Below are 56,466 nucleotides of genomic sequence, written 5' to 3' on the forward strand. Positions count from 1 at the left end.
AGGTAGTGGTCCGTGAGGATGATGGCGCCGTCGGCGCCGACAGCCTTGGAATGGGCATCGGACGTGACAGGAGCGCCGGACTGTGTCGTGGACACGGCAGGCGCAGAGATGTTCGAAGTCATCTTTCTCCTAATTTGTTGATTACTTGTCAGTTACGAAGGAAGTTTTTGGGCCCGCTGGCAGTCCCCGCAGATCCCCTGGTACATGACGTCCGCGATCTGGATGGTCATGGGATGGGAATCCTCGTTCCAGTGCGGGGTCAGGCACGGGGCATGGCCGACGGCGCAGTCGACGTCCTCCACCCGGCCGCAGCTGATGCAGATCGCGTGGTGGTGGTTGTCGCCCACACGGGTCTCGTACAGGGCAGGCGAGTGCGGGGGCTCAAAGCGGCGCAGCATGTGCAGGTCGGTCAGGTCGCCCAGCACCACGTAGACGGACTGTGCCGTCAGTTCCGGCAGTTCCTCGCGGGCGGCCGCCAGGATGTTCTCCGCAGGGGAGTGCGGGTGGTGTTCGACGGCGGACAGCACCGCCAGCCGCTGCTTGGTCACCCGGCGGCCGTGGGCACGCAGGGCCGCGGCCCATGCTTCGTGGCTTTCCGGGTGCTCGGTCATGACTCCATTGAACCACTTATTTTGAGTAGATCACAATAAGGCATGGCTAAGTTTAGGCCGCGGCTAGAGTTGCCGGGTGGGGAAATTACTGGCCGACATCAGTCCGCTGCGCGAAAGCCCGGACTTTCGGCGGCTTTGGCTGGGCTCTGCTGTCTCCAATGTGGGATCCCAGTTGACGCTGGTGGCCGTCAGCCTGGAGGTGTATCGGCTGACCCAGGACAGTCTCTATGTCGGGCTGCTCAGTATCTTTGCCCTGGTACCGCTGGTGCTGGGCGGCCTGCTGGGCGGATCCATCGCCGATTCCCATGACCGCCGCACGGTGGCGCTCCTTTCGTCCTCCGTGATGTGGGCCGCCGTGGGCGGGCTGGCACTCCAGGCGTGGCTTCAGGTGGGCAACGTCTGGCTGCTCTACGTGCTGGTAGCCGTGCAAAGCGGGGCACAGGCCATCAACCAGCCGGCCCGCAGCGCCATCATTCCCGCCCTGGTCCGACAGGAACTCCTGCCGGCGGCCAACGCGCTCAGCATGGTCACCTTCGGCCTGGCCATGACGGCCGGCCCGCTCCTGGCCGGGGTGCTCGTGGCCTCTGTGGGATTCGGCTGGACCTACACGCTGGACCTGCTGAGCTTCGCCTTCGCCTTCTGGGCGCTGCTGAGGCTTCCGCCGATGCCTCCCGGCAAAGAGGCAGGCAGGGCCGGCCTGCGGTCTGTGGTGGAGGGCTTCCGGTTCCTGGGAACGCGGCCCAACGTGCGCATGACCTTCATCATCGACCTCGTCGCCATGATCCTGGCGCAGCCGCGGGCGCTGCTGCCCGCCGTCGGCGCCGTCATGATCGGCGGCGGGGAAACCACGGTTGGCATCCTGCTGGCATCCACGGCCGTCGGTGCCTTCCTGGCCGGTCTCTTTTCCGGCCCGCTGGGCTCCGTGCGGATGCAGGGCACCGCAGTGGTCTGGTCCGTCATGGGGTGGGGCGCGTCGATCGCCGGGTTCGGGCTCGTGGTGGTGTTGGCCGGCCGGTCCGGCTCCGGGGGAGCCACGCTGTGGCTGCTGCCCGCCGTCCTGTGCTGCGCGCTGGCCGGGATCTCCGACTCCGTGAGTGCAGTCTTCCGCACCACCATCCTGCAGGCGGCGACGCCGGATCACCTGCGCGGCCGCCTCCAGGGCGTGTTCATCGTGGTGGTCGCGGGCGGGCCGAGGATCGGGGACATGCTGGCCGGCGCCGGCACTAAAATTCTAAGTGAAGGCTGGGTCCTGCTGCTCGGCGGTGTCCTATGCATTGGAGTCGCGTGGACGGTCGCGCGGTGGCAATCCGGCTTCCTGAAGTACGACGCGCGGAATCCCGTTCCGTAGCGGCGTTGCGGGAGTTCTGACTGGGTGTTCTGAGCTGTGGAGGGGAAAGTGCACAAACACTACAACGGCCTGAAGACCGCGGCGCTTTTCGGCGTGCTGTGGGCGGTGCTGCTGGGCCTGGGAGCACTGATCGCAGCCAACACCCGCAGCACGGCCCCCATTGTGATCATGGCGCTGATCGGTGTGGGCACCACAGCCTACGGGTACTGGAACAGTGACAAGATCGCGCTGCGTTCCATGCAGGCGTATCCGGTGTCCGAGGCGCAGGCCCCTCAGCTGTATCAGATGGTCAGGGAGCTGTCCGTACGCGCCAACCAGCCCATGCCGCGGATCTTCGTATCGCCCACCATGGCGCCCAACGCGTTCGCGACCGGCCGGAATCCGCAGAACGCCGCAGTGTGCTGCACTGAGGGGATCCTGCAGCTGCTGAGCCCCCGAGAGCTCCGCGGAGTCCTGGGCCATGAGCTCATGCACGTGTACAACCGCGACATCCTGACCTCGTCCGTGGCTGCGGCCATCGCCGGCGTCATCACCTCGGTGGGGCAGATGCTGCTGTTCTTCGGCGGCGACCGGCGGAACTCGAATCCGCTGGCCCTCATCGCCATGGCCCTGCTGGCCCCGTTCGCGGCGACCCTGATCCAGGTGGCCATTTCCCGCACCAGGGAGTACGACGCCGATGAGGACGGTTCCGAGCTCACGGGAGATCCGCTGGCGCTCGCCTCGGCCCTGCGCAAGATCCACCAGGGCGTCCAGGCGGCGCCGCTGCCGCAGGACCAGCGGCTGGTCAACGCCTCGCACCTGATGATCGCCAATCCGTTCCGGGGCGGGGCGATGACCAAGCTGTTCGCCACCCACCCGCCCATGCAGGACCGCATTGCCCGGCTGGAGCGGATGGCGGGCCGGCCGCTCACCTGAGGGCCGCCGTCGTACTCCCTGCACGTTGCGCGCCGTCGGGCTAGAGCGGGCGGGCGTAGCAGACGGATAGCGGTTCGCCGGCGTAGGGTCCGAAGTTTTCGATGAGCTTGTAGCCTTCGCGCTCATAGAACCGGATGGCGTCCGGCTGGGCGGTTCCGGTTTCCAGCTTGAGTACGCTCAGGCCCAGGCGGACGGCCTCGGCTTCGAGGCTGCGGAGCACGGCGGGGGCCACCCCGGTCCCTCGGTGGCTGGGCAGCACGAACATCCGTTTGATTTCCGCCGAGTCAACGTCGAGCTGCCGCAGCGCGCCGCAGGCCACAGCCATGCCCTGCACATCGCGGGCAACGACGAAGAAGGTGATGTCCTCGGCGGTGGGAGCTGAACCTGGTTCGTGGTCGTCGGAGCCGTACCTCGCGTCCAGCTCGGCGCGCTGCATGCCGCGCAGCCGGGCGCCGTCCTCGGTATCCCACGGCTCAGGCGTCACAGAGTAATTCACGCGTTTCCTATCGTTCGGCGCGGGACGCGCATACGGACTGGCGACACCCGAACAGGGGTGCCGCCAGTCCATTGCGTGTCGTGAAACCTTTAGCTGCGGAAGTTGACGAACTGGAGGTCGGCCTCGTCAAAGTCCTTCAGCAGAGCCATGGTGGCCTGGAGGTCGTCGCGGGACTTTGAGGTCACGCGGAGTTCGTCGCCCTGGATCTGCGATTTGACGGACTTGGGGGCTTCGTCGCGGATCAGCTTGTTGATCTTCTTTGCGAGATCCTGCGCGATGCCCTCCTTGATGGTGCATTCCAGGCGGAATTCCTTGCCAGAAGGGTACGGTTCGCCCTGGTCCAGGGACTTCAGGGAGATCCCGCGCTTGATGAGCTTGGACTGGAAGACGTCCAGCACTGCCAGAACCCGGTCCTCGGAGTTGGCCTTCAGCAGGATCTTTTCCCCGCTGAAGTCAATCTCGGCGCCGACGCCCTTGAAGTCGTAGCGCTGGCCGATTTCCTTTTGGGACTGGTGCAGTGCGTTCGCCACTTCCTGCTTGTCTACTTTGCTTACGACGTCGAATGTGGACTCGCCTGCCATGACTCTCCTTTTGCTCGTGGTTGCTTCGCCCGGACGGGGCGTGGATATCTGCATTCCAGCGTAGTACGGATGGGCCAGTTGTGACGGTGAATCCACTTTCACAGTTCACTCCTAGCTGAGGCACAGCGGGAACGGAGTCTGGCTGCGGACAGTTGTAGGAGTTGGAAGACCCCGGAAGGAACGCAATGACCCACCAGGCAGTCCGCTATGTCAGCCGCTCCACGGCAGCCGCCGCTGGAATGATCGCCACCGCCGCCACCTCGGTGACTGCAGCGGCTGTGGCAGCATCGATCATCCTGAGCCCGGCGCCCGGCGCCTCGTCGAGGCTGGACGGTGTCCATGCTGACCTCCAGCGCGCGGTGCAGCTGAACCAGATCACGGAGGAGCAGGCACTCCGCTTCGAGGCGAAACTCGCGGACCGCATCCTCGGCGAAGCCTGATTTTCCGCGGTTTTTGAGCGGTTTCCGGCTCGATTCGATTCTTCGGCAGAAGTTCTGTAAAGTTGTCTTGCCCGCGGTTGCTGGAAACAATGACCCGGGTAACTTCTTTGAAGTTCGGCAGATTACCCGAGCGGCCAAAGGGGGCTGACTGTAAATCAGCTGGCAACGCCTACGGGGGTTCGAATCCCTCATCTGCCACCCGCGGGAAACCCCGTCTGACCAGTGGAAACACCGGTCGGGCGGGGTTTTTCTTTTTTGTCCCAGGGAGCCGCGGCTATTGCATGGGAAGTGCTGCTGACATCCGGATTGCGCGGAGATAATCTTAAAGGTAAATCCCGGCTGGCGATTTAGGTCACAGCCGGCGGTTTCAGCCCCCAGCGGGTACATCCGAGGCAGGATAACCGAGGTGAACAGAACCAGAGGCCGCGCCAAGGTCAGCGTCCTCGCCGTAGCGGGGCTGGTTGCAGCCCTCCTTGCGGGCTGCACAAACGCCGGACCTGTTTCCCCGTCTAATGTGCCGGATACCCACGACATCACTGTCTGGATCACGGACACCCTGCCCGACCGTGTCGCCAGGATGCAGGCCATCTCCGCCGACTTCACCGCCGCCACCGGCCTGAAGGCGGAACTCGTGAGCGTGCCCGAGCACGAGTTCAACCAGACGCTGACGTCCTCGGCGGCGGCCGGCAACCTGCCTGACGTCATTGGCGCGATTTCGCTGGGGAACGTGCGCACCCTCGCCGCCGGGAAACACGTCCACACCGGAGCCAACGCCACGGTGGTCAGAAACCTTGGCGAAGGGACGTGGTCCCGGCGTGCGCTGGAGCTGACCCGCGACCGCGGCAGCCAGCTGGCGGTGCCCGCCGCCTCCTGGCAGCAGGTCCTGTATTACCGCAAGGACCTGTTCGCGAAAGCGGGCCTGGCGGTTCCCGATACCTACGCCGACATTAAGGCTGCCGCCGAAAAGCTGCACACGCCGCAGCTGGCGGGATTCGTCGCGGCCAACAAGGCAGGGGAGCCGTTCACGCAGCAGTCCTTCGAGCACATTGCGCAGGGCAACGGATGTGAACTGGTCAGCGCCAAGGGCTCCATTACTTTCGACAGCCCCCAGTGCGTGGGCGCGCTTCGCTTCTACAGCGACATGCTGAAGGACTACTCCGTGCCCGGGATCCAGGACATCGGCACCGTACGTGCCGCCTACTTCGCAGGCAAGGCCGCCATGGCCGTCTGGCCCACGTTCATGCTGGACGAATTGGCGGGACTGCGCAGCGACGCCCGGCCCAGCTGCCCCGAATGCAAGCTGGACCCCGGGTTCCTGGTCAGGAACACCGGTGTGGTGGCGGGCATCCTGGGAAGCGGCGGTACGCGGCCGGCGCACTTTGGGGAGATCACCTCGTGGACCGTCACGAGCGACTCCGATACGGACCAGGCCCGGAAGTTCGTGGAGTATCTGGTGAGCGGCGGCTACGCGGACTGGCTGTCCGTCGCCCCGGATGAACGCATTCCGGTGCGGGCCGGCACCGCCGCAAAGCCCACGGAATACGCGGATCGCTGGAAGGCGATGCCTGTGGGCATGGGCGAGAAGGAGCCGCTGGGCAAGTTCTACTCTCCCGACGTTCTCGGCGTCCTGCTGCAGGGCGTGAAGGACCTCGACCACTGGGGCATCCTGCAGGGCCGTGGCGATCTTGCCGGTGCCGCGATGGCTGAACTGCCGATCGCCGAGGCCGTGGGGGATGTCACCGCCGGTGCAGCGGATCCGCGGACTGCGGCCGCCAAAGCCGCGGCCACGCTCCGTTCCATCCTTCGCACGCTGAGATAGCCGGGCAATCCGGGTGCAGCTAAAAGATAAACCGCCGAAATGCGGTTTATTCGCTTTTTGGGTGTGATTGAACGTTGCATCAAGCTGCTTTAGCGTCTGCATTCTTTTCTGCAAATTGACGGCAACGACCGAGTTCGGCAGACCTGTCCTCCGCTCCGACAAATGCGGCATTCAATGCTCTTTCCAAACAGGCAAATTAGGGTCATGATTCTTGCTAAGCCTGTTCGGAAACAACAAGGTCTCAGGTTGAGGAGGCTGAACGCACCCTTCTGGTCGTTTCCTCGGTGAATCTCCCGAGAGACTCTGATATCGCGCTGCAGCGGGGCATGCCAATTGTCCGGCCAGGCGCGGTTCCGACAGCGCTGCCATCCCGGTGAGCGGCAAAAAGACGGCGGGCCGGCGGCAGTGGCTGAACGCAGTTAATTCCAACCGCGAAAGGCAACAGTGATGCGTCAGTCACGTAGACGACTATCAGCTTTGGGCTCTGTTTTCACGCTTCTTGTGGCGATCGCCACCGTGGCGTCGTGTGCAGCGCCAAATCCCGGACAGACTCCGGCCACAACAAGCACAACTTCGGCATCGCCGTCGGGGACGACGACAGCGCCAGCTGGCACCACCACAGCGTCGGAGTCCGCATCCGAGGCGCCGGACCCCACAGAACTGTGCGGTCCCGGATCTGCCATCAACTTCGACAGCGCCGCCTTCCCGGATGCTCCGGTCATAGACAACAAGTGGTTTTCCCTGGCGCCGGGAACCCAGTACACGACGAGCGGGAAGGTCGTCAGCGCTGACGGCACCACTGAGCGGATCGTCACTCACACCGTAACGGGCCTGACCAAAGTCATCGGGGGGGTCAAGACACAGGTGATGTGGGACCGCGACTACGCTGACGGGTCGCTGGTCGAATCCGAGCTGGCCTTCTTCGCGCAGGACAAGGCAGGAGCGGTCTGGCTCTTCGGGGAGTATCCGGAAGAGTTCGAAAACGATAAGTTCGTTGGGGCCCCCAACACGTTCATTCACGGGATCTCCGAGAGCCAGGCCGGCATCGCCATGCAAGGCGAGCCGCGCGTTGACACGCCGGAATATGTCCAGGCGCATGCGCCCTCGGTGGACTTCCTGGACTGCGGTGACGTTTTCCAGGTGAACCAGCGCGTCTGCGTTCCCACGGGTTGCTACGACGACGTGCTGGTGATCGACGAGCACAATCCGCTGGAGCCCGCTGTGGGGCACCAGCGGAAGTTCTATTCAGCAGGGACGGGACTGGTGAAAGTGACCGCTGTGGGCGGTGCCGACCAGGAAACCCTGGACCTCGTCAAGGTCGAAAAGCTTACCGACGCAAAACTGGTGGAGGTCAACAAGGAAGCGCTCAAACTCGACCAGCACGGCTATGACGTCAGTAAAGAGGTCTATGCGAAAACGCCGCGCGCCGAGGTAGCCACGGAAACCACGGGCGGGTACTGAGGAACTGCGCTGTCCGCGGGTGAAGGACAGCGCCGCGGCCCCCTCCGCTGATCACTGAGGCGGCGACCGCTCTAGGACGTCCGTTCGCTCCTGAGCAGCGCAATTTCACGGCGGAGGGCGGCCACCTCTGCGGCCAGGTCATTGACTTCTGCCAGGACAGGCTGTTCTGCTGTTTCGACGGCGGTTTCGGCGGTTTCGCTGACCCGCTGGACGAGCCAGGAGGCGATGGAGGCCGTCACCACACCCAGCACGGCAATGCCGCTCATCATGAGGGCGGCGGCCACCGCCCGGCCCAGGCCCGTGACGGGATACAGGTCTCCATAGCCGACAGTGGTGATGGTGGTCACCGCCCACCACACTGCGTCGCCGAAGGTGAGGATCTTCGCATCGGGAGCCGACTGCTCGGCGTCGAGCACCGCCAATGCGCCGACAAAGACCAAAAGGGTGGCGGAGCCCGCCACGTAGGTGGCAACGCGTCCGCGCAACGATTCGCCGACTGTCCGGTGCAGCACTGACAGCAGGGTCACCAGCCGCAGCAGCCTCAGGGGCCGGAATACCGGCAGGGCGACGATCAGCAGTTCATGAAGGTTCCAGAAGAACCAGCGGCGGCGGTTCTCCGCAAGCCAGAGGTTCACCGCATAGTCCAGGGCGAAGATGCCCCAGGTGATCCACAGGGTGGCCTCAAGCCACTCGTTGCCCCGGCCCTCAACCTTGCCCACGACCTGCCACGCGTAAGCCGCGAGGAACACTACAGCCGTCCCCATCAGCGGCCACTCGGCAAGGTCCCGGTAGCGTTGCTGCGTCATGCGCAAAATCATACGGGTACCGGCACAGCATTCCCCGTCACGGGCGGCGGCGGGAGGGAAGGGCGGGAGGCCCGCCCTTCTGCCCCTTTAGTTCAAGGCAATGACCAGCATTTGGGTGGTGCCGGGGATGCAGGTCTGCAGGACCGCCCGCGGGAATCCGCCGAATACGGCCGCAACATCGTTCGTTGTGCCGCCATTGGGTACCTGGCTGCGGGCCGCCACGGTATAGGATCCGTAGCCCGCGAGGTCCACCCGCTCGCCGACCTGGATTCCGGAGAAACGGGCCCAGCCGCCGCAGAAGTCGTGTTCCGTGATGAAGAGCGAGTAGCCGTCGGTCGGTGTGAAATGGATTGGCCCGATGCACCGGTCCACCATGTCCTGGCCTCCCGCGCCCGCCACGTAAATGGTTCGGACGAGCGGTGCCGGCGGCGGAGCGGGGGCGGCAGCGGGTGCCGGAGCGGGAACGGGAACTGGAGCGGGAGCCTTCACTGCGGAGGCCGGCACGGGCGCTGCAGCCTTCACTGCAGGCGCCGGTGCAGGTGCCGGTGCGGGGGCCGCAGCCTTGACTGCTGCCGGTGCGGGTGCCGCGGGCGCGGACCGTGCCTTCGCAGCCGGCGCCTTGGCTGTCGCGGCTGCGGCAGCCGGCTTCTTTGCGGGCGGTGCCTTGGCTGCCGGCGCCTTGGCTGCGGGTACTGAGGAGACGGGTGCTGACGCGGCCTTGTCCGTCACGGATCCTGGCAAGCCGGACCACGGAATGGCGTCGTCCCTGGCGGGGGCCGATATCACCTGGCTTGCCGCCGCGGGGGAGTCGTGGGCCGGAGCCGCGGACCACATGGGTGTCGCGGCGCTCAGCACCATGACCCCTGCGAGCACGAGTGCCCTGATGTCGAATCCCGTGGGCAGTGTTCCCGGCTGCGGCCCGAAAAGATAGACCGCTCCGCGGTGCCGGCTGGCTGTTTCCTGCTGATCCATGGCTGACCCTGAACCGTCGCGCGGCCGGCAGAATCTGCCGTCGCTTGCTGGGCGGTCAGGCGCAGAGACGGAGGCGCCCGCGCCGAATGGCGGGACCCCTTTTCGTTACGCTTGACCATTCAATTGAGAGAGGGACGCGCTCGCTAACGCGTCTGCCCAGCAGTGTTGAGTGTAGGAGGCGCGGTTCCGCGGCCGCACGGGTAGGCAATACCTGTCTTTCCCCGCAGCCCCTACTTGAATCCCGCAGGCCGCAACGCCACAGCGAATGTATGGGTGGCACGCTTGTTACTGGCGGGTAATATATGCGTTATGCACCTGCTTCTGCGCACACTCCTGCCGCTGGTTACCTCCTCCAAGCGCCCGCCGCTCAGCATCTGGGAAGCGTCTTCCCTTCCCCTCCGCGTGCTTCCGGCCGATATCGACATCGCCATGCATGTGAACAACGGGATGTATTTCTCGCTGATGGATCTCGGGCGTTTCGATCTAATGGTCCGCAGTGGCACTTGGGCGAAGATGCGCCGGCGGGGCTGGAGTCCGGTGGCTGCGGGCGAGACCATCACCTTCCGCCGCTCGCTGCAGCTGTGGCAGCGGTACACGATCGAGACCAGGATCATCGGACTGGATGCCAAGGCCATCTACTTTGAGCAGCGGATGGTGGTGGACGGTGAAATCTACGCCCGCGCCTACATCGCCACCCGGCTGGTGAGCAAGGGGAGGCCCGTCAGCCAGGAAGAGATCATGGCAGAGTTCGGTGCGCCTCCGGCGGAACTGGAGCTTCCGGACTGGATCCACGAGTGGCGGGAAAACAACGCGCTACCCGGGACACGCCGGCCAGCCCCGCACGCCTGGGCCTGAACGGAGGTATTCCCGGTGACGCGGGTAGCGAACAAAGAGCGCCCCGAAGGGACATCGGGTGCCGGCTCGCGTACCGTGGACACATGGCTACCGTAGACATTACAGGTGAACAGTTCGCATCTACCGTCGAGAACAACGACATTGTCCTCGTTGATTTCTGGGCCGAATGGTGTGGTCCCTGCAAGCAGTTTGGACCCACATATTCCGCAGTTTCCGAAAAGCACAGCGACGTCGTCTTCGCCAAGGTGGACACGGAAGCTGAGCAGCAGCTGGCCGCGGAGGCCGGCATCACGTCGATCCCCACGCTCATGGCCTTCCGCGAAAAGGTGCTGGTCTTCTCCCAGCCCGGCGCGCTGAACGCCCCCCAGCTCGAGCAGGTGATCGACGCCGTCAAGGCGCTCGACATGGAGGAAGTCCACGCCCACGTGGCGCGCTCGCAGGCTGAGGCAGCCGCGGCCGCAGGCACCAGCACGGGCAACGGCACGGGCAAGGGCTCTGGCCCCCAGGACGGATCACAGATCCCGGACTTCTAAGCCCCCAAAGCACAAACGCGGGGTCATTCCGCGCCCAGGAACTTCGGTTCCGGGCGCGGCGTGACCCCGCGTTTCTTGTGCTGGTACGGACTACAGGCGTTCGATCCTGACGGGCTCGGCGAGCAGCGCGCTGAGCGACTCGTTCAGGTCCTGCAGCGCGGTGCCCTTGGAGTGCTTGTCGAGGTCTTCCTGGGACGCCCACCGCTCAGTCAGGACCAGCTTCTCTTCGGTGGCTTCGGTGAGCTCGTAGCGGATGCAGCCGGGCTCGTTGACTACCTCGTCAATAGCGATTTCCAGGGCGAGCTTCACGCGGAAGAATTCGCCGTCGTTGGGGATGAACGTTGCCTGCAGGTCGATGGGTGCACTCATGGCTTTCACAATACCGGCCACCGCCGGCGCTCCCGGACCTGTTGACGCCGAACAGCCGACTGTTGCGCTTCTTTTGCCGCGGGCCAGTTGGTAGCGTGCCATCATGCGCGCTTACACAGCCGGGGACACTGACGTCCCGCTGCTTGATGAAACCATCGGCCGGAATTTCGAGCGGATCGTGGGGCAGTTCCCCTTCCACGACGCGCTGATCGAGGCGGCCGCGGTGCCCGGTGCGGACGCCCGGCGCTGGAGCTACACCAAGCTGAACGACGACGTCGACCGCCTCGCCCGCGCGCTTCTCGCGCTGGGGGTCGCGAAGGGGGATCGGATCGGAATCTGGAGCCCCAACTGCGCCGAGTGGACCATTCTGCAGTATGCGACGGCCAAGATCGGGGCGATCCTTGTCAATGTGAACCCCGCTTACCGCAGCCACGAGCTGGCATTCGTGGTCAAACAGAGCGGCATGCGCATGCTCGTCACAGCGCCCGCGGACCGGAACAGCGACTACGTGGGCTTGGCGCGGCAGGCCCTCGGCGAATGTCCGGAGCTGCGCGAGCTGGTGTTCCTGCCGGACTTTGAATCCGAGGGGCTCGACGGCGGCGTCCCCCAAAGTGAGCAGGAACTGACGTACGCGGAACTGCTCAAGCGGGCGGACGCCGTCGGGCATTCCGGGCTGAAGGCGCGCATGGCCGAACTGGACCCGCACGACTCCGTCAACCTGCAGTACACCTCTGGCACCACGGGCTTCCCGAAGGGCGCCACCCTGACGCACCACAACATCCTCAACAACGGCTTTTCCATTGGCGAGCTGCTGCGCTACACGGAGCATGACCGCGTGGTGATCCCGGTGCCGTTCTACCACTGCTTCGGCATGGTGATCGGGAACCTGAATGCACTCAGCCACGGTGCGGCCACCATCATCCCGGGACGCAGCTTCACGCCGGCCGCGGCCCTGGAAGCGGTGCAGGACTTCGGCGGGACGTCGCTCTACGGTGTCCCCACGATGTTCATCGCAGAGCTCGCGCTTCCGGACTTCGCTTCCTATGACCTGTCCACCCTGCGCACCGGCGTCATGGCCGGCTCGCTGTGTCCCATCGAGGTGATGAAGCGGGTCATCTCGGAGATGAACATGCGGGACGTGGCCATCTGCTACGGCATGACCGAGACCTCGCCGGTGTCCACCATGACCCGCGACGGGGACACCCTCGAGCACCGCACCCAGACCGTGGGGCGCACCATGCCGCGGCTGGAGAGCCAGGTGGTGGACCCCGCCACGGGGGACGTGCTGGAGCGCGGGGAGATCGGCGAACTGTGCACCCGCGGCTATGCCGTCATGAAGGGATACTGGGGCCAGCCGGACAAGACGGCCGAAGCCATCGACGCCGAGGGGTGGATGCACACCGGAGACCTGGCCCGGATGGACGACGAGGGTTACGTCGTGATCGAAGGCCGGATCAAGGACATGGTGATCCGCGGCGGGGAGAACATCTACCCGCGCGAGATCGAGGAGTTCCTCTACACGCACCCCGCAGTCCAGGACGTGCAGGTGATCGGCGTGCCGGACGCCGTCTACGGCGAGGAACTCATGGCCTGCATCATCCTCAATCCGGGGGCCGGGCCGCTGGACGCCGCCGCCGTGGCCGACTACTGCCGGGGGAAGCTTGCGCACTACAAGATCCCGAAGTACGTGGACGTCCGTGAGAGCTTCCCCATGACAGTTTCGGGCAAGGTCCGCAAGGTCGAGATGCGCGAGGAAGCAGTGGCCCGGCTGGGCCTCTGACATCAAGGGGCCTCAACTGTCCGTTCGCGCAGTGCCCTTGGCGGTCGAAGCGCGAACGGGCACTTACGGCCCGGCTCCTAGTGTTAGTTCGTGTTCCGGCTGATCGCCCGGATTCCGACTACCAGTCCGACGGCGGCCGTCACCACTGCGGCGAGCAGCCCGTACAGCGTGTCAACGCCGACGGCGCCCGCGAAGAGTTCGCGCTCGGCGTTGACCAGGTAGGTGAGCGGGTTGAAGAGGCTGGCCACCTTCATCCATTCCGGGCCCGCCTCGATGGGCAGCATGATGCCGGACAGGATCATCAGCGGGAACAGCAGGGTCTGCTGCACGCCCCAGAAAATCCATTCCTTGTTCTGCGACACCAGCGCCAGCGAGTATGACAGTGCTCCGAGCCCGATGCCGAAGATCCCCAGGATGATGAGCCCGAAGAGGACATGCAGCGGGTGGAGGACGAAGCCGAACGGAATGCACACCACGGATATCAGCAGGCCCTGCACCACGAGCGGAGCCCACTCCTTCAGTGCCCGCCCGATCATCAGCGACGAGCGGGACAGGGGTGTGGCCAGGATCCGCTCGTAGGAGCCGGTCATCAGCTCGTACTGCAGGTTGGACCCGGTCATGGACGTGCCGAACAGCGCGATCATGACGACGACGCCGGGTAGGAACCACTGCAGCGTGGACTGGCCGCCGAACGCCGGGGCTCCCACGGCCGAACCGAGCAGGGGCCCGAAAAGACCCAGGAACACCAGCGGCTGGAGGAGCGAGAACACGAGGGAGAACGGGTCCCGCAGCGGCAGCAGCATTTCCCGCCAGAACACATACCAGGTGTCCCGCAGTACCCGGTCCAGCCCCGGTTTCTGTTCGGCCTGCTCCACCCGTGTGTTTGCCATGCGCATCACACCTCAGCCCCTTCGCGGAGGCTGCGTCCGGTCAGTTCGAGAAACACGTCGTCCAGCGTCGGCGGTTTCAGTTCCAGGGACTGTGCGGGAGCGCCGGCGTCGTGCATCCTCCGCAGGAGCTCCGGCGCCAGCCGGGCACCATTGCTGAGCCGCAGCCGGAAACGGACGACGCCGTCGAACGCGTGTTCCTCCAGCTCGCCTTCGGCGGCGGCGCGCGCCAGCAGGCCGCGCACCTCGGCGGCGGAGGCCGCCGCGACTTCCACGGCCAGCAGGTCTCCGGCGAGGTCGGCCTTGAGCCGCGCGGCGGTGTTGTCCGCGATGATGGCTCCGTGGTCGATGACGATGACGCGTTCTGACATGGAATCCGCCTCGTCCATGTAATGGGTCGTCAGGACGATGGTGGTCCCGTGCTCGGCCCGCATGCGCATGATGTGCTCCCAAAGGTTCGCGCGGTTCTGGGGGTCCATGCCGGTGGACGGCTCGTCAAGGAACAGCAGCCGGGGCGAATGCATCAGGCCGAGCGCCACGTCCATCCGGCGCCGCTGGCCGCCGGAGAGCTTGATGACCGTGCGTTTTGCAAGGTCTGCGAGGTCCAGGGACGTGAGCAGTTCCTTCGCCCGCGCCGTGGCGTCCGTGGTGTTCATCCCGTAGAAACGGCCCTGCATGATCATCTCGTCGATCACGCGGTAGCTGTGGCCGCCGCCGTTGCCCTGGCCGATGTAGCCGATCCGGGCCCGCACTCCTGCCGGGTCCGCCACGACGTCCAGCCCGGCCACCGTGGCTGATCCGGAGGTCGGCCTCAGCAGCGTGGTCAGCATGCGCAGCGTCGTGGACTTGCCGGCCCCGTTCGGGCCGAGGAAGGCCACGAGTTCGCCGGGGGCGACGTCGATGTCGACGCCCTTGACCGCCTCCACCGTGTCCTTTTTGACTGTGAAGTTCTTGGTGAGTTTCCGGGTATGAATCACTGGATGCTCCAAGGGTTCCAAAGCCCCGGCTGCTGGTGCCGGGCTCCCTGCCGCCCACGGTATACCCCGCCGGTCAGGGCGTCCACGGCGCGTACCCGGCTGCCGGCACCACGCCCTCAGCCGGGGGCTTAACTGTACGTTCGCGCTCGGGGGAGGCCGCTGGGAAGGGGGGCTAGTGCCTGCGGTGGTCCTGGATGGTCATGCGCGGCCCGAAGGTGGGTTTCCGGAAACCGCTGAGCCCGATCATCCGGACCACGCGCTGCCGGTGGCCCTTCCACGGTTCCAGCAGGGCCAACATTCCGGCGTCGTCGGTCCGCCGGCCGGTCAGCGCCGCGCCCACATCGGCCGCAAGATGGTAGTCACCGACCGCAATGGAGTCCGGGCAGCCATGTGTCCGTTGCACCACCTCGGCGGCGGTCCACACCCCGATGCCGGGGATGCTCTGCATCCTGGCGGCGGCCTCCACCGCCGGAAGCGCGGCCAGCCGTTCAAGCGCGACGGCGGAACGCAGCGCCCGCATGACGGTGGCCGACCGCTGAGGCCCCACGCCGGCCTTGTGCCACTCCCAGGACGGGATGCGAAGCCACTGCTCCGGCGTGGGCCGGACCAGCAGGCCGGCAGGCGCGACGGTCGAGGCAGCAGGGGCGGGCGTGCCCCAGCGGTACATGAGGTAGCGGAAGCCCCGCCTGGCCTCAATGACGGTGACCTTCTGCTCCAGGATGGTGGGCACCAGGGAGTCCACGATGCGCCCGGTTGAGGGCAGGCGGAGGGTGAGGTTCCGGCGTCGTGCTTCACGGACCAGCCGCGGGAGGGTTGAGTGGAATACGGGCTCGTCAAAGGCGGACCAGTCGTCGCCGGCACCCAACAGCCGGGGCACGAGGGACACGGCGGCGTCGGAGCCGGGACCCCAGGCCTGCACATCGACGTGCGGGTCCGGGCCCTGTTCGGCGCAGGTGAGGCGCAGCGTTACCGGGCCGTCCGGCGTCGTGAAAGCCATCCAGAGACCGTCCGGGCGCGAGGCGAACGAGGGATCGCCATTGCCGCGCATGAGTGTGCCCAGGGTCTGACGCAGGCTGTAGGGGCCGCCGGCATACCATCGCAAGGAGGCGTCGGCGGCAGCGGCAACGCTGGCGGGGACGTCCGTGATGGTCATGGAATCATCGTCCCACGGACCGCTGACATGCCGGGGCGCCGTGCGCCGCTGGGCCAGCCCGCGGCCCCTTAACCCCCGCCGCGCGGAGGACTACAATCCCAGGTGTGGCGCGGGGCGTCCGCGCCGCTCAGCCTAACCCAGGAGGGCACAATGGCCGGCATAGTGCATTTCGAAATCCCCGCCGATGATCAGGGCAGGGCCACCGACTTCTACCGTGAAACATTCCAATGGACCATCAACGCCATGCCCGAGATGGATTACAACGTGGTGATCACCACGCCCAGCGACGAACAAACCGGGATGCCGAAGAGTCCAGGTGCCATCAACGGCGGACTGTTCGCCCGCGAAGGTGAACTGAAGACCCCCATCATCACGGTCGATGTCGAGGACATCGACGCAACGCTGGCACAGGTGGAGAAACTCGGCGGCTCCGTGGTCAAGCCGAAGGACGCCATCCCGGGAATGGGCTTCTACGCCTACTTCAAGGACACCGAGGGAAACGTTCTGGGGCTGTGGCAGAACCTCCCCGCCGGGACCGCCGAGGGAGCGGCCGGCTAAGAAGGGAACGTATCCCTGAACGTGCGGCGCTCCGTGCCGCCCGGGACGCCGCTCTGCGGGCAAGACGGTAAGTTTGTACCCATGAAGTACGCCCAGTCCGTTCTGGACCTTATCGGCAACACCCCGCTGATCAAGCTCAACCACGTCACCGACGGCATCCAAGCCACCGTCCTCGTGAAGCTGGAATACGTGAATCCCGGCGGTTCCATCAAGGACCGCATCGCGGCCAGGATGATCGAGGAAGCCGAGCGGGACGGCAAGCTCAAGCCCGGCGGCACCATCATCGAGCCGACCTCCGGCAACACCGGCGTCGGCTTGGCGCTTGTGGCCCAGCAAAAGGGCTACAAGTGCATCTTCGTCGTGCCCGACAAGGTCGGTGAGGACAAGCGGGCTGTGCTTCAGGCCTACGGGGCGGAAGTGGTGGTGACCCCCAGTGCCGTCGCCCCGGACAGCCCGCAAAGCTACTACAGCGTCTCAGACCGCCTCGTCACCGAGATTCCCGGTGCCTATAAACCGGACCAGTTCTCCAACCCCGCAGCGCCGCTCAGCCACTATGAATCCACCGGGCCGGAAATCTGGCGTGACACCGACGGAAGGGTGACGCACTGCGTCATCGGCGCCGGCACCGGCGGCACCATCACCGGGACGGGCCGCTTTCTCAAGGAAGTCTCCGCGAACCGTGCGGAGTCCGACGGCGGCCGGGTCAGGATCATCGGGGCGGACCCCGCAGGCTCTGTCTACTCGGGCGGCTCCGGCCGCCCGTACTTCGTCGAAGGCGTGGGCGAGGACATGTGGCCCGCCAACTACGACAAATCGGTTCCGGACCAGGTCATCGCCGTCAGCGACGCCGATTCCTTCGCCATGACGCGGCGGCTGGCCCGCGAGGAAGGCCTTCTGGTGGGTGGGTCCTCCGGCATGGCGGTGGTTGCCGCGCTGGAGACAGCACGCGACCTCCCCGAGGACGCTGTGGTGGTGGTGATCCTGCCGGATTCCGGCCGCGGCTACCTCGCCAAGATCTTCAACGATCAATGGATGCGCTCCTACGGATTCCTCTCCGGCGGTGAGGAGGCATCCGTGGGCGAGGTCATCAAGTCCAAGACTGGTGAGCTGCCGGACCTGGTCCATATCCACCCCAACGAGACCGTCCGCGACGTCATCAACATCATGAACGAGTTCGGCGTCAGCCACATCCCCGTGCTGTCCCAGGAACCGCCCGTGGTGATGGGCGAGGTCCTCGGAGCGGTGGATGAGCGCTCGCTGACCGCGAAGCTGTTCCGCGGCGAGGCCCAGCTGACGGACAAGATCTCCGAGCACATGGGGGAGCCCCTTCCTGTCATCGGCTCGCTGGAGACCATTTCGGCGGCCCGCGAACTGCTGTCCGACGTCGACACCGTGATGGTGACGTTCGTCGGCGCCCCCATTGGCATCCTCACCCGCCACGACCTCCTCGCGTACCTCAGCCACTAGACCAAGGAGCCCCATGTCAGTCTCTGAAAACCAAGGATTCAACACCCGGGCCGTGCACGCCGGCCAGGCCTTCGAGCCGCGCACCGGCGCCGTGGTGCCGCCCCTGCACTTCTCCTCCACCTACGCCCAGGACGGCATCGGCGGGCTGCGCGACGGCTACGAGTACGGCCGCGGAACCAACCCCACCCGCGACGCCCTGCAGGAACAGCTCGCGGCCCTCGAGGGCGGCACGCACGCCTACTCCTTCAGCTCGGGACTGGCCGCCGAAGATTCACTCATCCGCGCCCTGTGCCGGCCGGGCGACCACATCGTGCTCGGCAACGACGCCTACGGCGGCACCTACCGCCTGATCAGCCGGGTCCTCGGCGACTGGGGGATCGGCAACACCCCGGTGGACATGTCCGACCTCGACGCCGTCGCGTCCGCCGTCGCGGCGCACAAGACGCGCTTCGTATGGGTGGAGACTCCCTCCAACCCCTTGATGAAGATCACCGACATCGAGGCGCTCGCCAAGGTGGCGCACGACGCCGGGGCCCTCCTGATCGTCGACAACACCTTCGCGTCCCCCTACCTGCAGACCCCGCTCGCCCTGGGCGCCGACGTCGTGGTCCACTCCACCACCAAGTACATCGGCGGCCACTCCGACGTGGTGGGCGGCGCCATCGTGGTCAAGGATGCCGAACTGGCCGAGAAGATCGGCTTCGTGCAGTTCGCGGTCGGCGCGGTCTCCGGGCCAATGGATGCCTTCCTCACCACACGCGGACTGAAGACGCTGGGCGTGCGCATGGACCGGCACAGCGACAACGCCCAGGCCGTGGCGGAATGGCTGCTGGAACGCCCCGAGGTGGAGGCCGTGCTGTACCCGGGGTTGCCCTCGCACCCCGGCCACGACCTCGCCAAGAAGCAGATGAAGAAGTTCGGCGGCATGATCTCGGTCCAGTTCAAGGGCGGTGAGGCGGCGGCACGGAAGGTCGCCGAATCCACCTCGGTCTTCACCCTGGCGGAGTCCCTCGGCGGCATCGAATCCCTGATGAACTACCCGTCCGAGATGACGCACGCCTCCGTGAAAGGCACCGAACTGGCCGTCCCCGTCAATCTCATCCGGCTTTCCTGCGGCATCGAGGACGTTGAGGACCTCATCGCCGACCTCGAGCAAGCCTTCGCGTTCATCCAGTGAAGGTGACCCCGGAGGCCACCGGCCAGACGCTGGACGCACCTTCAGAGGCGGCAAGTTCCAGGGCGGCAGGTTCCAAGGCGGCAGCGCCCAACGCCGGCCGCGGCCACTCCGCGTTCGGATGGCTGGCGACGGCGGGCGGCGCGGTTGCCGTCCTCGTTGCCCTGGCGGTGCTCTACTCCCACTACGCCCCGGTGATGAATGACTTCGAGGTGTATTACTACGGCGGCACCAAGGTGCTGCAGACCGGTGAGGGCGGAGTCGGCGAACTGTACGCAGTCCGCGACGGGCTGCCGTTTACCTATCCGCCGTTCGCCGCGCTGCTTTTTGCCGGCCTCGCGACGCTGACGTTCGGCCAGAGCAGCGCGCTCTTCATCGGCGCAGCTCTCGGGGGAGCCGCCGTGGTGTCCGCCTGGCTCAGCCGCCACTACTTCGGCCTGGGCCGCTGGCGCGAGGCAGCGGCGGACTGGCGCTTCCGGACGGTTGCGCTGGCAGGCACCGGGGCGATCCTGCTCCTGGGGCCGTGGCGCGACACGTTTGTGTTCGGACAGATCAACATCATCCTGATGGGCGTGATCCTGACCGACTTTGCCCTCCACGGAAAGTCCCGGGCCGGCGAAATCCGGTGGCCGGCCGGCCTGCTGATCGGTCTCGCCGCAGGCATCAAGCTGACCCCCTTGGCGTTCGGCCTGTACTTCCTGGTCCGCCGCGACTTCAAAGCCCTGGCCTGGATGGCCGCCGGATTCTTCGGCTCCATCGCGCTCGCCTGGGCGGCACTGCCGCACGCTTCGGCCGCCTTCTGGACCAGGATCCTGCCGGACACGGGCCGCATCGGCGGGCCCGCTTACGTGGACAACCTGTCCGTCAAAGGCCTGCTGCTGCACTTCGGAATGCCGGACTCCGGCCTCACCAGCGTGCTGTGGCTCGTTCTCTCGCTTGCCCTGGTGGCCCTGGCCGCGCTCGTGATCAAGTGGGCGCTTGCCGTCGACGAGAACTTCGTGGCGGTGTCAGCAACGGCCGTGCTGATGCTCCTGATCAGCCCGGTTTCCTGGTCCCATCACTGGGTGTGGATGGCTGTGGCGCTGCCGTCCATGGCGTTCGCGATGCACCGCGTGCCCACGCGGAGCGGGAAGATGCAGCTGGCCGGCTGGATCATCGTGGCGGCGTCCGCCGTGGCGTTCTACCTGGCGCCCAAAGACCTTGCCATGATGGCCGGAGCCGAAGAGTGGGGGAAGGACCCTTCGACCCAATGGCCTTTGATGGCAGCCAGCCTGGGCGTGCTCTGCGGCATTGCCCTTCTGGTGTATTGGGCCTTGGCCTACCGGCCTTCGAGGACCCTCTTCTCCGCGCCGAGATGACACTTCGCGCGTAGCTAGCTTTCTTCAAGAAAGTCAGCTAGGGTCGCAGCATGGCTCTCCGCTCCGACTGGTCCCAACGTACGTGCAGCATGGCCCGCGGACTCGACATCCTCGGCGACGCCTGGGGGATGCTCGTCCTGCGCGAAGTGTTTTTCGGCAACGGCCGCTTTGACGCCATACGGGAGCGCCTCAGGGTGGCGGACTCCGTTCTCACCAAGCGGCTTGCAGCCCTCACTGACGCCGGGCTGCTGACCAGGAGGCCGTACGACGACGGCGGCCGCACCCGCCAGGAGTACGTGCTCACCGCTGCAGGCGAGGACGCCCTGCCGGTGCTCAACGCCGTCGTCATCTGGGCGGAAAAGCATCTGCCTGCCCCGTCGGACCAGGCCCACATGTATGTCATCCATTCGACGTGCGGCCGCCGGACCAGTTCGGCGGACACATGCACGGAATGCGGCGAGCGGCTCACTGCGGAAAACACGAGCTGGCACAGCCTGGCCCGGACCGGCGCGCCGGTACAGCTGGCAACCGCCGCAACCAAGGCCGCCGGAGCAATCAAGGCCACCGGCGACACCAACGCCACTGAAGACAAGGGGACAGCAGCATGAGCAGCAGCCAACGGACGCGGAGTTCGAGTGTTCGGCCCGGGATCCCGCCGGCGACGCCGCGCCGCCGGCTGCACCCGGCCTGGATCGTGGCGGCCGTGGCGTTCCTGGCCCTCGTGGGCGCGGCCGGCTTCAGGGCCGCTCCGGGGGTGCTCATGGTGCCGCTGCAACAGGAGTTCGGCTGGTCCACCACAGTGCTGTCCGCGGCTGTCAGCATCAACCTGGTCCTGTTCGGGCTCACCGCCCCCTTTGCCGCCGCCCTCATGGAGAGGTTCGGCATCCGCGCCGTCACTGCCTTCGCGCTCATGCTGATCGGCGCGGGCAGTGCCCTGACGGTGCTGGTCAACCAGTCATGGCAGATCCTGCTGACGTGGGGCCTGCTGATCGGGCTGGGCACAGGTTCCATGGCGCTGGTCTTTGCGGCGACCATTGCCAACACGTGGTTTTCCAAGAGCCGCGGACTGGTCATCGGCATCCTGACCGCTGGCAGCGCCGCCGGCCAGCTGGTCTTCCTGCCCTTCATCGCCATGCTGGCGCAGGATCCCGGCTGGCGGCAGGCCTCCCTTCTGATCGCAGCGGGTGCCCTGGCCGTGGTCCCGCTGGTGCTGAAGTTCCTGAAGAACTCACCGGCCGACGCCGGGGTGCTGCCCTACGGCGCGGAGGCCCCGGCACCTGAGGCCGCACCGGAGTCCGCGTCCCCTGCAGGGGCGGCAGGCGCGCCGGCGTCGGACACACCGGCGGCCCGTCCCGCCGGCAACGCCGCCGTCCGCGCCCTTCAGGTACTCAAACGGGCCAGCAAGGTGCGCACGTTCTGGGCCCTCGCCGCCGGCTTCGCCATCTGCGGTGCCACCACCAACGGACTCATCGGCACGCACTTCATTCCCTCCGCGCACGATCACGGCATGCCGGAAACCACCGCGGCGGGCCTGCTGGCCGTCGTCGGGATTTTCGACATCCTGGGCACCATCGCCTCCGGCTGGCTGACCGACCGCTTCAACCCGAGGATCCTGCTTGCGGTGTATTACCAGTTCCGCGGCATCGGGTTGCTGGTGCTCCCGCTGCTGCTGAGCGCCACAGTCCAGCCCAGCATGATCGTGTTCGTGGTGATCTACGGGCTCGACTGGGTGGCCACCGTGCCGCCCACCGCCGCCATCTGCCGCCAGGTGTTCGGCGCCGACGGCAGTGTGGTGTTCGGCTGGGTGTTCGCCGCCCACCAGCTGGGTGCCGCCGCAGCGGCCCTGGCCGCGGGGGCGATCCGGGACGCCACCGGCCACTACACGTACGCCTGGTTCGGCGCCGCCGCGATGTGCACCATTGCCGCGGTCATCAGCGCCACGATCCGCAAGGACGCGTCGAGGGCGGGGGACACGGGGCGCCGGGCTCCGTTGGAAGCGGCCAGCCCTCAGTAGAATGAGCGCGGGCGCCGCCCGGCATTTGACCGGGCCCGGGTCCTTCGGCACTGACGGCATCACACCACGGGGGACACTGAATGGCACTGCTCGACGCCCAAACCAAGGGCGGTCCTCCTGACGCCCTTGCTACTGGCGCCCGCGCTCCTGACAGCCTGGCCGGTGACGGCCCGGCGGGAACGGTCACCAGGCAGGAACGGCTGCGCGATCCCCGGATCTCTGTGGTCGCCGCCGAGCTGCTCACCGTCGTCGCCGTACTGGTCGCCGCCGTTTTCATCTCATCGCGACTCGGCGACTGGAGCGAGAAGGGCGGGCTGGACTTCAGCGTCTACTGGCACGGCGGCAGGGTGCTTCATGAGACCGGCCTGGACCCCTCGGGTCTCTACCGCCTGACACTGGAATGGGCCGGCGGCCCGCAGCTGCCCTTTACGTACCCGCCGTTTGCTGCGCTCCTCTTCAGCCTGCTCGCACAGCTGCCGCAGGCAGCTGTCCTGATGTTGTTCAACGCCGCCGGAGTGGCTGTGGCCGCCTGGGTGGCGGCGAGGGGTGTCCGCTACTGGAACGCCAAACCTGACTGGCGCAGCACCTTTGCCGCGGCTACATGGCCCTCGCTGCGGAACCGGCTCGGGGCGGTGGTGCTGCTTCTGGCTGTCCTGAACCTCGGTCCGTGGCGGGAGACCCTGGCCTTCGGCCAGATCAACATCCTGCTCATGGGGATGATGGCGGCAGACCTGCTGGGCCGGAACGCCCGCTGGAGCCGGGGCCCGCCCGGGAGCGGATTCCTCGTGGGTGTGGCGGCGGGCATCAAGCTGACGCCACTCGTGTTTGGCCTGTACTTCCTGATGCGCAAGGACTGGCGCGGCCTGCTGAACATGGGCGCCGGATTCGCTGCCACCGTGCTGCTCGGCTGGTTCCTCCGCCCCGCCGAGTCCCTGCGGTTCTGGCTCGAGATCCTTCCTGACACGTCCCGGATCGGCGGGGCGGGGTACGTGGACAACCTCTCCATCAAGGGTGCGCTGCTCCACTTCGGCGTCCCCGCCGCCGGCGTCACCGTTCCGTGGCTGGTCCTGAGCCTGCTCGTGGTGGCATTGGGCGCGGCGGTCATCAGGACTGCCAGCGGGCAGGGCGTACGGGTGGTGGCCATTTCCGCCACGGCCCTCACTATGCTGCTGATCAGCCCCGTGTCCTGGTCCCACCATTGGGTCTGGATGGCCGCCGTGCTGCCGGCATTCGCCTGGACCCTGCGCCAAACGCCCCGCCGGCACAAGGCGGCGCGCTGGCTCATGGGAGGCCTGCTGGGTGTGTCGATTGTCGTGTTTTTCTTTTCGCCCAAGACCATCGGCTCTGCGCTGGGAGCGGAGAACCTCGACCTCCAAACGCCCGGGCTGTGGATCATGGCATCCAGTGCCGGCGTATTTTGCGGGCTGGCCATCCTGGCCTGCTGGTTCGTGGTGCTGCGGCGGGGCAACCACAAGGAGCTGCCGGCATGAGCCACGGTGTGGAACCCCAGCCTGCAGAACACCAGCGCAAGATGGCCCTGGTCACCGGCGTCGGCCGGCTGGCCGGGATCGGCGCCGGCATCGCCCGGCAGCTCGCCGCCGACGGCTGGGACCTGGTGCTGACCTACTGGCAGGACTATGACGCCAGGATGCCATGGGGGATCCAGCCGGACGACGTCGAACGGCTCACCGCAGAGCTGGAGGCCATCGGCGCCAAGGTGGTGGCCGTGCCAGCGGACTTTCAGGATCCAGAGGCCGTGGACCGGCTGATGGCCAGCGTCGCGGAGCAGGCCGGCACGCTCCAGGGCATGGTGCTGAGCCACGCGGAGTCCGTCGATTCGGGGGTCCTGGACACCTCGCTGGAAAGCTTCGAACGCCATTTCGCCGTGAACACCCGCGCCAGCTGGCAGCTGGTGGCTGCGTTCGCCCGGCAGGCAGGGCACGACGGCGGCGCGATCGTTGCGCTGACCAGCGACCACACAGCGTTCAACCTTCCGTACGGCGCGTCCAAGGGGGCGCTGGACCGGATCGTCATTGCCGCCGCCCGGGAGCTGGGGCCGCTCGGCATCAGCGCGAACGTGCTGAACCCCGGGCCGGTGGACACCGGCTGGATGGGCGAGGAAGTGCGTGAGGAGGGCACCCGTCGCCAGCCCGGCGGCAGGCTGGGAACGCCGGCGGACGTAGCGGGCACGGTGGCCTTCCTGCTGTCCCCGGCCGGCCGCTGGGTCTCCGGCCAGCTGATCAAGGCCGACGGCGGCTTCTCCGCCTGACTTCCGCCTGACCGGGCGGGCCAGTGCCCCTTAGCCGGTTTGAGGCTGCCGAAACAGGTTTCGATGAACTCAACCAGCGGAGGCCGACTCCGGGGAAACCGGCCGCCAGGGGGAGAACCGGGGCAGCCAGCGCGGGACGTTCTCCCTGTAGACCTGGTAGTCGGCCCCGAATTTACGGGCCAGCGCAGGCTCCTCATAGAACTTCACGAACGCCGACACCGGCAGGGCGCCCAGCGCGGTGGCCACGAGGAGCTTCGGCTGGCCCAGCAGCAGCCCCTGCCCGGTCACGGCGGCACCAATCGCCACGTACATAGGGTTCCGCACAAAGCGGTACAGGCCTCCGACCACGAGGTGTTTCGGCGGCGCAAACGGCGCCGGCGTTCCTACTGCTTCCACGGCAAAGTGAACGAAGGAGTTGGCGATCACGGCCGCTCCGGCTCCGACCAGCAGGGTCCCGGCCAGCTGGGCCGGGGCGCCGCCGGGGACCGGGGTTTGCACCTTCCACCGGGTCACCAGCCAGGGAACCACTCCGGCCACGGTCGCGGGGCCGAGGGCGAATATTGCCGTTCCTACCGCAGCACGCCTGCGTTCACTCCTGGAATCGCCGGTCTCCGTCATGCCGGTAATTCTGAACCGGCGTCCGGATGGCCACAAGAGTCTTGCTTACCGGAAGGCGGACAGCCCGGTGATGTGCTGGCCGAGGATCAGCATATGGACCTCGTCCGTTCCCTCGTAGGTCCGCACCGACTCCAGGTTCGCGGCGTGCCGCAGCGGAGAGTAGTCCAGCGTGATCCCGTTGCCGCCCAGGATGGTCCGGGCCTCGCGGGCCACCTTGATGGCCTCGCGGACGTTGTTCAGCTTGGCCATAGAAATCTGTGGCGGCTGCAGCCGGCCGGAGTCCTTGAGCCTGCCCAGCTGCAGGGCAAGCATGGTGCCCTTCTGGACCTCCAGCAACATGTTCACGAGCTTTTCCTGCGTGAGCTGGTATCCGGCCAGTGGTTTGCCGAACTGCTGCCGGTCCATCGCGTAGTGCAGGGCGGCCTCGTAGGAGTCGCGGGCAGCGCCCATCGCGCCCCACGCGATGCCGTAGCGGGCCTCGTTAAGGCAGGAGAACGGTCCGCTGAGTCCTCGCGCACCGGGCAGCAGTGCCTCCGGTCCCAGCCGGACGCCGTCGAACGTGATGTCGCACTGGACTGAGGCGCGCATCGAGAGTTTCCGCTCAATGGGCGTGGCGGTGACCCCATCGGTGCCGGCCGGGACGAGGAAGCCGCGGACGCCGTCGTCGGTCTTGGCCCACACCACCATCACATCGGCAATCGAGGCGAGTCCGATCCAGCGTTTGGCGCCGTCCAGGATCCAGCCGGCGTCCTCGCCCGTGCCGTCCTGCCTGGCCACGGTGGCCATGGACGACGGGTCCGACCCGGCGGAGGGCTCGGTCAGCGCGAAGCAGCCGATCAGCTCGCCGGCGGCCATGCGGGGGAGCCATTCCTGCTTCTGGTCCTCGGAGCCCCACTTGTGGATGGCAGACATGGCCAGCGAACCCTGCACCGAGACGAACGTGCGGATCCCGGAATCACCGGCCTCGAGCTCCATCGCCGCCAGCCCGTATTCCACCGCCGTGCGGCCGGGACAGCCGTAGCCTTCCAGATGCATGCCGAGCACGCCCAGCTCACCCAGTTGCGCGGGCAGGTGACCGGGGAAGACGCCGCGGTCGTACCAGTCCGCGATGTCGGGCCGGATCTGCTGGTCCGTAAAGTCGCGGATCCGTTGCCGCAGCGCCAGCTCCTCAGGGGTCAGCAGTGAGTCCAGGGCCAGGATGTCTGAGGGGTCGGGAAGGCCGTACTCGGCCGTTGCTGCCGCGGGGTCAAGGGCGTCGTTGCTCATGCCAGCATCCTACGGTGCATACGTCATCCGACGGGGCCGCCCTGGGGTCCGGACGCAACGGGCTGCCTGCCTTGGAAATAGGCTCGCGTGGACGGCAGGAACCGGCAGACCACGGCCAGCACCACGCCCAGGCCCAGCAGCACCACGCCGCTGACAAACGCGCCCCCGACGCCGAAGATCTCGGTGTCCCCGTAGGCCGGGTCCCACATCTGGACAGCGGAAACAAAGAACGCGGCGGTAAGGGTGAGGGCGCCCACGAGCGGCAGAACGCCGCGGAGCCAGAGGTTCCTGGCCGAGTCGCGGAGGGTTCCGCGGAAGTACCAGACGCACGCGAACCCGGTCAGAGCGTAATAGAACGCGATGAAGAGGCTGATCGAGCTGATCGAATCCGAGAGCAGGTTTTCGCTAAGAAAGCTCATCGCCACGTAGTACACGACGGCAGCGGCGCCCATCACCTGCGTCGAAAACCCGGGGGTCTGGTTTCGGGCATGGACCTCACCGAACTTCGGCGGCAACGCGCCGTGGACACCCATGGAGAGGGTTCCGCGCGCTGTCGGAAGGATGGTGGTCTGCGTCGAGGAGAGCACCGAAGCCAGGACGGCGACGACGATCAGCCAGCCCCATGGGCCCAGCACCACGTCCTTCATGGCGAGGAAGACGTCGTTCTGGTTTTCACTGTTGCCGAGGCCGATGCCCTCTGACCCCACTGTGGCGTACATCATCACCAGGAGTGCCACGGACACGTAAATGGCCACCAGGACGAAGGCCGAGATCACGGCGCCCCGGCCCGGGGTGGTGGAGGGGTTCTCTGTTTCCTCGTTCACCGCCAGGCAGGTGTCCCACCCCCAGTAGATGAACAGCGCCAGCAGGGCTCCGTGGACCACCGCGCCCGGATCAGCGAAGGCCCCCACCGGATTGAACCACTCAGAATCGAACGCCTGGCCCTCCGGCGCCCCGCCCGCGATCCTGAAAATAATGGCGACGGCAAAGATGCCCAGCGAGATGTACTGGACGTAGGTCAGGGCACGCTGGACGTGCTCGCCGAGCCGGATCCCGCGGTAGTTCACCAGGGTCATGAAGGCGATGAACACGACGCCCGTCGCGGTGACCACCAGCTTGTTCTCCGCGACAGAGCCGTCGCCGATCAGCAGCCACAGGTACTGTCCCGCCACCTGGGCAAGATTCGCCAGGACGACGACGCCGGCCAGCGCCACGCCCCAGCCGCCCAGCCAGCCGGCCCACGGACCAAAGGCCCGGCGCGCCCAGATGAAGGTGGTGCCGCAGTCCGGCATGGCGCTGTTGAGCTCCCGGAATGCGTAGGCGATGAACAGCACGGGGATGAAGCCCAGGACCAGGATCAGGGGAGTGTAGTTGCCGTTCACAGCCACGATCAGGCCCAGGGTGGCCGCCAGCGAGTAGACGGGCGCGGTGGAGGCCAGGCCCAGCATGACGGAATCGCCCAGGTCCAGGATCCCGGCGTGCAGCCCCTTGGCGGGAACCGCGCTGCCTGGCTGCTTCCCGGCGCCGCCGCCCGCCGTCGTGGTTCCGGTGCTCATAGGGCGATACCTGCCTTGTTGGAGTGGGCCTGGGCCGAGAGGGGCGCCGGGGCGTCGATGGTGTTGGGCACGAACCGGCAGAAGTAGTCGGTGATGGGGCCGTCGGATTCGCGGATGCCGCAGCCCACTGATTCGCCGTCCACCACCCACAGGCCAAGGACGGGGTGGTTGCCGTCAAAATCGGGAAGCGGGTGGAACTGCTGGTAGCACCAGCCTTCGCGGCCGTACCCGCCGGGCTGCTCCATGCTGATGCCTTCGGCTCGGATCTTGATGTTGTCGCCCTCGCGGCCGTGCAGCGGCTTGGCAGCCCACTCCCTCAGCGGCCCCGGCTCATTCAGGTAGGCCGGCAGCAGGTTGGGGTGGTCCGGATACAAATGCCAGAGGGCGGCCAGCAGCGCCTTGTTGGAGAGCAGCATCTTCCAGGCCGGCTCGACCCAGCGCGGATTGTGGGCACGCTGCAGGAGGCGGTGACCGAACGGCTCCTTCAGCATCAGCTCCCACGGGTAGAGCTTGAAGATGGTGCTGATCATGAAGTTGTCCAGGTCCACGAAGCGGTTCAGGTTGGGGTCCCAGCCGATGTCCGACATGTTGATGCCGATGGTGGTCCACCCGGCCTGGCTTGCCACGTCCCGCATGTAGGCCGCCGTCATCCAGTCCTCGCCGGACTCCTCGGCCTCCGAGTGGGCGATGTGGAGCGTGCTCATGCCCGTGCGGTACTGGAGCTTTTTCCACTGCCGGATGAGCGCCTCGTGGATGCCGTTCCACTGGTCCTTCTCGGGAAAGACATCCTGCAGCCAGAACCACTGGGCCACGGCCGCCTCGATCAGGCCGGTGGGTGTGTCGGCGTTGTACTCCAGCATTTTGGCGGCGCCGCCCCGGCCGTCATAGATGAAGTCGAAGCGGCCATAGATGTCCATATCTCCGGCCTGCAGAGACTCGGCCGCCAGCTCCAGGCCCTGCTGGCCGATGCCAATGGGTCCCATGGCGCCGGTGGCCAGGAACTTCGCGGCCTCCAGGCACATCGTGTGCATTTCCTCAGCCGTGACCTCGAGCGCCTCGACCTCGTCCATGGTGAACTCGTAGTACGCCGATTCGTTCCAGTACTCGATCTTCCTGCCGTCCGGCATGGTGGTGGTGGAGAACACCAGGCCCTGCTCTTCGATTTTCTGTTTCCAGTCCGGCCGGGGTTCTGACAATAAGCGCTTCACTTAGCCCCCCGTGCTTCCGCCCTTGGAGCTGCTGCCGAAGCCGCCCCTGCTGACCGTGCCGCCCTTGGTGCTGTACCCCGTGGACGCCTTGGCGCCCTGCGGAACAGTCCTGGTGAAATTCGGATAGGCGTTCCGGCTCTGCCCCACGCCCGGAACACTGGCGCCGCGGGCGTAGAAGTACCAGGCGTAGAGGGCTCCGCCGCGCCCCGCGCTGCTGTTGCACTGGGTGTCCTCCACGCGTTCGCCGGTTTCCTCGTTGAAACACACCTGCGCGTAGTCGGGTTCCTGTTCGTTGCTGGCCACGATCGCCGTGATGGTGCCGGCCAGCAAGGCCGTCACGCCAAGGCCCACCACCACGGTGCGGCGCTGGGAGCGCTTCTTCCTGGCCGCCGCTGAGGTCAGTTCGCGCTCGCGTTCCCGGGCGAAGGGGTCGATGATGGGGCTGGGCTGCGGCGGCCCGGACTGGTCTTGCCCCGCTCCGTCTTTTCCTGACCCGGTTTGCCCCGCCCCGGCGTCCAGCAGCTCGGGCCGGAGCTCCGGCTTGGGCACCTGCCAAGGCGGGGGCTTGGAGGCGCCGGCGGCAGACGCGTCGTCGCGCGCATCGCCGTCGCGGTCTTTGGGCTGGTCTTTCTCCGGGTCCATGGTTCCCCCTGCTGGTCCATGCCGATCTGTTCCTGGCTGATGTGTTCCGGCTGGGCGATCCACGCCGTTGGCGTTGCCGTCCTTGGCGGGCCGAAACCGCACGCAAATCCTGCTGCCAGCCTAGTTGCTGCACCGCCACGCCGCGAACGAATTAATGTGGGCAGATCTCGCCAAGGGTCCGCCGGAACGCCCGGCGGACCGAGAACCTAGACTGTTGCCATGGACACAGCCACTTTGCTAGCCGTCTGCCGGGTACACCAGCTCCTGCCTGATGAGGGGAGCGTGGGCGTCACCGCGATCGACAAGCGCCCTGTGGAGGGGCCGGTGAAAGTGCACAAGCTCGGCGTGCATGGTGACGTCCAGGCCAGCCGGATCCATCACGGCGGCGAGGACCAGGCCCTGTACGCCTATTCCCAGGCTGATGCCGACTACTGGGTCGGCCAGCTGGAGCGTGAGCTGCCGCCGGGCATTTTCGGGGAGAACCTGAGGGTCTCCGGCATCGAGACCACCGGCGCCGTCATCGGAGAGCGCTGGAAGATCGGCCTGGATGTGGAAGTCGAGGTCACCTCGCCGCGTGTGCCGTGCGCTGCCTTCCAGCGGCGGATGGGGGAGAGCCAGTGGGTCAAGCGCTTCACCGAGGCCGGACGTGTTGGCACATACCTCCGGGTGATCCGGACCGGGTCCATCCAGGCGGGCGACCATATCCACCGGCTGTTCGTGCCGAGCCACGGCGTGACCATCGGACGTTGGTTCAGCACGCCGGACGTTGAAGCCATGGAGGCGCTCCGGGACGCCGAGGCGGACGGCGAAGTCAGGCTCCAGCCCGAGTACCACGACGAATTCGAGAAGCTGCTCCGCCGCGTCGGCAGCTAACCAGGATCCCGCCCGCCGGCATTTCTGCACCGCTTTAGGCAGCCTGCGGGGAGCCGGCCCTGGAATCGGCGCGCGAGCCGTATCCGTCCGCGCCGGAAAGAGGTGCAAATCTGCGGCGATTCCGCCGGAGGAGGCCGGAACACAGGGCTTGACCGCTGCTTGTGTGGGCAAGCTCACCGGCGCTCCGGGCCCCTCGGTTACCCATGGGCGGGAGTATGCCCTACACTTGAAATATCCCCCACTCCGGAAATCCCTTATTCCTGCCCAATTTTTGAGGCAGGACTGGCAAGTGTTGGAGTCCGCAACTGTGATGCGGGCATTTTCATAGGGAGAGCCGGCTAAAGAAAACGCTGTACAGACTGCTGGGATAGCAGCCAAGAGATGCAGCGGGAAGTCCTGCCACGGGATTGCGAAAGCGCCGGACTTCTACGTGACCGGCCGGTCAATGTATGCCCGGCAACCACGGCACATGTACTGCGGCTCCGCTCACCTCGGGTTGTGCCGCCTGGCCCCCTATGGATGAGGAAACTTCCCTATGCCCGAAAACCACAACGACGCCATCGACACCGAAACGGCAACTGCCGAAACCGCGACCGTCGAATTCACTGAGGCCGCTGCCCCCGCAGCGGAGCCCGCCCCTGCCGACGCTCCGGCCAAGGCTGAAGAGGCCCCCAAGGCTGAGGAAGCCCCTAAGGCTGAAGACACCGAAGAAGAGGGCATCAAGTTTGCCGATCTCGGCATCGACGGCCGCGTCCTCGCCGCCCTGCAGGACGTCGGCTACGAAAAGCCGTCCCCCATCCAGGCAGCAACCATTCCGCTGCTGCTTGAAGGCCGCGACGTCGTGGGCCTCGCCCAGACCGGCACCGGTAAGACTGCAGCATTCGCAGTACCGGCACTGTCCCGCCTGGCAGAACTCCACGACCTCAACGGCCCGTCCCGCAAGACGCAGGCCCTGGTTCTCGCCCCGACCCGTGAGCTGGCGCTCCAGGTTGCCGAGGCCTTCACCTCGTACGCCAAGCACATCGATGACTTCACGGTCCTCCCGGTCTACGGCGGCTCCGCCTACGGCCCGCAGCTCGCTGGCCTGCGCCGCGGCGCCCAGGTTGTTGTCGGCACCCCCGGCCGTGTGATCGACCACATCTCCAAGGGTTCCCTGGACCTGTCCGAACTGCAGTACCTGGTGCTGGACGAGGCCGACGAGATGCTGCGCATGGGCTTCGCCGAAGACGTGGAGCAGATCTTCCAGCAGACCCCGTCGGACCGCCAGGTGGCACTGTTTTCGGCCACCATGCCGAGCCAGATCCGCCGGATGTCCAAGCAGTACCTGAACAACCCGGCCGAGATCTCGGTGAAGTCCAAGACCACCACCGGCGCCAACACCCGCCAGCGGTACCTGCAGGTCATGGGCCCGCACAAGCTCGACGCGCTGACCCGCATCCTCGAGGTGGAAGAGTTCGACGGCGTCATTGCCTTCGTGCGCACCAAGATGGCCACCGAGGACCTGGCTGACAAGCTGAGGTCCCGCGGCTTCCAGGCTGCCGCCATCAACGGCGACATCCCGCAGCAGCAGCGCGAGCGGACTGTCGATGCGCTGAAAGAAGGCCGCATCGACATCCTGGTGGCCACCGACGTCGCGGCCCGTGGCCTTGACGTTGAGCGCATCAGCCACGTGATCAACTACGACATCCCGCACGACACCGAGTCCTACGTCCACCGCATCGGCCGTACCGGCCGTGCAGGCCGCAGCGGCGACGCCGTGCTGTTCATGACCCCGCGGGAAAAGTACCTGCTGCGTTCCATCGAGAAGGCAACCCGCCAGCCGGTGGAGCAGATGCACCTGCCCACCGCCGAGACCGTCAACACGCTGCGCCTGGGCAAGTTCGCCGAGCGCATCACGGAGACCCTCGAGTCCGAAGACGTAGCAGCGTTCCGCGACCTGATCGCTTCCTACGAGGAAGAGCACAACGTTCCGGCTGCAGAGATCGCTGCCGCGCTGGCCGTTATGGCGCAGGGCGGGCAGCCGCTGCTGGTCAAGGAACTGCCCGCAGCTCCTGAGTTCCAGAAGCGCGAACGCTCCAAGGACGGCTTCGGCTCCCGCGGCCCGACCCGCACGCTCACCGAGGGCAACGCCACCTACCGGATCGCCGTCGGACGCCGCCAGCGCGTCATGCCGGGTTCCATCGTGGGCGCCATTGCCAACGAAGGCGGCATCTCCTCGGCCCAGATCGGCGGCATCGACATCCGCTCGGACCACTCCCTCGTGGAGCTCCCGGCGGACCTGAGTGCCGACCAGCTTAAGGCCCTGTCCCGCACCCGGATCGGCGGTGAGCTGATCCACCTCGAGCTGGACAACGGCCGCAAGCCGTCCGGTGGCGGCGGCGACCGCGGAGGCTACCAGGGCAACCGCGGCGGCGACCGTGGCGGCAACTTCAAGGGCGGCGGCGGCTTCAAGAAGGAATTCCGCAAGAACGACGGCGAACGTTCCTCCGCGGACCGCGGCGGCCGCTCGTACAGCGATCGTTCCGAGCGCAGCTTCGGCGCTGACAGCGGTGCAAGCCGCGGCCAGGCCAGCGACTCCCGCTTCGGCGGCCACGGCGACGGCGCACGCAAGCCCCGCCACGGCAACGAAGGCGGACACCGCGACTTCAACCGCAAGGGCAAATGGTAATCACAGCCAAGTGGTGACCACCGCCCAGTGGTGACCTCGGGCCCGGGGGACTAGTTCCCCGGCAGTGGTTTCCGGCGACACTCAGGGACCGGCTTTCGAGCCGGTCCCTGAGTGCTTTAAAGGAGCTGCATCTCACAATCCGGCCAGCCCCGGAGAGGCCTTAGACGGCCGTTCTGAAGCCCATAAAAACCGTTCGTGCGCAACTGTTTCGACAGCGCCGGAGCCGTCCTTCCGCCGATTTGTTGAGGATGAAATCTTCCGGTAGAGTATTTACTCGTTGCCCCCCTAGCTCAGTGGTAGAGCGCGTTCTTGGTAAGAACGAGGTCACCGGATCGATTCCGGTGGGGGGCTCTGAATGAGGGCCTGTGTCAAGGCGGTCTTGACCGGCTTGACACAGGTTTTTCTCATTCGTGGCGGTGTAGCTCAGTTGGTTAGAGCGCACGACTCATAATCGTGAGGTCGGGAGATCGAGCCTCCCCACCGCTACCAAACAGAACCCCCGGAATCCGCGAGATTCCGGGGGTTTTTCTGTCAAAGCTGGCGTGCGATCAGCTCACGGTACAGCTTGAGCCATCGTGCCCTAACAACGTCATAGGGCTCTGTCCACTGAGTTTCTACTGTCGCAACACGGATACCGAGTTCTTCCAGGAGAATCTCGGCCCTGATCCACAGAGGAGAGGGCCGGGGATTTTCCGAGAAGCGCGAGGCGACTTCTTCGCCCAGGGCAGTGTCGTTCAGCGCCAGGGCATGTAATGCCAACAGCTCGGCCTCCTGAGCTTCGAGAGGCCCGGCGACCGTCTGCACGGACTGCAGTTCCTCAGCGATGGAGGCGATTTTTGAACGGTCCGTGATGCAAAAGTAGCCGAGCGCTGTCAGTGCGTGCTTCCGTCCGACACGGAAGCCCACGGCCGTCACATAGTCGTAAAACTGGCGGGTTTCACTTTCGTTGCCGGTGCCGCACAGAGCACGGGCACGCACGAGGCGGCTTTCGAGCTCGAGATGGTAGCGCCGGGTCCGTTTCGCCGTGACATCGGCGAGGCGCTGGCTCGTTGATTCCATGAATCCCGAGAAGTCTCCGTGGAACTGACGAATGTAGTCCCGGGTACTGCCTCTTGGCTCCGGGTTGAGTTGGTCCGCGGCGGCCATTCCGTCCTGGAAACGCCGGCCCATCGCGAGCGTGATGGCGCTTTGTCGCCGCAACAGGTCTTTCCTGTCCGGCTGGGTGTCCATCAGCGCGGCGATCTGCTCGCTGGCTTCAGCGAATCTGCCCAAGGATCGCAGCCTGTACGCAATCCATAACGACGCTGACCGTGCCATGCAACCGCCACCTGATTCGAGGCGTTTGAATACTTCCAGGCTTTCTTCGGTGGAACCCATCTCATGGGCTGCAACGTACTCGAGGGTGTCTTCTACTTCGCGCGTCAGTCCCTGGGTCCCGCGGCTTGGCATGACGTCCTCCATGCCGGCAAATGATGGGGTGTGTGGCACGGCCTCGGTGAGCCATTCATCCCAGAGGCTGTAGTCCTGGCAGATGCGCAAGGCAAGCCCGAGTGCGCGGATCATGGCGGCGTCGTCATGGAGTGCCTTGCCGGCGTCGTAGCGGCTGTGTGCCTCGGCGAGTCCCCTTCGGGCAGCGGAAGCCCAATCCCGTTCGGACCACCCGCCTGACGCATGGGGACCCGCTGATTTGACGGCGTCGCGGACGGCGTCGTGGACCCGGAAGGGGTACATCCTGGCAGAGGTCTTGATGATGATGGCACGGCCCGTGAAGCGGATCACCGCGCCCTCATCGACGTTTCCCACGGCTGCAGCAAGGGCGGTGTCAAAGAACGGAAGCAGGCATGCTGCCTGCAGTGCCTTCGTTTCGTCATCGGGCAGGTCCTCGACAAGGAGCTCCATGATCGTGGTCAAATCTCCGCGGACATCGTCCACTCGGACCCGCCGGCCGTCGGCTGCGACGTTCCTGATGTAGGTAGCAACAGCATCGATGTGAATGGGCCATCCCCTGGTTGCTGTGACTATGGCCTCCACCACGGCAGGCTCGAGCGCTATGCCTTCAATTTCCGCACGCTGGGTGACCACGCTCCGGGTGTCTTCCTCGGATAGGGATCCGACGAGATGTTGCCGCGGATCCTCGGCGGCTCCTTTGACAAGGCCAGGCCAGGCTGCGGCCCCGGCCTTGGGCAGGGAGAGTCGCGAATCTGAGTCCCAGTCCATCCGATTTCGTCCCGTGATGACGAACAGCACTCCTGGCAGGGCATGGATACAGGCATTCAGCAGTTCCTCGCCGAGCCTCCGTCCTGGAGTCTGTACCTTCTCGAAATGGTCTATGAAGATCACAGGTACTGGACGTTTGCCCACCGGCAGGGCATTCATGTCCAAGGTCAGCATCGACATGATGTGGGGAACCAGATGCGGCATTTGATTCTCCGGAGACGGCTCCCGTGAACATCTGTCAAGCAGGCGGTCCAGCTGGGGCGCGTGCTTAAAGGCCTGGTGCCGCCGGGCCGCGACCCGCAGGACTTTGATGGCGCTGCGCAGAAGACCGCCTCCGGCTTCGGACACAAGGTTTGAATAATCCAATTCCAGATCGCTGCTGAAGTCCTTGAGGTCCTGCACAACGTTCTGGGCCAAAGTTACGACGCCCGATTCCACGGGCGCAGTGTTTCCTGCCAGCTCGGGCAACGGCTCCCCGGGACGGATACTGCTGAAGTAAGAAGAAAACGCGACGTCGAAAGCGGGCCAGTTCCGTTGGGACTTGCCCATGGTGTCGCGAAGGTCGATCAGCAAGCGTGCGGCGGAGAGGTTGCCGTGCGAATTGTTCAGTTCCCAGCGTCCCGTCACGATGCGATCGACATCCGGGGGCTTCCCCCACTCGCCCGGGTCTTCGAGTTCACCCTTGATCCACGCTTCGAGACGGTCTGACAGCGTGGTTTTGCCGATCCCTCCGATTCCGAAAAACATCAGTACGTTTCGGCGGTTTGGGATCGCCGTTAGATTACCGGAGGACCGGTTGGCGTGGAACTCCAAGGCTGCCGCCATGGCCACGCTTTGGGGGACACGGTCCGCGAACGCGGTAATGGCCTGCTTCTCATCGAAAAAATTCACGTCGTACACGGTGTCCCCCAAGGTGGCGTAGGTAGCCTCAAGAGTCCTTCGGGCGACATTGCAGAGTCAACAAAAAAATCGAGTGTTTCAACGCCAAAGTGCGATGTGACTGGCAGTCAGCAACGGCCATGTGCTGACGGGTGTGCTTCCATGGGGCTTGAGCGTTAACGCCTGGGGACCATGGTGCAGCACTGGGTTGTCATCGACCCGCGCAAACGTGCCCAGGGATGACAGAGTATTCATGGTGACGATCCGGCAAAGGAGGAGAACGGGCAGTGACGTCGGGTGAAGTTAATCGGCCCGCTCCGGCCGAACCGGACCATTCCCGGCCGGAGAGCCGGACGGAACGCAGGCAGAGCCGCTGGGCCACCGTGCTGGCGGTGCTTCAAAGGGTGCTGTACGGGGCCATTACGGTCGCAGTGGGCTGGGCGGTCTACTACTTCCTGCTGGCACGCCTGGCGCAGGGCCCTGAACAGGTGTGGGTGTTCCTGCCCGTGTGGCTGATCCTGGCCTATGCGCTGTTGCCGCGCATCCACAAGATTCTCAGCAGCCTCTACATCCCGGATTACTTCATTGGCCGCACGCGCACCGGTGACGGGGTGCTCGGTGATCCGGTCAATCTCGCGGTCATCGGTCCGGCGGAGGAACTGCGGCACGCCATGATCACGGCGGGATGGGTGGAGGCTGACCCCGTTACTCCCGGCACTGCCTGGCGGACCCTTGAATCGACCGTTCTGGGACGCAGTTATCCGGCCGCGCCGGTGAGTTCCCTGTACGTGTTCGGGAACAGGCAGGACATGGCGTTCCAGCGGGAGATCGAGGGGAATCCCCGCAAGAGGCATCATGTCCGGTTCTGGAAATGTCCGGAGGGCTGGATGCTGCCCGGAGGACTCGCGGTGGACTGGGTGGGCGCCGGCACGTACGACCGCAGCGTCGGGCTGTCCCTCTTCACCTTCCAGATCACCCACAAAATCGCCGACCGGACCGACGAAGAGCGGGACTTCATCATCGAAACCCTTCGGGCGGCCAACGCCGTGGAATCAGTGCACGTGATCCGGAACTTCTCCTCCGGCTACCACCACCGCAACGGCGGCGGTGACGCCATCCGCACAGACGGCCACCTTCCGATCATCGACCTCAACCCGACAGGCCGGCCGGTGCAGGCGCCAGGTGCCCCGGCGTGAAGGTGCCGGCATGAAAAGGCCCCGCGCCGCCGTCGGGCAGCGCGGGGCCGTTCTCCCTCCACCGGTAAGCCCGGGCAGGAAGCCCTGGCCTTACCGGCAGCGGCGGGAACCCCTATACCCTGGTGACGCTGACGCGCACATTCGGGCAGGAGTCCGCGTAGCGGACCAGCGCGGCCTTCTCCACGCTGTCCACCCGCAGGCCCCACCGGATCTTTACCGCAATCCACTGGCCGATGTAGGCGCAGCGGTTCGCGGGAGGCATCCAGGATTCCGGGCCCCTGGCCTGCTTGGCGGAGTTCAGCGCCGCCGTCAGCGCGTTCAGGGAACGGGAGTCGCCGAGGTCGTTGTAGAACGCAACCCGCCGCGCCTGGGACCAGTACCGCGCCCCCGAACCCCACGCCTCATGGACCGGCACGGTGTGGTCGATCTCCACGGCCGACGCGGAGGAGTGGACCCGGTTGTCCCAAGGGGAGACCCAGCGGCCGGTGCGCAAGGTGCACCGCCGCGCCGTCGTGTAGGTCACGGCCGACTTTGTCTCCTGAAGGAGAACTTCGGCCCTGGTGTTCTGGCAGTCGCGGTTGGTGTCATTCCAGTAGCCGAAGTAACGGTTCCTGTCGTACCCGGCGTTGTTCTCGGCTGCCACCGCAAGCGACCGGGCGGCGGTCCGCAGCGGCGCCGAATAATAGGAGGCGGCCTCTGCGGGGACAGCCACCCCGGCGAGCAGCAGGCCGCCCGCCACGGCGGACGCGGCAAGGGACCTGCCCCAGACGGCGGGGCTGATGGATGCGGCGAGTGATGCCGCCCGTTTTCGGACGTGCTTGAACCGGCCTGCCGGCATGATTCCCCCAAGAAAGGCTCGTGAAGAGTGGCGCAACGATTGATGCGAACACCAGCATTACAGCCGCGGCTGCCCCGGACCTGAATCTTGACGAGGTCTTGAGGCAATCCTGTGCCATTGCTGCGACTGGCCCCGAAAACCCCGAAGCATTGTCATCCTGCCGCGGGAGATCTAGGGTCGGGAGCCTAGGCTCGGACTGCATCAGGCATACACGGGAGGCCCGTCATGGCCAAACTGATCTACTCGTTCATCATGTCCCTCGACGGCTACGTGGCTGACCGTGACGGCCGTTTCGACTGGGGCGAACCGGACGAGGAAGTGCACACCTTCGTCAACGGGCTCCAGCGCGGGATCGGCACCTATCTGTTCGGGCGGCGCCTCTATGAGGTGATGGTGGCGTGGGAAGACCCCTCCGCCTTCGCGCAGGAACCTCCCTACATCCAGGACTTTGCTGAGCTCTGGAAGGCGGCTGACAAGGTGGTGTTCTCCCGGACACTGGACAGGCCGTCCAGCGAGCGGACCCGCATCGAGCGGGAGTTCGACGCCGACGCTGTCAGGCAGCTCAAGGCGGATGCCGGGCAGGACCTGGCCGTGGGCGGCCCGGAGCTCGCCGCCTCCGCCATCCGGACAGGCCTGGTGGACGAATTCCAGATGTTCATCTCGCCCGTAGCGGTGGGAGGCGGCAAAAAGTACCTCCCCGACGACGTCCGCCTGCGCCTTGAGCTGTTGGAAGAACGGCGCTTCGGCAACGGCGTCGTGTTCCTCCGCTACGCCAACCGCACCTGACGCGTACGGCTGCGTCCCAGCGTGCGGCTGGGACGCAGCCGCACGCTGGGACAGAATGGGGGCATGACCCGTATCGCAATCATCGGCGGCCACGGCAAAGTGGCCCTCCAGCTGTCCGCCCTGCTCACAGACGAGGGGCACAGCGTCACGTCCTTCATCCGCAACCCCGACCACGCCGCCGACGTCGCAGCCACCGGTGCGTCGCGGTCGGTCCTTGACGTGGAAAATTCGACGACGGCGGAAATCGCCGCCGCGCTCCGGAACCACGACGCCGTGGTCTGGTCAGCCGGCGCCGGGGGAGGAAACCCGCAGCGCACCTACGCGGTGGACCGCGACGCCGCCATCCGTTCCATGGACGCCGCTGTGGAGGCCGGCGTGAACCGCTACGTCATGGTTTCCTACTTCGGCGCCGGCCCGGACCACGGTGTGCCCGCGGACCACAGCTTCCATGCCTATGCGGAGGCCAAGGCCGCGGCGGACGAATACCTCCGCGGCTCCGGGCTTTCCTGGACCATCCTGGGGCCCGGTTCGCTGACGGACGGACCCGGCAACGGACTGATCGACGTGGACCCGTCCGACGCCTCCTCCGGCACCCAGACGTCGCGGGCAAACGTGGCGATCGTCGCCGCGGCCGTGCTGGACCTGCCCGGCTGCGCCGGAAGGACCATCGAATTCCGGGACGGCACCCTGCCGGTTTCGGCCGCGCTTGAACCGGTGAAGTAAGGGGCATATGGACCAGCTGGCACTCATCGTCGGACTCCTGCTCGCCACCGTGGTGGCCGTGGGCCTGGGGGACCGGCTGCGCCTGCCGTACCCGGTCCTGATGCTCCTCCTGGCCGTGGCCCTGACGTTCATCCCGGGATTCCCGGACCTGGAGATTCCGCCCGAGCTGATCCTGCCGATCTTCCTGCCGCCGCTGCTGTTTGCCACGGCCCAGCGCAGCTCCTGGGCGGTCTTCCGGGTCCGGTGGCGCACCCTCATCATGCTCGCGGTGGCCCTTGTGGTGATATCCACGGCTGTGGTGGCCGGCGCTGCGTGGCTCATGATCCCGGGGATCGGCATCCCCGCGGCCATCGCGCTGGGCGCCATGGTGGCCCCGCCGGATCCGGTTGCGGTGGAGTCTGTTGCCGGCCGCGTCCACATGCCTCGGCGCCTGATCACGGTGCTGCAGAGCGAAGGCCTGTTCAACGACGCCGCGGCCATCGTCATCTTCCAGGCGGCCCTTGCCGCGGCTGTTGAAGGCACCAAAATAGGGCCCGACGTCGTCCTGAAGTTCGTGGTGGGAGCGGCACTTGCCGTCGTGGTGGGCATCGCCATGGGCTGGCTGACGTCGCTGATCACCCGGCTGGTGGCCTCCATGGTCGCGCGGAGCGCGGTTACCCTGGTGGTGCCGTTTGCCGCCTACATCCTGGCGGAGGAATTCCATGCATCCGGTGTGATCGCCGTGGTGGTCACCGCCCTGGAAATGCAGCGGCACGCCCGGCCGCAGGACGCCGCCGAGCGGGTCACGCGAACGGCGTTCTGGGACGTGGTGGAGCTCCTTGTCACCGGGCTGGCCTTTGGCCTCGTGGGGCTCGAAATCCAGGACGTCATCCGCACGGAGGGCTCGGCGGTCCTCGGCATGGTGGGGACGGCGGTTGTGGTCTGCATCCTGGTCTTCGCGGTGCGGTTCGGCTGGCTGGGGCTGCTGGCGCTGTCCGCCCGCAAGCGGAAGAACGTGCTGCAGCCGACCTCCGCAAAAGAGGTTCTGATCCTGACCTGGTGCGGCATGCGCGGCCTCGCCACGCTGGCCCTTGCGCTGGCGCTTCCGCTGACCCTCGCGGACGGCACGCCGTTCCCGGCCCGGGACCAGCTGCTCGTCATAGCGTGCGCGGTGCTGCTGGCCACGCTGGTGCTGCCCGGGCTGACCCTGCCATGGCTGATGAAGGTCCTGAAGGCCTCCCAGGACGGCACGGAGGAGCGGGATGCGGCGCGGGTCCTGGCCCGCCGTGCTCAGGCGGCGGCCGTGGCGGCCCTGAAGGACCACGAGCTGGTGAAGGAGCTGCCGCCGGAGAAGGTGGCCCTGGTGAAGGAGAAAATGACCAGGCTCCACGCCGAGCTGCTGGACGGCAGCCTCCGCAATGAGAGCCTGGCCGAGAAGCGCGAGCGGGGGAGGGAGCTGGCCATCACCGTCCAGACCATCGCCTTGGACGCCGCGCGCCAGGAGGTCGTGGCGGCCCGCAATGAGCCGGACACGGACCCCGAGGTGGCCGACAGGGTGCTCCGGCAGCTCGACCTGCGGACCATGATCATGCCGGAGTAGGACAGCCCCGGAGCAGAACGCGCTGTTTGGGGGGGTGTGGTTGGCGGTGGTCTGCAGGTGCCCGCGACGTGGGTTAGGCCGGCAGGGACAGTTCCAGGTCCAGGCTGTTTTTCTCCACGTAGTCCAGGGCGCACCTGACGGCTCCCACGGTCACGATTGAGTCACCCAGTGGGGACACGGCCAACCTCGGCGGCGTGACGGTGAACTTCTTGAGCCGCTCGGCGATGTCCTCCAGCAGCACCCCGGCGGAGTTTGCCACGGCACCGCCGATGACCACCAGCTCGGGGTTGATGACAGTGGCGACCGGTGCGATCACGCGTGCCATCCGGTCGGCCAGCCGGTCCAGGATCTTCAAGGCAACGGCGTCGCCCGCAGCTGCAGCGGCGAATACATGTTCCGCTTCGGGGCCTTCGGCGGCATGCGCTCGGAGCGAGGTTTTAGCCTTGCCCGCGAGGGCCTCGGCGGCCCAGACCCGGGCCAGGGTGGCAATGCCGTAGGTGTCTCCCACGCCTTCCACCATGTCGAGGAATGCGAATTCGCCGGCGCCGCCGCCCACGCCGTGCAGCAGGCGCCCGTCGTCGATGACCCCGGAACCAAAGCGCTCACTGGCCAGGATGACCACGACGTCGTCCACGCCGGCGGCCGCGCCGCGCCAGCGGTCTCCCAGCGCGGCCAGGTTGGCGTCGTTTTCGAGGAGTACCGTCCACCCGCGGAGGTCCCGGAGCGCCGCCTTGAGCCCGACGTCGAACAGCCCCCAGAAGTGCTGGGTGACGAGAACGTCCCCGTTGCGGTCCACCGGCGCGGCGATGCCCGCGCAGACGGCGAGCACCGACTCAGGCGAGGCGCCCACACTGTGCAGCGCCATCATGGCCGTGCGGTCAATGACCGCGATGCGTTCCTCGGCCGGGATCTCGGCGCCGGCGAACGGCTGGCTGGACCGCCCCAGCGCTTTTCCGCGGAGATCGGACACCACCACGGTGGCCTTGGAGATGCCCACGTCCATGCCAAGCACGTAGCCGGCGCGCTCGTTGAGCTCGAACCGGCGCGCCGGCCGTCCCTTTTGGTAGCCGCCGAAGGCCCGCTGGTTCTCCAGCTCCGTGATCCAGCCGCGCTCCATGAGGTCCTCGCACACGGAGATGGCTGTGGCCCGCGTGAGCCCCGTGGCCTGCATGACTTCGGTGACGGTCACTGCCTGGGAGGCGCGCATGAAGTCCAGGACAGCTCCGGCACTCACCCGCCGCAACAGCTGGGGCGTTGCCGCCGTCATCTCAGACATGGTGTTGACCTCCTTGTGCTTTTCACCACATAATACTTGAGGAACTAAATTTAGATCCAAAATAAACTTAGAGCATGGTGGGCCGGACGGCCGCCGACCACTGGCTTTTCTTCCAGTCCTTCACCCAGCCTTTTGCAAAGGAGCAACCGTGAACAGCATCCTGAAGCACTGCCCGCCCGGACCCCAGCCCCAGCAGCCCCGCCACGCCCGCTCGTCGGTTTCCGCCCTGTGAACGCGGACGCTCTTGGCAGAACCGCCCCGCTGAGCAGGCGCGCGCTGCTGAAGGCCGCCGGCCTTGCCGGCGCCGCCGCCATGCTTCCGCTCACCGGGTGCGGCGCCACGCCCAGCACGCAGAACGGGGTCACCACCCTGCGGTTCATGCAGAACAAGCCCGAGGTCGTGGCCTACTTCAACCAGGTCATCAAGGACTTCGAAGCCCTGAACCCGGACATCCGCGTGATCCAGGACTTCAACGAAGGCAACTTCGTGCCCGGACTGGTGCGCAACGATCCGCCGGACGTGGTGACCCGCGGCTTCGCGCAGGCCACCGCCGACTTCGTCCGCAAAGGCGTCTTTGCCGACCTGTCCGACATGCCCGTGGCCGCCTCGATTGACCCCAAGATCCAGGACCTGGTCAGCTCCTGGGGGCAGTACAACGGCAACGAAACCAGCGCCCTGCCGTTCTCCCTGGCCGCAGCGGGCGTCATCTACAACCGGGACATTTTCGCGGCCCAGGGGGTGCAGGTTCCCACCACGTGGGACGAGTTCATGGCCGCGTGCGAAACATTCAAGGCAGCCGGCATCACGCCCATCTACGGAACGTTCAAGGACAACTGGACCCTGGGGCAGGGCATGTTCGACTACGTTGCCGGCGGCATGCTCGACGTGGGGGACTTCTTCTCGAAGCTCACCGCACGGGGAGCCAACATCACCCAGGGTGCCCCGGAGTCCTTCACCAGCAATTTCGGCCCGGCACTGCCCAAGATGCTGCAGCTGGCGGCCTTCTCACAGAACGGCGCAGCCAGCAAGAACTACGCTGACGGCAACGCCGCATTCGCGAAGGGGCAGGCAGCCATGTACCTGCAGGGCCCGTGGGCGCTCTCCCAGCTGGTGGCAGCCAACAAGAACGTCCGGCTCGGGTCCTTCCCGCTGCCGGTCACCAACAACCCCGCGGACACCAAAGCCCGCGTGAACGTGGACATGGCGCTTTCCATCACCCGGAACACCCCGAACATGGCCGCGGCGCAGCGGTTCGTCAGCTACCTGCTCGAACCGTCAGTGGTGAATACCTACAACGAGAAGAACGCCGCGTTCTCACCCCTCAAGGACGCTCCCGCCGTCGAAAATCCCCAGATCACCGGCCTGAGCGCCTCGGTCACCGAGGGGCGCTACTACCAGGGAGCCACCACGTACTTCCCGCCGTCGGTGCCGCTGTACAACTACGTGCAGTCCTTCGTGTACGGCAAGAACGGCCAGCAGTTCCTCGCCGCCCTCGACGACGAATGGCGCCGGGTCGCCGAGCGCACCGCGGTCTGACCCCCACCCCGATTTCAGGAGCCCCAATGACTATCACTTCCCGGGTGGCCCAGACAGCCCGTCCCGCAGGACGCCAGAACCCGACCTCCGCCTCCGAAAAGACCGGAACGTTCCGGTCCAAGAACACCATCGATCCCACGTACTACTGGATGGTTCTGCCGGTCCTGGCACTGTTCGCCTTCTTCATCACCCTGCCGGCACTCGTGGGCGTCTTCTTCAGCCTCACGAACTATGCCGGCTACGGCGACTGGAAGTTCATCGGACTGTCCAACTACGTCAACATCTTCAAGGACCCGGCGGTCCTGCAGTCCTATGTCTTCACGTTCGTTTTCGCCCTGACCACCACCGTGGTGGTGAACGTTGTGGCGCTGGCCATCGCACTCGGCCTGAACGCGAAGATCAAGTGGCGCACCGGCATCCGCACCGTGTTCTTCATCCCCATGGTGCTGTCCGCCCTGATCGTGTCCTTCGTCTTCAACTACCTTTTCTCCAACTCCCTGCCGGTGCTGATGGAACGGCTTGGCTACACACCCCTGGCCACCAGCATCCTGGCCAACGAGAACCTCGCCTGGATCGCCATTGTGCTGGTCACGGTCTGGCAGGCAGCCCCCGGCGCCACCATCATTTACCTGGCGGGCCTGCAGAGCGTGCCCTCCGAGGTGTATGAAGCCGCGGACCTGGACGGTGCCGGCAGCTTCCGGCAGTTCCTGAGCCTCACGCTCCCGCTGATCATGGGGTACCTGGTGATCAATGTGATCCTCGGGTTCAAGGGCTTTCTGGGCACCTACGAGATCATCGTGGGCCTCACCGGCGGCGGCCCCGGCATGGCGACGCAGTCCGTGGCCATGCGCATCTTCTCCGGCTTCACCGGCGGGGACTACTCCTACCAGATGGCCAACGCGGTCATCTACTTCCTGATCACCTTGCTGATCTCCGTCATCCAGCTGCGCCTCATCCAGCGCCGGGGGGTTTCTCTCTAATGACCGCATCCACACTTTCCAAACCGGTGAACAACACGAACCCGCCCCGCCGGAAGAACTTGTCCGGCAGGACCCGCAAGTCCAGCCGCGAAGGCTACAAGGTCAACTGGTGGCTCACCGCGCTGATGCTGGTGGCCTCCCTGACAGTCCTGCTGCCGCTGTACTTCACCGTGGCCATGGCCCTGAAATCCCCGGACCAGATCGGCGGGACAGGCCTGGCCTGGCCGAACCCGATGAACTGGGAGAACTTCGCCGCAGCGTATGTGGCCACCAACTTCCCGCGGGCCTTCATGTCCACCGCCTTCGTCACGGTCTTCAGCGTCCTGGGATCCCTGGCCTGCAGCTCCCTCGTGGCCTACGCCATCGCACGGAACTGGAACCGGAAGTTCTTCCGCGGGTCCTTCGTGTACCTGCTGTCGGCCATGTTCATCCCGTTTCCGGTGATCATCCTGCCGCTGATCAAGCAGACGGCACTCCTAGGGCTGGACAACCCCGCAGGCGTCGTGTTCCTGCACGTGCTCGGCGGCATCTCCTTCAACACCCTGCTCTACATCGCGTTCGTCCGCTCCATCCCGGTGGAGCTGGAGGAATCGGCCCGCATGGACGGCGCCACCACCTGGCAGGTGTTCCGCAAGATCATCTTCCCGCTGCTGGCCCCCATGAACGCCACCGTAGGCATCTTCGCCTTCCTCGGCTCGTGGAACGACTTCCTGCTGCCGCAGATGATGATCGCCGACCCCGCCCTGCAGACCCTGCCCGTCGTGCAGATGCTCTTCCAGGGCGAGTTCAACACCAACTACAGCCTCGCATTCGCGTCGTACCTGATGGCCATGGCACCCACACTGGTGGTTTACATCCTGGCCCAGCGTTGGGTACTGTCCGGAGTCATGCGCGGGGCCGTCAAGTAGACCTAACAATCCACCCAGCAACAACCCCAACCACAAGTAAAGGAATCATCCCTTGTCCACCACTGCCACACTGGCAACCCTGTCCGATTCCGACCGTCTGGCCGATCCGAACTGGTGGCGCCAGGCATCTGTCTACCAGATCTACCCGCGCAGCTTCTCCGACTCCAACGGGGATGGCCTGGGTGACATCAAGGGCATCACCGCCAAGGTTCCGTACCTGAAGTCGCTGGGAATCGACGCTGTCTGGCTGAGCCCGTTCTACCCCTCGGCGCTCGCCGACGGCGGCTACGACGTCGACGACTACCGGGACGTGGACCCGAAACTCGGCACACTGGAGGACTTCGACGAGATGGCGGCGGCCCTGCACGCTGCGGGCATCAAGCTGATCGCGGACATCGTCCCGAACCATTCCTCGGACCGGCACGAATGGTTCAGGGAGGCCCTCGCGTCCCCGAAGGGCTCCGCCGCGCGGGACCGCTACATCTTCCGTGACGGCAAGGGCCCGAACGGCGAGTTCCCGCCGTCGGACTGGGACTCCGTCTTTGGCGGTTCCGCCTGGGAGCGCATCACCGAACCGGACGGCACGCCCGGCCAGTGGTACATGCACATCTTCGCCAAGGAACAGCCGGACCTGAACTGGGCCAACCGGGAAATCCGTGACGACTTCCTCAAGACCCTGCGTTTCTGGTCCGACCGCGGCGTGGACGGCTTCCGTGTGGACGTCGCGCACGCCCTGACCAAGGACCTCACCGAGCCGCTGCTGTCCAAGCTGGAACTGAGTGCAGCCAACACCGGCACGGACGGGTTCAACGACGGTTCACACCCGTTCTGGGACCGCGATGAGGTCCACGAGGTCTACGCGGAATGGCGCGAGGTGTTCAACGAGTACAACCCGCCGCGCACCGCGGTGGCCGAGGCCTGGGTGCACGCCACCCGCCGGGCCCGGTACGCCAGCCCTGAGGGACTGGGCCAGGCCTTCAACTTCGACCTCCTGCAGGCCGACTTTGACGCCGAGGAATTCAAGGAAATCATCACCCGCAACCTGGCCGAGGCCGCCGCCACCGGAGCCTCCTCCACCTGGGTTTTCTCGAACCACGACGTCGTCCGGCACGCCACCCGCTACGGCCTGCCCAAGGGAACCAAGGGCACGAAGGGCACGCCCGCCAAGGGCCAGGACGGCAAGGCCTGGCTGCTGGCCGGCGGCCCCAAGGCGGACCTGGACGTGGAGCTCGGCGAGCGCCGCGCCCGCGCCGCAACCCTGCTGATGCTCGCCGTGCCCGGGTCGGCCTACCTGTACCAGGGCGAGGAACTGGGCCTGCAGGAAGTCGCCGAAATCCCGGAATCCGAGCGCCAGGACCCCTCGTTCTTCCGCAACAGGGGCGTGGAAGTGGGCCGTGACGGCTGCCGCGTGCCGCTGCCGTGGAAGGTTGAAGGGACCTCCTTCGGCTTCGGCGACGGCCGTGCGCACCTGCCGCAGCCGGACTGGTTCAGCAAGCACGCAGTCGAGGCGCAGGAGGGCACCGAGGGCTCCACCCTCGAGCTGTACCGTACGGCGCTGAAGCTGCGCCGCGAACTGCAGGCTGCGGAAGAGCTGGAATGGATTGAAACCGGCAACCCGGAGGTCCTGCACTTCAGCCGCCCCGGCGGCTGGCACTCCGTCACCAACTTCGGCGACACCGCCGTCGAGCTTCCCGCCGGAACCGTGCTGGTCAGCAGCGCCCCGCTGGACGGCGGCAAGCTGCCGGCCAACACCACGGTCTGGCTGCGCTAACCGCAGCCACTGACCGCAGCAGCGAACCGCAGTGAAACCGTGCCGGTGGCGGTGCCCTTAGCCAGGGTGCCGCCACCGGCGCATCTAACCGGCGCATTCAACTGCTGGGACTTCTCCGGCGGAAGTGAAAGAGTGATGCAATGACTGAAGAAACTGCAACGGCTTCCGACCAGGTCAACAGCGGACGGCTGATCTATGGATGCATGGGCCTGGGCGGGAGCTGGTCCACGGCCCCGTACACCATTACCGACGTCGAAACCGCTGCGGCGGCGGTCGAGGCCGCGATGGACATCGGCGTCACGCTGTTCGACCATGCGGACATCTACCGGAACGGAAAATCCGAGGCAGTCTTTGGCGAGGTCCTCGCCGAGTCTCCCGGGCTGAGGGACCGCATCCAGTTGCAGACCAAGTGCGGCATCCGGCTCAACGAGCGGGGCCTGGAGACCCACTACGACCTGAGCGCGGACGCCATCATCGAACGGGTGAACGGCAGCCTGGAACGGCTGCGCACCGACTACGTCGACGTCCTCCTGCTGCACCGCCCCGACCCGCTGATGGACCCCGCGGAGGTGAGCTCCGCCGTCGGGAAGCTGATGGCGGACGGCAAGGTGCGCGCGCTGGGTGTGTCCAACATGTCCGCGGCCCAGATCGAGTTCCTGCAGGACAGCCTCGAGACGCCGGTGATCGCGAACCAGCTCGAACTGAGCCTGCTCAAACGCGACTGGCTGGAGAGCACTGTGCTGGTCAACCACCCGGGCGCCGCGGACTACAGCTTCCCGCACGGCACCCTTGAATACTGTGCCCGGCGGGGGATCACCCTGCAGGCCTACGGTGCCCTGGCGCGGGGTCACTACACCGGCAATCCGCCGGAACGGCCCACGCTTGCCGAAGAGGCCACCGCCCAGCTGCTCTCCGACATGGCACGGGACCGGGAGACCACCCGGGAGGCCGTGCTGCTGGGATGGCTGATGAAGCACCCGGCCGGGATTGCTCCGGTGATCGGCACGGCGAACCCGGACCGGATCCGGGCCTGTGCGGGGGCGTCCAGGGTGGCGCAGAGCATGACCCGTGAGGAGTGGTACCGGCTCTGGATCACGGCCCGCGGGAGCGTCATCCCTTAAACCTGCCTGGCCCAACCAGGTCGCAGTAGATGTCGTCAACCACTCAAAACGACGTTAACTGCGAGCCAGCTGGGCCAGGACGACGGCGGCGCGTCAGTTCAGCGGCGCAACCTCCGAGTATGTGGACGAGTCGCCCTTCAGCGCCTGGCTCGGGGTGCCGTCCACGCTCACTGGAATGTCCCCGGCGATGGTCACGCGGTTGAGCTTGCGCGGCTGGCCGTCGTAGTTGTCCGGGGCGTAGTGCTGGGTGATCCTGTTGTCGAACAGCACCAGCTGGTTGGGCTCCCAGTTGACCCGCACCACGTTCTCGGGCCGCGTGACGTAGGCCTGGAGCAGCCGGATGATGTCCCTGGACTCCGTGTTGGACAGCCCGACGATCCGCAGGCGCTGCGCGAAGCCCCCAATGAACAATCCGCGCTCGCCGGTCAGCGGGTGGACGCGCACCACCGGGTGGGCAGTCTCGAACTTGAGCCGGGTGAACTCCTTGCGGCGCTCCTCGGCATTGGCGTGCTCCAGGTTCTTGGGCACCGAGTAGTCGTAGTCGTTGGTGTGGATGGCCCACAGGGTGTCGGCGAAGTTCCGCAGTTCAGCCGGCAGGTCCCGGTACGCCGCGGCGGACGAAGCGATCAGTGTCTCGCCGCCGTACGCCGGCAGGTCGATGCTGCGCAGCGTGGAGGCCTGCGGCGGGTTGACCACGAACGTGACGTCGGTGTGCCAGTTGTTGGCCGAGCCGTTCTCGCTGTCCACCGGCAGGACGTTTTCCTCGCCTTCCACGGAGGCGACGGTGGGGTGGGCCTTGGTCAGCGGTCCGAAGTGGCTGGCGAATTTCACCTGGGCCTCGTCGGAGCGGATGTTGGCTTCCCGGAAGACGAGCGCCTTGTGTTCGTTCAGCGCCGCGCGGATCTGCGCCACGGTCTCCGCCGGGAGGTCCCCGCTGAGGTCAAGGCCGCGGATCTCGGCGCCGATGCGGGAGCCCAGTTTGGCGAATTCGAGCTTGGTTTCGGTGATGGCGGTCATTGTTCTTCCTTACTGTTGTGTCGCTCTGTTTGTCCCTTGTGGGGCATTACGTGGGATGCGCTACTTGGAGATGAGGCCGTTGAATTCGTTGGTGTAGAGCTTCTTGGGGTCGAGGTCGTCCTTGATGATGCCGACGGACTTGAGGTAGTCATTCCAGCGGGTGAAGTCCTCGTCCTTGATCTCACCCTTGGCGGGCACGCCCACGCTCTTCCAGTACTGCAGCGCGGCCGGGTTCTCATTGCGGCCGCGCTCCTTCAGGATTTTGGTGAAGCGCGCGATCACTTCCTTGCGGGGCGTGGTGCGCTCCCACTCGATCGCCTTCGCCACGGCGGTGGTGAACGTCCTGGTGGTGTTGGGGTTCTGGGCGATGAAATCTTCGCGCAGGACATACGGTCCGCCGGCGAAGCTGCCGAACAGGTCGAAGTCGCTGAAGACGGAGCGCAGCCCGCCGTTGGCGATGGCCCTGTCCTGGAGGATGCTGCCGAGGGAGCCGGCGTCCACCTGCCCGCGGCGGATGGCTTCCTCGGTGTCGTTGGGCGGGACCACGACGAGTTGGACCTGCTTGATTTCCTCTGCGCTGAGCCCGTTCTTGCGGAGGTATGTGTTGATGACTGCCTCCGAATGGGCCCCCAGGGTGTTCACGGCGATCTTTTTGCCGATGAAGTCCCTGGCCGTCTTGATGGGGCTGTCCTCCTTGACGTAGAAGCCGTTGAAGGTCAGCTTGTCCTCGCCGTAGTAGTTGATCACGGCCTTGACCGGTGCCCCGGCCTCGACCAGCTTCACCACGGCCCCGGCAAATGCCCCGCCGAAGTCGGTCTGGCCCGTGGCCGCCGACTGGATGTCCTGCGGGCCGCTGATGGTGTTGCCCACCCAGTTCAGCTTCACGTCGCCCAGGTAGCCCAGGTCCTGCGCCAGTTCGGGAAGTGTCACCGTGTTGGCCCAGCCCTGGTACCGGAGTTCCTTGACCTCGTTGGCGCCCGGCGCGCCGGTGCCGCCTGTGTCATCGCCGGCGGCGCCCCCGCCGCAGCCGGACACCGTCAGGGCGATGACGACGGCGGCCGCAGCACTCAGGATGGTCAGGTGTCGTTTCATGGAGGTTCCTTCGGTGGGTTGGTTCTGTACAGGCGGTTGGCCGCCGGGGTTCTGTGCGGGCGGCTTGGGGCCGTTCCTAGTGGCCGCCGCAGCGGCCGATGGATCGATGTAAGCGCACTTCACGTCCCGGGAAAAGCGCCCGGTTCATGGCGGGAAACCCTTGGAAATCCGCGGAAACACGGCGCAACGGAGGGTCATGAGACCTTCAGTTGCGGCGGATGAAACCCTGTGACGGGCGGTGTGCGGAACTTCCCCGGTGAGCGTAGGATCACGCTTTTGGTCGTATTGATCACCGCCGGAGGCCGGTCATCTTCGCCTTAGCAGGTGAAGGCCAGATACGGTAGATGTATGACGTCTACTTCCACCGCCGAGATCACCCGGCACGAACGCAACATCCCTGCCGAAATCGCCCGTTCGTGGCTGCTGGTCAACGCAATGAAAACCGAGCTCTTCGACCAGTCGGCGGTGTCCCGAGCGGATTCCATCATCCTGGACATCGAGGACGCGGTGGACCCCTCGCAAAAGGACACAGCCCGCGACAACGTGGTGAACTGGCTGACCGGCGGAGGCCAGGCCTGGGTCCGGATCAACGACGCCCTGAGCCCGTTCTGGGCCGACGACCTCGCCGGCCTCCGCGGCACGCCCGGCCTGCTGGGCGTCATGCTGGCCAAGACGGAATCCGCCGACCAGGTCACGGAGAGCTTCCACCGCATGGACGGCAAGACGCCCGTCATCCCGCTCGTGGAGAGCGCCGTCGGCATCGAGGAAGCCAACAACATCGCGAAGGCCCAGGGCGCGTTCCGCCTCGCCTTCGGCTCCGGCGACTTCCGCCGCGACACGGGCATGGCCGCAACCGCCGAAGCCATGGCCTATCCCCGCGCCAAGCTCGTGGTCGCCAGCCGCGTCGGCAACCTGCCCGGGCCCATCGACGGCCCCACCGTCGGCACCAACCACCCGATCCTGCGCGAGCAGACCGGCATCACCGTGATGATGGGCATGACCGGCAAGCTGTGCCTGGCCATTGACCAGACCAGCGTCATCAACGAGGTCATCAGCCCCACACCGTCCGACGTCGCCTGGGCCACCGACTTCATGGCCGACTTCGAAGCCAACGGCCGCGTCATCCGCGACGGCTCCGACCTGCCCCGCCTGGGCCGCGCCGAGAAGATCATGAAGCTCGCGGTAGCCTTTGGGGTGCAGCCGGCGCTGTAGCCCGCACCCGTACCATCAGGAGACCCCGTGACCGATACCCGCTATCTGGTCCACGGGGTCTTTTGGGATGGCCCGCCCGCCGCTTCCGGGAGGTCCGACGGCGGCAGCCCGGTTTTGCGCCTCCAGCAGCTTTCGCCGGGCCACGGGTTCAGCGAGCTACGGCTCCACGCCGGCGCGCGGCTTGGATTCCGGGTCGCGGACGGCGCGAAGCACTGCCTGGGGCACACCAGGGTCTTCTCCGCATCCGAGCGGGAACATGTGCCGTGCCCGGACCGGTTCCCGGCCGCACGGGGCAGCCAGTGCGAGAGCTGCTTCGTGGTGGACGATTCCCGGCTGATCCACGATTTCCACCGCGGCGGCCGCGTGCCGCCGGGGCTGCGGAGCTACCTCATGCAGCCACACTGGCTGTACGTGGCCACGTTCGCCCACGGCGCCAGCAAGATCGGCACGGCATCGCAGCCCCGGAAATGGAACCGGCTGGCCGAGCAGGGTGCCGTGGTCGCCCGGTACGTTGCGCTAGCCGAGGACGGCCGGGTGGTGCGCCTCCTGGAGGACATGGTCACGCGCGAGGCCGGACTGGCCCAGCAGGTCCGCGCCGCCGCGAAAACCGCGGCCTTGACGGACCCGCGGCGCGGGGACGAGCTCGACGAACTGAACCGCCGCCTCGCGGAAAAGGTGCGGTCGCTGCTGGCGGGCACCGCCGTCGGGGGCTTTGAAACGGTGGACGAGCAGTGGGTGCGCCCCGGACAGGCCGCCGGTCTGTGCCAGGCCACACCCCGGCACGCGTATCCACACGACATGGACGGCGGCAGCCACGGCTTCACCCTCGGGGCTCTGTGCGGAAGCCACGGCCTGGCTGCCATTGACGGCTCGGGTCTCGACTTCGTGGTGAACCTGGGGCTGCTGAAGGCGCGCCTGATCGAGCCGGGGGAGTTCAGCTCGGAGGTGCCCGCGGTGCAGGAAGCCCTGTTCTGACGGGTCGGCCGCCGGAACTCGGTAAACTGGCACGGTGCTGAACGAATTCTGGGCCACGGCCCCTGCCTCATACAAAGTCCTGGTATTCAGCGCGATGGGCCTGATCGCTGCGGGCATCATTCTCAACCTCGCAGGAAACGGCACGCACAACCAGGGGCTGATGATCGCCTCGCTGCCGGTAATCGGCCTGGGGCTGGTGTTGCACATCATTGCGCTCGTGGTGCGCGGCCAGCAGGTCCGCAAGAACCTCCGGAAGTAGCCGCCAACTGGGTGGTCCGCGCCGACCCCGATAGGCTTGAGGCCATGACTATCAATCCGGATCTGCAGGGCCGGAGCTACCCTGCCGCAGAGGTGTACGACGTCGGCCGCGAGAAAATCCGCGAGTTCGCCCGGGCCGTCAAGGCCACCCATCCCGCCCACTTTGACGTCGACGCCGCGAAGGGCCTGGGGCACCGCGACCTCGTTGCCCCGCCCACCTTCGCGATCATCATCGCCCAGCGGGCCGACGCGCAGCTGATCGAGGATCCGGAGGCCGGCATCGACTTCTCCCGCGTGGTCCACGCCGACCAGCGCTTCACCCACCACCGCCCCATCTTCGCCGGCGACCGCCTGGTGGCGGAGCTGCACGTTGACGGCGTCCGGGCCATGGGCGGCGGCGCCATGATCACCACCCGAGCCGAGATTTTCGCCCTGACCGACGGGGACGGCCGCGAGCCCGTTTCCACCACGAAGTCATCCATCCTGGTCCGCGGAGAGGGACAGTAACCATGAGCCCCACATTCGAAGAACTCAGCGTCGGCCAGGACATCGGCAGCAGCAGCATCGAGGTGACCCGGCAGGACCTGGTCAAATACGCCGGCGCGTCCGGCGACTTCAACCCCATCCACTGGAACGAGAGTTTCGCCACCAGCGTGGAGCTCCCCGGCGTTATCGCCCACGGCATGTTCACCATGGGTGCTGCCGTGCAGCTGGTGACCGACTGGGCGGGCGACCCGGCCGCCGTCGTCGATTACCAGACCCGCTTCACCAAGCCGGTGCTGGTCACCGACACCACGGGCTCCCCGGAACCCGGCGCGGTGTTCGACGTCAGCGGCACCATCGGTGCGCTCGACGCCGATGCGCGCACCGCACGCGTGGACCTCGCCGTCGTGTTTGACGGACAGAAAGTCCTGATGAAGGCCCAGGCCCTCGTCAAGGTGGCCTGACGCGTGATCGGCTCTTGAGCACCACCTCCGTCCAGGCACCCGAGGTCACGCACTGGCGGAACGCCGTGGTGGTGGCCTACGCCGCCAGCGGCCTCGCTTTCGCCTCATGGGTGGCGCGGCTGCCCGCCATCCGCGACGGGCTGAACCTCACACCCGCGACCATCGGGCTGCTGCTGCTGTGCATGTCGGCCGGGTCGTTTGTGTCTGTGTCCGCCTCCGGGCTGATCGTGCTGCGGCTCGGCTCCAGGCGGACCATCCGAACCGGCAGCATCATGGTGGGCGTCGGGCTCGTCCTGGCGGGATTTGGCACGTCCGTGCTGGCAAGCCCGCTGGCGGTTGCCGCCGGGCTGGTTGTGATCGGCCTCGGCACCGCGAGCTGGAACACCGCGTCCAACATTGAGGGCGCCGCCGTGGAGCGTGCCATGGGACGCCACATCATGCCGCGGCTGCACGGCGCCTTCAGCCTGGGAACGGTCGCCGGTGCCGGACTCGGGGCCTGGGCGGCGGGTGCGGACGTGCCCGTGTTCTGGCACCTCGCTGCCGCCGGGCTGGTCGTGGCGGGTTCGGTGACGACGGCGGCCCGCTGGTTCCGTGCGGACGTCACGCCGGTTGAGCGTGCGGCCCCGTACCGCCCCGACAACTTCGAGGACCCGTCCACCGGACCGATCCCCATCATCCGTCCGGGGACCGAAGACGGCGCGGCGCCGCTGGACAACAAACGCAAGATCGCGCAGGCCTGGCGGGACAAACGGACGCTGCTGCTGGGCGTCATGGTGCTCGGCCTGGCGCTGGCCGAAGGCGCAGCGGGGGACTGGGTGGCGCTCGCCCTCGCCGACGGCCACCACCAGTCCGACGCCGCGGGAGCCGCCGGCTACGGAATCTTCGTCACCTTCATGACCATCGGCCGGTTCGCCGGCACCGTGGTGCTGGACCGGTTCGGCCGCGTTCCCGTGATGCGCTGGTGCTCCGCCCTGGCCGTGGCCGGGCTGGCGCTGTTCGTCTTCGCGCCGGTTCCGTGGATGGCCTACGCCGCGCTGGCCATCTGGGGGATCGGCGCCTCGCTGGGGTTCCCGGTGGGGATGTCCGCCGCCGCCGATGATCCAGCCAAAGCGGCCGCCCGGGTGTCCGTGGTGTCCACCATTGGCTACGGCGCCTTCCTCTGCGGGCCGCCGCTGCTGGGTCTCCTGGCCGAGCACGTCGGGATCCTGCACTCCCTGCTCGCCGTCATGGCGGTCCTCGTGGTGAGCTTCCTGCTGTCGCCGGTAGCGCGGAAACTTCCGTAGCGTCACCCATGGCGGACCGGATAACAGGCACCCCGGCAAACCCGGTTAAGCTGGACAGGTGACTCCCACCATGCTTTCCGACCTGACCACCGCTGCCGTCGGCGGCCCCGCCGGCAACTACATAGAGGCCCGCACGGAAGCGGAGATCATCGAGGCTGTGCGCTCGGCGGACGCCGCAGGGGAGCCGGTCCTGATCAT

Annotated in this window: 52 protein-coding genes, 3 tRNA genes and 1 pseudogene; 37 read left to right on the forward strand and 19 right to left on the reverse strand. The window is 66.4% G+C overall.

All coding sequences use genetic code 11. The annotated features are described in order from the left end of the window. Positions 1 to 152 precede the first annotated feature (152 nt). A complete protein-coding gene (locus tag JYA52_RS03000) occupies positions 153 to 611 on the reverse strand; it encodes a Fur family transcriptional regulator (RefSeq protein WP_205651669.1) in 459 nt (152 codons plus the stop codon). 76 nt (positions 612 to 687) lie between these two features. Between JYA52_RS03000 and JYA52_RS03005 the strand changes: the two genes are divergently transcribed. Further along, entirely contained in the window at positions 688 to 1,959 is a 1,272-nt protein-coding gene (locus JYA52_RS03005) for an MFS transporter (RefSeq protein WP_205651670.1), read from the forward strand. Positions 1,960 to 2,007: 48 nt separating this feature from the next. Then, positions 2,008 to 2,874 carry a zinc metalloprotease HtpX gene (gene htpX, locus JYA52_RS03010; RefSeq protein ID WP_205651671.1) on the forward strand — a complete coding sequence of 289 codons (867 nt, stop codon included), beginning with the start codon at positions 2,008 to 2,010 and terminating at the stop codon, positions 2,872 to 2,874. A 40-nt stretch (positions 2,875 to 2,914) separates the two neighbouring features. On the opposite strand, the gene JYA52_RS03015 is transcribed toward htpX, so the two are convergent. Together JYA52_RS03015 and JYA52_RS03020 are read right to left on the reverse strand one after the other, a co-directional pair. Beyond that, positions 2,915 to 3,370, reverse strand: a complete 456-nt coding sequence (locus JYA52_RS03015) for a GNAT family N-acetyltransferase (RefSeq protein ID WP_307869290.1) — start codon at positions 3,368 to 3,370, stop codon at positions 2,915 to 2,917. Positions 3,371 to 3,459: 89 nt separating this feature from the next. After that, the gene (locus JYA52_RS03020) at positions 3,460 to 3,951 is read right to left on the reverse strand and encodes a YajQ family cyclic di-GMP-binding protein (protein ID WP_205651673.1); all 492 of its coding nucleotides are present in this window, start codon (positions 3,949 to 3,951) and stop codon (positions 3,460 to 3,462) included. Positions 3,952 to 4,136: 185 nt separating this feature from the next. Here JYA52_RS03020 and JYA52_RS03025 point away from each other — a divergent pair, with 185 nt between their 5' ends. The 4 genes from JYA52_RS03025 to JYA52_RS03040 all read left to right on the forward strand — a co-directional run bounded on the left by JYA52_RS03025 (position 4,137) and on the right by JYA52_RS03040 (position 7,671). Continuing rightward, complete coding sequence (locus JYA52_RS03025; RefSeq protein WP_205651674.1) at positions 4,137 to 4,391, forward strand: hypothetical protein; 255 nt, start codon at positions 4,137 to 4,139, stop codon at positions 4,389 to 4,391. Positions 4,392 to 4,507: 116 nt separating this feature from the next. After that, positions 4,508 to 4,589, forward strand: a tRNA-Tyr gene (locus tag JYA52_RS03030). Positions 4,590 to 4,797: 208 nt separating this feature from the next. After that, positions 4,798 to 6,210: an ABC transporter substrate-binding protein gene (locus JYA52_RS03035; RefSeq protein WP_307869291.1), complete on the forward strand. Its 1,413-nt coding sequence runs from the start codon at positions 4,798 to 4,800 to the stop codon at positions 6,208 to 6,210. A 477-nt stretch (positions 6,211 to 6,687) separates the two neighbouring features. Next, positions 6,688 to 7,671, forward strand: coding sequence for a hypothetical protein (locus JYA52_RS03040; protein WP_240459900.1), 984 nt, complete (start codon positions 6,688 to 6,690; stop codon positions 7,669 to 7,671). 71 nt (positions 7,672 to 7,742) lie between these two features. Here JYA52_RS03040 and JYA52_RS03045 read toward each other — a convergent pair whose 3' ends face one another. Both JYA52_RS03045 and JYA52_RS03050 read right to left on the reverse strand, forming a co-directional pair. Further along, positions 7,743 to 8,477: a potassium channel family protein gene (locus JYA52_RS03045; RefSeq protein ID WP_205651675.1), complete on the reverse strand. Its 735-nt coding sequence runs from the start codon at positions 8,475 to 8,477 to the stop codon at positions 7,743 to 7,745. Between the two features lie 87 nt (positions 8,478 to 8,564). Further along, on the reverse strand, positions 8,565 to 9,449 hold the full coding sequence (locus tag JYA52_RS03050; protein ID WP_240459901.1) for a peptidoglycan-binding protein: 885 nt from the start codon (positions 9,447 to 9,449) through the stop codon (positions 8,565 to 8,567). A gap of 309 nt (positions 9,450 to 9,758) precedes the next feature. Between JYA52_RS03050 and JYA52_RS03055 the strand changes: the two genes are divergently transcribed. Both JYA52_RS03055 and trxA read left to right on the forward strand, forming a co-directional pair. Beyond that, a complete protein-coding gene (locus tag JYA52_RS03055; RefSeq protein WP_205651676.1) occupies positions 9,759 to 10,304 on the forward strand; it encodes an acyl-CoA thioesterase in 546 nt (181 codons plus the stop codon). A gap of 83 nt (positions 10,305 to 10,387) precedes the next feature. Next, positions 10,388 to 10,837, forward strand: coding sequence for a thioredoxin (trxA, locus tag JYA52_RS03060; protein ID WP_205651677.1), 450 nt, complete (start codon positions 10,388 to 10,390; stop codon positions 10,835 to 10,837). Positions 10,838 to 10,927: 90 nt separating this feature from the next. On the opposite strand, the gene JYA52_RS03065 is transcribed toward trxA, so the two are convergent. Then, positions 10,928 to 11,206, reverse strand: a complete 279-nt coding sequence (locus tag JYA52_RS03065) for a putative quinol monooxygenase (protein WP_205651678.1) — start codon at positions 11,204 to 11,206, stop codon at positions 10,928 to 10,930. A gap of 103 nt (positions 11,207 to 11,309) precedes the next feature. On the opposite strand from JYA52_RS03065, the gene JYA52_RS03070 reads away from it, so the two are divergent. Further along, complete coding sequence (locus tag JYA52_RS03070) at positions 11,310 to 12,986, forward strand: AMP-binding protein (protein ID WP_205651679.1); 1,677 nt, start codon at positions 11,310 to 11,312, stop codon at positions 12,984 to 12,986. A gap of 83 nt (positions 12,987 to 13,069) precedes the next feature. Here the strand turns inward: JYA52_RS03070 and JYA52_RS03075 are convergent, their stop codons facing one another. From JYA52_RS03075 to JYA52_RS03085, 3 genes are all read right to left on the reverse strand, one after another. Further along, positions 13,070 to 13,876, reverse strand: a complete 807-nt coding sequence (locus JYA52_RS03075; protein ID WP_205651680.1) for an ABC transporter permease — start codon at positions 13,874 to 13,876, stop codon at positions 13,070 to 13,072. A gap of 5 nt (positions 13,877 to 13,881) precedes the next feature. After that, complete coding sequence (locus JYA52_RS03080; protein WP_205651681.1) at positions 13,882 to 14,850, reverse strand: ATP-binding cassette domain-containing protein; 969 nt, start codon at positions 14,848 to 14,850, stop codon at positions 13,882 to 13,884. A 172-nt stretch (positions 14,851 to 15,022) separates the two neighbouring features. Continuing rightward, positions 15,023 to 16,003, reverse strand: a complete 981-nt coding sequence (locus tag JYA52_RS03085) for a DNA-3-methyladenine glycosylase family protein (protein WP_205651682.1) — start codon at positions 16,001 to 16,003, stop codon at positions 15,023 to 15,025. Positions 16,004 to 16,153: 150 nt separating this feature from the next. Between JYA52_RS03085 and JYA52_RS03090 the strand changes: the two genes are divergently transcribed. The 8 genes from JYA52_RS03090 (at position 16,154) to JYA52_RS03125 (ending at position 24,843) form a co-directional block, all read left to right on the forward strand. Beyond that, complete coding sequence (locus tag JYA52_RS03090) at positions 16,154 to 16,561, forward strand: VOC family protein (RefSeq protein ID WP_205651683.1); 408 nt, start codon at positions 16,154 to 16,156, stop codon at positions 16,559 to 16,561. Positions 16,562 to 16,642: 81 nt separating this feature from the next. Further along, positions 16,643 to 18,028: a cystathionine beta-synthase gene (locus JYA52_RS03095; RefSeq protein WP_205651684.1), complete on the forward strand. Its 1,386-nt coding sequence runs from the start codon at positions 16,643 to 16,645 to the stop codon at positions 18,026 to 18,028. Between the two features lie 13 nt (positions 18,029 to 18,041). Continuing rightward, the gene (locus JYA52_RS03100; protein WP_205651685.1) at positions 18,042 to 19,205 is read left to right on the forward strand and encodes a cystathionine gamma-synthase; all 1,164 of its coding nucleotides are present in this window, start codon (positions 18,042 to 18,044) and stop codon (positions 19,203 to 19,205) included. After that, a complete protein-coding gene (locus JYA52_RS03105; protein WP_307869292.1) occupies positions 19,202 to 20,560 on the forward strand; it encodes a glycosyltransferase 87 family protein in 1,359 nt (452 codons plus the stop codon). Before JYA52_RS03100 ends, JYA52_RS03105 begins: the two co-directional genes overlap by 4 nt. A gap of 50 nt (positions 20,561 to 20,610) precedes the next feature. Continuing rightward, a complete protein-coding gene (locus JYA52_RS03110) occupies positions 20,611 to 21,168 on the forward strand; it encodes a winged helix-turn-helix transcriptional regulator (RefSeq protein WP_205651686.1) in 558 nt (185 codons plus the stop codon). Beyond that, the gene (locus JYA52_RS03115; RefSeq protein ID WP_240459902.1) at positions 21,165 to 22,574 is read left to right on the forward strand and encodes an MFS transporter; all 1,410 of its coding nucleotides are present in this window, start codon (positions 21,165 to 21,167) and stop codon (positions 22,572 to 22,574) included. Before JYA52_RS03110 ends, JYA52_RS03115 begins: the two co-directional genes overlap by 4 nt. An 80-nt stretch (positions 22,575 to 22,654) precedes the next feature. Next, positions 22,655 to 24,064 carry a glycosyltransferase 87 family protein gene (locus tag JYA52_RS03120; protein WP_205651687.1) on the forward strand — a complete coding sequence of 470 codons (1,410 nt, stop codon included), beginning with the start codon at positions 22,655 to 22,657 and terminating at the stop codon, positions 24,062 to 24,064. After that, the gene (locus tag JYA52_RS03125; protein ID WP_240459903.1) at positions 24,061 to 24,843 is read left to right on the forward strand and encodes an SDR family oxidoreductase; all 783 of its coding nucleotides are present in this window, start codon (positions 24,061 to 24,063) and stop codon (positions 24,841 to 24,843) included. The genes JYA52_RS03120 and JYA52_RS03125 overlap by 4 nt, the downstream gene beginning before the upstream one ends. 69 nt (positions 24,844 to 24,912) lie before the next feature. Here JYA52_RS03125 and JYA52_RS03130 read toward each other — a convergent pair whose 3' ends face one another. The 5 genes from JYA52_RS03130 to JYA52_RS03150 are packed head-to-tail and all read right to left on the reverse strand — an operon-like array spanning position 24,913 to position 30,133. Beyond that, positions 24,913 to 25,461, reverse strand: a complete 549-nt coding sequence (locus JYA52_RS03130) for a methyltransferase family protein (RefSeq protein WP_205651688.1) — start codon at positions 25,459 to 25,461, stop codon at positions 24,913 to 24,915. A gap of 45 nt (positions 25,462 to 25,506) precedes the next feature. Next, positions 25,507 to 26,727, reverse strand: a complete 1,221-nt coding sequence (locus JYA52_RS03135) for an acyl-CoA dehydrogenase family protein (protein ID WP_205651689.1) — start codon at positions 26,725 to 26,727, stop codon at positions 25,507 to 25,509. A gap of 23 nt (positions 26,728 to 26,750) precedes the next feature. Further along, positions 26,751 to 28,283 (reverse strand): APC family permease, encoded by a 1,533-nt coding sequence (locus tag JYA52_RS03140; protein WP_205651690.1) that lies wholly within the window; start codon positions 28,281 to 28,283, stop codon positions 26,751 to 26,753. Next, positions 28,280 to 29,491 carry a glutathionylspermidine synthase family protein gene (locus JYA52_RS03145; protein WP_205651691.1) on the reverse strand — a complete coding sequence of 404 codons (1,212 nt, stop codon included), beginning with the start codon at positions 29,489 to 29,491 and terminating at the stop codon, positions 28,280 to 28,282. The genes JYA52_RS03140 and JYA52_RS03145 overlap by 4 nt, the downstream gene beginning before the upstream one ends. Beyond that, positions 29,492 to 30,133 carry a Tat pathway signal protein gene (locus tag JYA52_RS03150; protein WP_205651692.1) on the reverse strand — a complete coding sequence of 214 codons (642 nt, stop codon included), beginning with the start codon at positions 30,131 to 30,133 and terminating at the stop codon, positions 29,492 to 29,494. It abuts the gene before it with no gap. Positions 30,134 to 30,352: 219 nt separating this feature from the next. On the opposite strand from JYA52_RS03150, the gene JYA52_RS03155 reads away from it, so the two are divergent. From JYA52_RS03155 to JYA52_RS03170, 4 genes are all read left to right on the forward strand, one after another. Next, positions 30,353 to 31,006, forward strand: a complete 654-nt coding sequence (locus tag JYA52_RS03155; RefSeq protein WP_205651693.1) for an MOSC domain-containing protein — start codon at positions 30,353 to 30,355, stop codon at positions 31,004 to 31,006. A 535-nt stretch (positions 31,007 to 31,541) separates the two neighbouring features. Further along, positions 31,542 to 33,674, forward strand: coding sequence for a DEAD/DEAH box helicase (locus JYA52_RS03160; protein WP_205651694.1), 2,133 nt, complete (start codon positions 31,542 to 31,544; stop codon positions 33,672 to 33,674). Positions 33,675 to 33,953: 279 nt separating this feature from the next. Beyond that, positions 33,954 to 34,025 (forward strand) — tRNA-Thr (locus tag JYA52_RS03165). 61 nt (positions 34,026 to 34,086) lie between these two features. After that, positions 34,087 to 34,163 (forward strand) — tRNA-Met (locus JYA52_RS03170). Between the two features lie 42 nt (positions 34,164 to 34,205). On the opposite strand, the gene JYA52_RS03175 is transcribed toward JYA52_RS03170, so the two are convergent. After that, positions 34,206 to 36,782, reverse strand: coding sequence for a hypothetical protein (locus JYA52_RS03175; RefSeq protein WP_205651695.1), 2,577 nt, complete (start codon positions 36,780 to 36,782; stop codon positions 34,206 to 34,208). Positions 36,783 to 37,057: 275 nt separating this feature from the next. On the opposite strand from JYA52_RS03175, the gene JYA52_RS03180 reads away from it, so the two are divergent. Beyond that, positions 37,058 to 37,966, forward strand: a complete 909-nt coding sequence (locus JYA52_RS03180; protein ID WP_205651696.1) for an LssY C-terminal domain-containing protein — start codon at positions 37,058 to 37,060, stop codon at positions 37,964 to 37,966. A gap of 112 nt (positions 37,967 to 38,078) precedes the next feature. Here the strand turns inward: JYA52_RS03180 and JYA52_RS03185 are convergent, their stop codons facing one another. After that, a complete protein-coding gene (locus JYA52_RS03185; RefSeq protein WP_205651697.1) occupies positions 38,079 to 38,804 on the reverse strand; it encodes an HNH endonuclease family protein in 726 nt (241 codons plus the stop codon). Between the two features lie 225 nt (positions 38,805 to 39,029). On the opposite strand from JYA52_RS03185, the gene JYA52_RS03190 reads away from it, so the two are divergent. From JYA52_RS03190 to JYA52_RS03200, 3 genes are all read left to right on the forward strand, one after another. Then, complete coding sequence (locus JYA52_RS03190) at positions 39,030 to 39,590, forward strand: dihydrofolate reductase family protein (protein ID WP_205651698.1); 561 nt, start codon at positions 39,030 to 39,032, stop codon at positions 39,588 to 39,590. Positions 39,591 to 39,653: 63 nt separating this feature from the next. Then, on the forward strand, positions 39,654 to 40,313 hold the full coding sequence (locus JYA52_RS03195) for an NAD(P)H-binding protein (RefSeq protein WP_205651699.1): 660 nt from the start codon (positions 39,654 to 39,656) through the stop codon (positions 40,311 to 40,313). Positions 40,314 to 40,320: 7 nt separating this feature from the next. Next, positions 40,321 to 41,892 (forward strand): Na+/H+ antiporter, encoded by a 1,572-nt coding sequence (locus tag JYA52_RS03200; protein WP_205651700.1) that lies wholly within the window; start codon positions 40,321 to 40,323, stop codon positions 41,890 to 41,892. Between the two features lie 73 nt (positions 41,893 to 41,965). On the opposite strand, the gene JYA52_RS03205 is transcribed toward JYA52_RS03200, so the two are convergent. Beyond that, positions 41,966 to 43,168, reverse strand: a complete 1,203-nt coding sequence (locus JYA52_RS03205) for an ROK family transcriptional regulator (RefSeq protein ID WP_205651701.1) — start codon at positions 43,166 to 43,168, stop codon at positions 41,966 to 41,968. A 228-nt stretch (positions 43,169 to 43,396) separates the two neighbouring features. Between JYA52_RS03205 and JYA52_RS03210 the strand changes: the two genes are divergently transcribed. The 5 genes from JYA52_RS03210 to JYA52_RS03230 all read left to right on the forward strand — a co-directional run bounded on the left by JYA52_RS03210 (position 43,397) and on the right by JYA52_RS03230 (position 49,484). Beyond that, the gene (locus tag JYA52_RS03210) at positions 43,397 to 44,704 is read left to right on the forward strand and encodes an ABC transporter substrate-binding protein (protein ID WP_307869295.1); all 1,308 of its coding nucleotides are present in this window, start codon (positions 43,397 to 43,399) and stop codon (positions 44,702 to 44,704) included. A gap of 26 nt (positions 44,705 to 44,730) precedes the next feature. Next, positions 44,731 to 45,684 (forward strand): carbohydrate ABC transporter permease, encoded by a 954-nt coding sequence (locus JYA52_RS03215; RefSeq protein WP_205651702.1) that lies wholly within the window; start codon positions 44,731 to 44,733, stop codon positions 45,682 to 45,684. Beyond that, a complete protein-coding gene (locus JYA52_RS03220) occupies positions 45,684 to 46,592 on the forward strand; it encodes a carbohydrate ABC transporter permease (RefSeq protein ID WP_205651703.1) in 909 nt (302 codons plus the stop codon). Before JYA52_RS03215 ends, JYA52_RS03220 begins: the two co-directional genes overlap by 1 nt. Before the next feature lie 52 nt (positions 46,593 to 46,644). Then, positions 46,645 to 48,363 carry a glycoside hydrolase family 13 protein gene (locus JYA52_RS03225; protein ID WP_205651704.1) on the forward strand — a complete coding sequence of 573 codons (1,719 nt, stop codon included), beginning with the start codon at positions 46,645 to 46,647 and terminating at the stop codon, positions 48,361 to 48,363. Between the two features lie 140 nt (positions 48,364 to 48,503). Beyond that, positions 48,504 to 49,484 (forward strand): aldo/keto reductase, encoded by a 981-nt coding sequence (locus tag JYA52_RS03230; RefSeq protein ID WP_205651705.1) that lies wholly within the window; start codon positions 48,504 to 48,506, stop codon positions 49,482 to 49,484. A 93-nt stretch (positions 49,485 to 49,577) separates the two neighbouring features. Here JYA52_RS03230 and JYA52_RS03235 read toward each other — a convergent pair whose 3' ends face one another. After that, positions 49,578 to 50,501, reverse strand: coding sequence for a TauD/TfdA dioxygenase family protein (locus JYA52_RS03235; protein ID WP_205651706.1), 924 nt, complete (start codon positions 50,499 to 50,501; stop codon positions 49,578 to 49,580). 60 nt (positions 50,502 to 50,561) lie between these two features. Continuing rightward, entirely contained in the window at positions 50,562 to 51,593 is a 1,032-nt protein-coding gene (locus tag JYA52_RS03240; RefSeq protein ID WP_205651707.1) for an ABC transporter substrate-binding protein, read from the reverse strand. A 348-nt stretch (positions 51,594 to 51,941) separates the two neighbouring features. On the opposite strand from JYA52_RS03240, the gene JYA52_RS03245 reads away from it, so the two are divergent. From JYA52_RS03245 to JYA52_RS22355, 7 genes and pseudogenes are all read left to right on the forward strand, one after another. Continuing rightward, on the forward strand, positions 51,942 to 52,805 hold the full coding sequence (locus tag JYA52_RS03245) for an HpcH/HpaI aldolase/citrate lyase family protein (RefSeq protein WP_205651708.1): 864 nt from the start codon (positions 51,942 to 51,944) through the stop codon (positions 52,803 to 52,805). 27 nt (positions 52,806 to 52,832) lie between these two features. Then, positions 52,833 to 53,780, forward strand: coding sequence for a DUF2797 domain-containing protein (locus JYA52_RS03250; RefSeq protein WP_205651709.1), 948 nt, complete (start codon positions 52,833 to 52,835; stop codon positions 53,778 to 53,780). Positions 53,781 to 53,814: 34 nt separating this feature from the next. Beyond that, positions 53,815 to 54,039 carry a DUF3188 domain-containing protein gene (locus JYA52_RS03255; protein ID WP_205651710.1) on the forward strand — a complete coding sequence of 75 codons (225 nt, stop codon included), beginning with the start codon at positions 53,815 to 53,817 and terminating at the stop codon, positions 54,037 to 54,039. A gap of 44 nt (positions 54,040 to 54,083) precedes the next feature. After that, the gene (locus JYA52_RS03260) at positions 54,084 to 54,545 is read left to right on the forward strand and encodes an FAS1-like dehydratase domain-containing protein (RefSeq protein ID WP_078027338.1); all 462 of its coding nucleotides are present in this window, start codon (positions 54,084 to 54,086) and stop codon (positions 54,543 to 54,545) included. Between the two features lie 2 nt (positions 54,546 to 54,547). Beyond that, a complete protein-coding gene (locus JYA52_RS03265) occupies positions 54,548 to 54,985 on the forward strand; it encodes a MaoC family dehydratase (RefSeq protein WP_205651711.1) in 438 nt (145 codons plus the stop codon). 14 nt (positions 54,986 to 54,999) lie between these two features. Then, complete coding sequence (locus JYA52_RS03270) at positions 55,000 to 56,268, forward strand: MFS transporter (protein ID WP_205651712.1); 1,269 nt, start codon at positions 55,000 to 55,002, stop codon at positions 56,266 to 56,268. A 58-nt stretch (positions 56,269 to 56,326) separates the two neighbouring features. Next, a pseudogene (locus JYA52_RS22355) lies at positions 56,327 to 56,466 on the forward strand (UDP-N-acetylmuramate dehydrogenase); the annotation flags it as partial.

The sequence above is a fragment of the Arthrobacter pascens genome (genome assembly GCF_017052465.1).
GTDB lineage: Bacteria > Actinomycetota > Actinomycetes > Actinomycetales > Micrococcaceae > Arthrobacter > Arthrobacter pascens.

Bases quoted from the DNA above. Each gene is read 5' to 3' on its own strand.
- JYA52_RS03120 (WP_205651687.1), top strand. From the start codon at position 22,655: ATGGCACTGCTCGACGCCCAAACCAAGGGCGGTCCTCCTGACGCCCTT.
- JYA52_RS03090 (WP_205651683.1), top strand. From the start codon at position 16,154: ATGGCCGGCATAGTGCATTTCGAAATCCCCGCCGATGATCAGGGCAGG.
- JYA52_RS03130 (WP_205651688.1), bottom strand. From the start codon at position 25,461: ATGACGGAGACCGGCGATTCCAGGAGTGAACGCAGGCGTGCTGCGGTA.
- JYA52_RS03240 (WP_205651707.1), bottom strand. From the start codon at position 51,593: ATGAAACGACACCTGACCATCCTGAGTGCTGCGGCCGCCGTCGTCATC.
- JYA52_RS03055 (WP_205651676.1), top strand. From the start codon at position 9,759: ATGCACCTGCTTCTGCGCACACTCCTGCCGCTGGTTACCTCCTCCAAG.
- JYA52_RS03190 (WP_205651698.1), top strand. From the start codon at position 39,030: ATGGCCAAACTGATCTACTCGTTCATCATGTCCCTCGACGGCTACGTG.
- JYA52_RS03265 (WP_205651711.1), top strand. From the start codon at position 54,548: ATGAGCCCCACATTCGAAGAACTCAGCGTCGGCCAGGACATCGGCAGC.
- JYA52_RS03075 (WP_205651680.1), bottom strand. From the start codon at position 13,876: ATGGCAAACACACGGGTGGAGCAGGCCGAACAGAAACCGGGGCTGGAC.
- JYA52_RS03065 (WP_205651678.1), bottom strand. From the start codon at position 11,206: ATGAGTGCACCCATCGACCTGCAGGCAACGTTCATCCCCAACGACGGC.
- JYA52_RS03205 (WP_205651701.1), bottom strand. From the start codon at position 43,168: ATGTCTGAGATGACGGCGGCAACGCCCCAGCTGTTGCGGCGGGTGAGT.
- JYA52_RS03140 (WP_205651690.1), bottom strand. From the start codon at position 28,283: ATGAGCACCGGAACCACGACGGCGGGCGGCGGCGCCGGGAAGCAGCCA.
- trxA (WP_205651677.1), top strand. From the start codon at position 10,388: ATGGCTACCGTAGACATTACAGGTGAACAGTTCGCATCTACCGTCGAG.
- JYA52_RS03235 (WP_205651706.1), bottom strand. From the start codon at position 50,501: ATGACCGCCATCACCGAAACCAAGCTCGAATTCGCCAAACTGGGCTCC.
- JYA52_RS03160 (WP_205651694.1), top strand. From the start codon at position 31,542: ATGCCCGAAAACCACAACGACGCCATCGACACCGAAACGGCAACTGCC.
- JYA52_RS03150 (WP_205651692.1), bottom strand. From the start codon at position 30,133: ATGGACCCGGAGAAAGACCAGCCCAAAGACCGCGACGGCGATGCGCGC.
- JYA52_RS03125 (WP_240459903.1), top strand. From the start codon at position 24,061: ATGAGCCACGGTGTGGAACCCCAGCCTGCAGAACACCAGCGCAAGATG.
- JYA52_RS03215 (WP_205651702.1), top strand. From the start codon at position 44,731: ATGACTATCACTTCCCGGGTGGCCCAGACAGCCCGTCCCGCAGGACGC.
- JYA52_RS03230 (WP_205651705.1), top strand. From the start codon at position 48,504: ATGACTGAAGAAACTGCAACGGCTTCCGACCAGGTCAACAGCGGACGG.
- JYA52_RS03025 (WP_205651674.1), top strand. From the start codon at position 4,137: ATGACCCACCAGGCAGTCCGCTATGTCAGCCGCTCCACGGCAGCCGCC.
- JYA52_RS03110 (WP_205651686.1), top strand. From the start codon at position 20,611: ATGGCTCTCCGCTCCGACTGGTCCCAACGTACGTGCAGCATGGCCCGC.
- JYA52_RS03155 (WP_205651693.1), top strand. From the start codon at position 30,353: ATGGACACAGCCACTTTGCTAGCCGTCTGCCGGGTACACCAGCTCCTG.
- JYA52_RS03245 (WP_205651708.1), top strand. From the start codon at position 51,942: ATGACGTCTACTTCCACCGCCGAGATCACCCGGCACGAACGCAACATC.
- JYA52_RS03260 (WP_078027338.1), top strand. From the start codon at position 54,084: ATGACTATCAATCCGGATCTGCAGGGCCGGAGCTACCCTGCCGCAGAG.
- JYA52_RS03220 (WP_205651703.1), top strand. From the start codon at position 45,684: ATGACCGCATCCACACTTTCCAAACCGGTGAACAACACGAACCCGCCC.
- JYA52_RS03085 (WP_205651682.1), bottom strand. From the start codon at position 16,003: ATGACCATCACGGACGTCCCCGCCAGCGTTGCCGCTGCCGCCGACGCC.
- JYA52_RS03135 (WP_205651689.1), bottom strand. From the start codon at position 26,727: ATGAGCAACGACGCCCTTGACCCCGCGGCAGCAACGGCCGAGTACGGC.
- JYA52_RS03020 (WP_205651673.1), bottom strand. From the start codon at position 3,951: ATGGCAGGCGAGTCCACATTCGACGTCGTAAGCAAAGTAGACAAGCAG.
- JYA52_RS03050 (WP_240459901.1), bottom strand. From the start codon at position 9,449: ATGGATCAGCAGGAAACAGCCAGCCGGCACCGCGGAGCGGTCTATCTT.
- JYA52_RS03100 (WP_205651685.1), top strand. From the start codon at position 18,042: ATGTCAGTCTCTGAAAACCAAGGATTCAACACCCGGGCCGTGCACGCC.
- JYA52_RS03200 (WP_205651700.1), top strand. From the start codon at position 40,321: ATGGACCAGCTGGCACTCATCGTCGGACTCCTGCTCGCCACCGTGGTG.
- JYA52_RS03045 (WP_205651675.1), bottom strand. From the start codon at position 8,477: ATGACGCAGCAACGCTACCGGGACCTTGCCGAGTGGCCGCTGATGGGG.
- JYA52_RS03115 (WP_240459902.1), top strand. From the start codon at position 21,165: ATGAGCAGCAGCCAACGGACGCGGAGTTCGAGTGTTCGGCCCGGGATC.
- JYA52_RS03195 (WP_205651699.1), top strand. From the start codon at position 39,654: ATGACCCGTATCGCAATCATCGGCGGCCACGGCAAAGTGGCCCTCCAG.
- JYA52_RS03000 (WP_205651669.1), bottom strand. From the start codon at position 611: ATGACCGAGCACCCGGAAAGCCACGAAGCATGGGCCGCGGCCCTGCGT.
- JYA52_RS03070 (WP_205651679.1), top strand. From the start codon at position 11,310: ATGCGCGCTTACACAGCCGGGGACACTGACGTCCCGCTGCTTGATGAA.
- JYA52_RS03095 (WP_205651684.1), top strand. From the start codon at position 16,643: ATGAAGTACGCCCAGTCCGTTCTGGACCTTATCGGCAACACCCCGCTG.
- JYA52_RS03185 (WP_205651697.1), bottom strand. From the start codon at position 38,804: ATGCCGGCAGGCCGGTTCAAGCACGTCCGAAAACGGGCGGCATCACTC.